Below are 57,671 nucleotides of genomic sequence, written 5' to 3'. Positions count from 1 at the left end.
CGTCTCCTTAAAAAAGTCATGGTTGGAAAACTTAGCAGACTTGAATGTCTGTAGCCAAAAAGGCTTGGTGGAGAGGTTTGACAGTACTATTGGAATGTCTTCCGTTCTGATGCCACTGGGAGGTAAGTATCAAGTCACCCCTTCAGAAGGTATGGTGGCAAAAATCCCCGTGCTGTCTGGAGAAACGAATACCGCCACCATGATGACCTATGGTTATAATCCGCAATTGTCTAAATGGAGTCCGTTTCACGGTGCCTTGTATGCCGTGGTTGATGCAGTCACTAAAATCGTAGCCCTAGGTGGAGATTATCGCAAAGTTCGGCTTACCCTGCAGGAATATTTCGAACGATTAGGAACCGATCCGGAAAAATGGGGGAAACCCTTCAGTGCTTTGCTTGGTGCTTTTTATGCCCAGAAAAAACTGGGGATCCCCGCCATCGGTGGGAAAGACAGTATGTCTGGAACTTTCATGGATATACACGTTCCTCCGACATTGGTGGCTTTTGCAGTCAATGTGACCGAAGCGGATAAAGTTGTGTCGCAAGAGTTTAAAAATGTTGGTAGTCAAGTTGTCTTGGTGAAGGCCATTCGGGATGGTCAAGAAGTCCCCGACTTTGAGTACCTCATCAAAAACTATCGAAAGATAACTGAGTTGATTCATTCCGGATTCGTCCTGGCATCACATACAGTAAGGATGGGAGGACTAGCAGCCGCTCTTAGCAAAATGTCGTTTGGCAATAGAATCGGGATGGCTTTTAACGTTCAGTCTATTAGTAGGGATTTATTTTCGGCCGACTACGGCTCGATCGTCTTAGAAATCGCGGAAACGGTGGATCTAGCCAACGCTTTCGGCGAGGTAGCCTACCAACTTCTCGGTAACACCCAGGATAAACCGGTCATTACAGTAAATGGAACGGATGTTGAGCTGGATGTCGCTTTACAAGCCTGGAAAAAGCCATTAGAAAAAATCTTCCCTACGCAAACGGAAAACGTTGCTGAGCCGCAACGAATGAGCTTTAACTTACGCAATACTCAAAAACCGTCCTCCAAAGTGGCTAAACCCAGAATCTTTATTCCGGTTTTTCCAGGTACCAACTGTGAATACGACTCGGCCAAGGCCTTTGAGAAAGCCGGAGGGCTCGTAGAAACCTTGGTAATTCGAAATCTAACGGCAACGGATGTGGAACAATCCATCGAAGAGATGGTTAAGAAGATAAAGCAAGCTCAAATTGTCATGCTGCCGGGGGGCTTCAGTGCTGGGGATGAACCGGATGGTTCGGGTAAATTCATTGCCACCATGTTCAGGAACCCCTGGATAAACGAAGCGGTGACGGAACTAATGAACCAACGTGACGGTTTGATGCTCGGGATTTGCAATGGATTTCAAGCTCTTATTAAACTTGGTCTCGTTCCGTACGGAGAAATCATTGACTTAATGGAGGACTCTCCCACCCTTACGTATAACAAAATCGGGCGGCACGTTTCCAGCATGGTCCAAACCAAAGTCGTTTCTGTTTTGTCCCCTTGGTTTAGTGGGGTTGAATTAGGGGAAATTCACTCCGTGCCCGTCTCACATGGGGAAGGGCGGTTTGTTGCAAATAAGGACATGCTTCAGACGTTAATTGATAATGGGCAGGTCGCTACCCAATATGTCGATCTCGACGGTAACCCGAGCAATGATGTCATCTATACGCCAAATGGTTCTTTTGAAGCGATCGAAGGAATCACTAGTCCGGATGGACGCATTCTTGGTAAAATGGCCCATTCAGAAAGAACTGGTTTAGAAATAGCGAAAAATGTTCCGGGTAATAAGTATCAGCCGATTTTTGCCGGTGGAGTAAATTACTTCAGAGGGTAAGTCCTTGAACACAGAGAGTTTGATCTAATTCCTCAACGTACTAGACATTTTTTTAGCAGGTTTTTTGGAGTACTTGTCGAATTCTAACACAAGGTAAATTGTTACGACAATAACTAAGACGAAATAGGAGATGAATTTCTTGAATACTCACTTTGAAGCCGCCGTTGTCACAGAACAAGGTAAAAGCATTGCCGTTGTTTCTGTCCAACCAACGGTATTCCAAAATTCGTTTAACGCATCGACGATTATCAAAGGATTGCTCCCAATCTTTGAAGGGATTCCCGTCGTTCTCATGACCTTAGATCCCCAAGGGGCTCCAGCTTATTTCGGGCGATCGGACCTGATACTCATCCTTGAAACGATCAACGTTAAAGAAGCCTCGTGGAAAGAAGTAACTGCGGATATCGACCTTACCAATTCTTGCCCGATGAAAGAAGTGGAAGAATCGTAATCGTAACCGAACCAATACTTTGATTTGAGGGAAACATGGACGCTTGGGCGAACTTACGTAGAATATTACATGTCGATATGGATGCCTTCTACGCCTCTGTAGAGCAACGGGATGATCCGACCTTACTGGGAAAGCCAGTAGTGGTCGGAGGCAGACCCAACAGCAGAGGCGTAGTTTCTGCTGCCTCATATGAAGCACGCAAATTTGGGGTTCACTCGGCCATGCCCTTGGCAGAGGCCTGTCGGCGCTGCCCACAAGCAGTTTTTTTACCAGTAAACTTTCCGAAATATCGAGAAGCATCGTTTCATATTAGACAAATATTTTTAACTTATACTCCCATGGTGGAGCCACTCTCCTTGGATGAGGCTTTCTTGGACGTTACAGGTTCAACGAGCTTATTTGGCCCTGCGGAAACCATTGCTCTAACGATTAAACAGCGGATTCAGCAAGAACTGAATTTAACGGCTTCAGTTGGCCTAGGCTGCAACAAGTTTCTAGCGAAGCTCGCCTCAGACTTGCGGAAACCCAATGGCTTTGTCATTGTTCCGCCGGATAGAGTTCAGGAGTTTCTTGACCCACTGTCTGTGGAAAGAATCTGGGGAGTCGGCAAAAAAACAGCTGAGCAGTTGCACAAACTTAATATTAGAACGGTTAGGGATTTGCGTCGCTTGGAGCAGGGATTTTTAACCCGGCTATTTGGAATTATGGGAAGTCAGCTTTATCAGTTGGCTCAGGGGATTGACGATCGACCCGTTGAGAGTGACAGAATCGTTAAATCGATCGGTCGCGAGACGACGTTTCCTACCGATATTGCAGATATAGAAGTGTTGGAGACGGCTTTACTAAAGCTTTCCGTTGAAGTCGGTCGGAATTTGCGTAAGGAGATGCTTAAAGGTAAAACAATAACCTTGAAAGCTCGGTATGATGATTTTCGTACAGTATCTCGTTCACGCACTTTACAACGAGCCACTGATCTAGATAACGTCATTTACCAAGAAGCTCGTAACTTGTTGCAAGAAGTTTCGCCCAAACAACCCCTTAGATTAATTGGGATTACTCTAAACAATCTGACCGACCAAATGGAAGCACAGCTATCGTTGTTTGAAGAACCCCAACAGGAACGTGAAAATCTTATTAAGGTTCTTGATTTAGTCAATGAAAAATACGGTGATCATAGTATCACAAGGGCTAGACTCTTGTGACCCCTCGAGAGAATTGGATCATACTCAAAGAAACATTCTGACTGATAAAAGCTGAGTTTTCCTGCATTTTGGAAAGCCCAGCTTTTTCGTTCGTTCTAGTATTTGATAAAAAACTTTTAGGGTCACATTTCATTGACAACGAATGATGCCTTCTATAGCTTGACCGAATCGAACAGAAGTTGGACACGGTGAACCTCTTGCGCTTTGCCTAATATCATCGATGGTTTACGGGTAGGACTAAAACGTCAAGGTTTACGGCAAACTGACTATATGTCAAGAATTTGGCCTATGAATAGGAATGCAAAGGAGAGAAACTGTGAAGAAACCATTAACTTATATCGGTGCCGCGTTACTTAGTCTAGCGATGATCCTAAGTGGGTGCGGAAGTCAAACCTCGCCAATGGCTGATAAACAATCTTCAGAGGTGGAAAACTTGGCCGTTCAGCAGGTTATTGCAGCTCCCGTCTACAAACGAGTCGAGGTAATTTCCTCACCAGAGATAGCACAACAACTTCTCGTTGAGGGAAATCGGCGTTTCACTTCGGGTACGCCCTTGAGTAAGGACTTTAGTTATACAAGACGAAGCGATTTGATGAAGAATGGACAACACCCATTTGCCATTATTGTGAGTTGCTCAGACTCAAGGGTACCACCCGAACTTTTATTTGACCAAGCCCTCGGTGACTTATTCGTCGTCCGTGTTGCGGGAAATGTCGTTACCCCAGTCGAATTGGGAAGCATAGAGTATGCGGTTGAACATCTAAAGGCTCCTTTAGTGGTAGTTCTAGGTCATGAGGAATGCGGTGCTGTCACAGCAGCTGTGCAGGGCGGTGAAACACACGGTAGTATTGCAGCAATCATTGAGAAACTTAAACCCGCAGTCAATGAGGCTAGGGCTACAGGGGCAACTGGCAAAGAATTAATAGAAAAGAGTACTGATCTAAATATTCAGGATGCTCTTACGGATATCTCCAGGAGTCCCATTGTTAAAGAGGGTATGGAAGCAAAACAAGTTAAAGTTATAGGCATGAAGTATGATCTCGATGAGGGTTTGTCAAACTTGATTAAGGATTAGATTCATCAACAGATTTAGAATCTTTTTATTGCATAAACAATATCACCTTTCCACAATGGACACAAAGGCTTCTGCTAACGTGATAGATTTTCGATAACTTAAGATGACTAACCAAATATGAAAGGCACTATCAGAAACACGTTGTATCACTCACCATAGCGGGCTGGGTTTAAGATTCCCTGATGCTTCGAGAAATTCTCGGGTTTGGAGTGCTTTCACATCAGTCCGTTTTAGATTCTTTCACACGAGCACTTCATTCCTTTAATATAATTATTGATAATAACTATATTAAACAAGTTGATATTGTTTTTTGAAACCTTAATATTTAAGGTTTATTTGTAATTTTGGAAAAGTAAGGGTGCAGATAATGCAAATAGATGTCGATAATATCTTCGTCAGAAAAATGTATCGTAGTGCGTCTATATTAATAAGTGAAACCATTGAAGCACTCAAGTCTAAGAGGAAAGGGACAAGCATAAAGTTTGGAAGGAGGTTATTGGGAGTATTTAGGCTAAGGACATCATGAAGAGGTCACATATAGAAGGATTTACACTATTGATAGAGAAGGGAAGAATAAGGAAAAGAGAAAGGTGGAGGATTGCATGCAGAAGAATTGGCGCCGTATCTTAGCTGTGATGGGAGTTGCTCTGTTGCTTATGCAGATGATTACTGTGACAGCCCTAGCGGGAGAAAGCAGTTCATCGCCAACGACTCAGGTTTTAGCCGTGCCTGAAATCACGTTAGAAAAAGCGATTCAAATCGTGAAAACCAACTTTGACGTGCCTAATGAATACACTGATTTTAATTCTACCTACAATACCAACGATGATCGCCAAGTATGGTCTCTACACTGGAATGGTACGGCGCAAAGTCCAGGGGATTTTGCGGCTGAGGTTAGTGCCGCAAACGGTGATATTTTGAGTATAAACTATTGGAAAGATGTTCAACAAGCGAGTAAAAACGGGGAAAATCCAACGATTACAAAACTTCGTGCTCAGGAAATAAGTGACGCTTTACTGACTCGTCTGTTGGGCGAACGAGCTAAACAAGTACGGCTTCTTCCAAGTGATCAAATGCTAGTGCCAGTGAGTAATTACAGCCATATTAATTATTCGTTTCAATATCAAAGACTCATTAACGACTTGCCTTTTCTGAGTAATGGTGTGAATTTACAAGTGTCTAGCATCGATGGGCACATCACTTCTTATAACTTTAATTGGAGTGACGTGAAAGCGCCCGAGCCTAAGGACGTGGTCAACGTCGACCAGGCTCAACAAACTTTCGCAGTAGCACCCTTTTTCAAACTTGAATACTGGGTTCCAGCTTCCTATAAACCGCTGGTTGCTGGCCAAAAACAAGAAGTTAAACTTGTTTACCAATTAACAGGCCAAAGCGGGGGAGCGATCGATGCCTTCACGGGGAAACCACTTCAGGTTGCTCCGGGAGATTGGCTGTCAACTGATTTTACAATGAGTGGTGGAATGGGCAGTGCTAAAGAGGACCGGGCTGGCTCAATCTCAAATGGGACAATCGTCCTGACTCCACAGGAACAACAAGAAGTAGAACGTACTGCCAAGCTCCTTAAAAGAGACGAGGGGATTGCTGCAGTACAGCGTTGGATTGGGATACCCGATAACCTAATACTACGCAGCGCTAATTTGGGTGTTGACTGGCGAAGTGCGGATAAACGCGTCTGGAGTTTTGACTGGAACAACACTGGGTCTGAAACAGGGGAAGGAAAGGCTCAATTCCTTAGTGCTAGGGTCAGTGCCTCAAGCGGTGAGTTGCTTGGTTTTAATATATCTTATCAGCCATCCGGGAAGACTGAGGCTAAACTCGACCGGGTTGCAGCGCAAAAGTTAGCCGAGGAGTTCCTCAAAAGGGTCCAGTCCGACCGGTTTAGCCAAGTGGCTTTGGACCCCGAAAATAACTCCGATGGTAAAATGAGCCCTGAACCGAGGAACATACAATCGTTTTCATATCATAGAGTGGCCAATGATGTTGATTTCCCGAATAATGGCATGACTGTCAATGTCGATCCTGTGACGGGCTTGCTCACCGGTTATGAACTCAATTGGTCAGATTTTGATTTGCCGGATGTTTCCGGAATTCTCAGTAAAGATACGGCTGTAGCGTCCTTTCTGAAGGCGCGCCCTCTATCGTTGGTTTATGTCCGCATCTATTCCAATGGCTTGCCAGGGAGTTTACGTTTGGTTTATCTTCCTGTTGCGCTAGACCGTAGTCTTCCACTCTCCAACATAATCGATGCTAAGTGCGGCGAAATGCTTGATTACCAGGGGCAACCCCTAGAGAAAGGACCAAAACCCTATTTTTTTACGGATCTGGCGGGGGTTAACGGAGTCCAAGAGCTAGCAGCACTGGGGGAAGCAGGATTATTCGGTGATTTTGGTGATAGTTTTAAACCTTCTGAGAACATGAGCATTAGTTCGCTGTTACGTGCGATGTATCTTAGCAGGTCAGGTTTATGGGGAAATACTGGTCTTACAGAGATTGAAATCTTGACCAAAGCCAAGGAACAAGGATGGTTAAAGGAAGACCTTCAGCCTGGAGATCCGGTCAATCGTGAACTTTTGGCTAAAGTCTTGCTTCGTTATATTCAATTAAATAAGTTAGCTGAACTCGACGGGATTTATAAAGTCAATTTCCAGGATGCTGCGCAAATTAGCCCAGATGCTTTAGGTTATATTGCCCTTGCGAGCGGCACTGGCATACTCAAAGTAGAGGGGCAGGTGCTGGGTCCTCAAGAAGCAGTAAACCGTGGCGAAGCCGCAATTGCTCTCTATAGGGCACTGACCTGGCGTAGTTGATGTTAGTCGTATTCTTCATTTCCCAGTATTATTTTGGGCATTTTAGCTAACAATAACTGGGAAATCGAAGGAGGTGCTATAAATGGAAGCTGGAGTAAGAAACAAGATTTATGGTGTCATTGAAGAAATCAAGACCGATGAGCTTATGGCCTTGGTCAAAATGAGTGTTGAGGGTTGAAACAATGCCCCCGAAGTCGCGTCCGTGATGACGCGGGAAAGCCTCGAAGACGCTGGTTTTAAAGAAGGAGATACAGTAGAAGCTCTAATCAAAGCTATAAACGTGGTATTTGTAAAACACTAATTAGTATTATTCTATTCAAACTTAGTAAAACGGGTAGGTAATTCTGTATTCTATGAATTACCTACCCGATTTTTTTTCACCTTCTACGTTAATCTACACATCGGGTCGATTCTTGGCAATGTCAAATTCTCGTAAACTTTTTAGGTTCAATTAATGCTATAATTACCAATATAATTAGATATGAATTCAGATGATTGCTCGAAGATGTGTGAATAAGGCACGGGAGTGAAGATTTTGAACAAGGATTTGAAATATGTCGGAAAAACATTTCCAATTCATGATGCGACTCAAAAGGTGAGGGGAGAATTGGTGTATGTTAGTGATATGAAATTGCCCAATATGTTGTATGCAAAATTGCTATTAAGTCCAATTGCCCACGGGCTAATTACGAAACTTGATACAAGCAGAGCGAAAGCGCTTCCTGGAGTTATAGGAGTTTTTACGCATATAAATACCCCAAACAAACCTTACAGTCGCTATCGGATTGTTCCTAATCAAGAATTTTGTACGGAGGATGAGCGCCTTTTTACTGAAAAGGTACGATTTGCAGGAGATCGAGTTGCTGCGGTGGTAGCTACCACCCTAGAAATTGCCAAGGAAGCCGTTTCCCTGATTAGAGTGGATTACGATGTACTACCTGTTCTGAGTACTCCAGAGGAAGCTCTACTGGATTATCAAACGAAAATACATCCAAACGGGAATTTGATCCATCAGTTTACTTACGAACTAGGAGAAAAGACTCCAATATTTAATGAGAACATCTTTGTGGAGACCTCGACCGTTACTCAAAAAGTGCATCATGCAGCGCTGGAAACCCATGTCTGTGTGGCAGACTACAACAGTTCTGGAAAGCTTACCATCTGGGCTGCTTGTCAAGGGGCTTTTGGCGTTAGAACAATTGTCGCGGATTTGCTGGAATTGAGCTATAACAAAGTAAGAGTCATCAAAATGCCCACTGGAGGTTCTTTCGGCGGAAGACAAGAAGCGATCATTGAGCCGATTACCGCTTTTTTAGCCAAGGCGGTTAGACGTCCTGTCAAATTAATGTTTAATAGGGAAGAAAGCATTATCGCTACTATGACGAGACCTGCAACGAGTACTAGTATACGAACAAGTGTCACAAAAGGTGGAATACTGGTCGATTGCAAGGTTGATAGCGTTATAGATGCTGGAGCCTACGCTACCAGTTCTGTGGACAATGCTTTTGCAATGTCCAAGAAAACATCGAGATTATATAGAATCCCTTATTACAAACATCATGGAAGGATTGTATATACCAATACACCGGTTGGAGGTGGGGCAAGAGGGTGGGGTGCTCCTGAAATAATGACTGCTCTGGAAATCCATATGGATGCTGTAGCCAAAAGGTTGATGTTGGACCCTGTAGAATTCAGACTCAAGAATCTTGTTCATCCCTATGATATTGATAAAGCTTCCCACTTTTCACTGGGAAATGCTCAGGTAATTGAGTGTTTGAAAAAAGGGGCTGAAACGTTTGGTTGGAGCAACCGATATAAGAGGGATCCGGGTGACGGTAGGTATCGCCGGGGGATAGGATTTGCCTGCGCAGCCCATAAAAATGGTATGTACGGCGGTTTTCCTGAACATAGCACCATGACCCTGAAAATGAATGAGGATGGCAGTTTCATTTTGAATACTGGTCTACATGATATTGGCTGTGGAACGATTACTTCGATGAAACAGATTGCCGCCGAGGTATTAGATCTTGATCCAAGTTACATTACCGTTTTAGAAGCAGATACAGACTATGGACCTTATGATTTTGGTTCTTATGGGAGTAGAGTTACCTATATTTGTGGTGCCTGTGCCTATGAAGTAGCTAAGATGGTTAAAGAGAAACTATTGGAATGTGCATCCCTTATTATGCAGAAGCCTAAACTGTCTTTAAAGGCAGAAGACGGAAAAGTATTGGTTATTGGAAATGAACAACATGCCCTAAGTTACCGTGAAATTGCGACGACCGCTAAAATCATGGATGATACCGACATCGTGATTACGCATACCTATCATGGGTCGTCTAATCCGGGTGTATATGCCGTACATTTCGCCGAGGTCGAGGTTGACACAAAGACTGGCAAGGTCAGTGTTACAGATTATCTGGCAGTTCATGATATTGGAAAAGCAATAAATCCTGGAATGGTCGAAGGACAGATTCAGGGGGGCGTTCAGATGGGGATAGGCTACGCCTTATTTGAAGAAGTAAGGGTAGGTAGAGACGGCAGTATCCTGAACAGCAGTTTCAAAAACTATCATGTGATTAATGCTCCTGATATGCCCACAGTCAAAACGTTTTTGATTGAACAAGGAGGAGATGAAGGTCCCTTCGGTGCCAAAAGTGTGGGGGAAATAGCCTTCGTTCCTGTTGCTGCTGCTGTGATCAATGCTGTAAACAATGCTCTTGGGACAGCCTTATCAATCATGCCACTGACACCAGAAAAAATATTGACTGCCTTAATAGCCGATCAGTCTTTAGAAGTCGAAATAGTTTAAGATAAGGGTGGAAAAGTTATGCTTATAGAGTTTACGGTTAACGGAAAAGAGCATACGATGGATATTCGTCCAACCATGAGATTAGTTGATTTGTTGAGAGAGGAACTAGGACTAACGGGGACAAAAGAAGGATGTAGTGAAGGAGAGTGCGGCTCTTGCACAGTCATTATGAATGGAAAAGCGGTTAATTCTTGCCTTGTCCTAGCACCTCAAGTCAGAGGTAAGGAAATACTTACCATCGAAGCACTGGAAAAGGACGGACAGTTAGATAGACTACAGGAATCCTTTATTAATAACATCGCAGTTCAATGTGGCTACTGTACACCGGGAATGCTCATGTCCGCAAAAGCCTTACTAATGGCAAATCCTCATCCAACCGAAGAAGAAATTAAGCTCTCTATAGCGGGTAATCTCTGCCGATGTACTGGCTATAACAAGATCGTCCATGCGATAAAGGCTGCTTCTGAGGGCATTTGAATCATACGTTTGACAGGAACTTTATAGAGTTTGAAGAAATAATTAGTATGGGAGAGATTCAATGCGCTACGATTTTGACCAAATAACCGACAGGAAAGACACTGGTTCCATAAAATGGGATTTTAATCAACGGTTTTTTGGTCGCGAAGACATTTTGCCGATGTGGGTCGCTGATATGGATTTTCCTGCCCCAGATGACGTGATTGAGGCATTGGTGAACCGTGCGAAGCATGGAATATACGGTTATTCAGACGGAACGGACGAATATTACCTGGCGCTCATTGATTGGACTCAGAAGAGGCATGGTTGGGTGATCCAAAAAGACTGGATTACATTCAGCCCCGGAATTGTTCCAGCATTAAATGAATTAGTACGGAGTTTAACTAAGCCTGGGGATAAAGTTCTTATTCAATCCCCAGTTTATCCGCCTTTCTTTCAGGCGATAAAAAATCATGGCCGTGAGGTTGTGAATAGCCAGCTAATCTTGGAAGACGGTCGGTACACCATGGATTTTGTGGACTTGGAAGAGAAGTTTACAAGTGGTGTTAAGATGATGATTCTTTGCAACCCGCACAATCCTGTTGGGCGAGTGTGGGGACGAGGAGAACTGGAACGCTTAGGAAAACTTTGCGTAGCTCAGGATGTCCTAGTCATTTCTGACGAAATTCATGGTGATCTTATCTATGAGGGTTATCGACATATTCCCTTCGCCTCTCTATCTCCAGAATTGGCCGAGCAATCGATTGTTTGCACAGCCCCTAGCAAGACGTTCAACCTAGCTGGTTTGCAAACCTCGAACTTGATTATTCCGAATTCCACGCTTCGACAGAGCTATCAAGCATCACTAGATTTGACCGGAATTCATCATCCTAATGTGTTCGGCATAACGGCAATGGAAGCAGCCTATCGTCATGGCTGGGATTGGCTGGAACAGCTAATGCACTATTTGAAGGGAAACGAAGAGTTTTTAGTATCCTTCCTTGCCCGAGAGCTGCCCCAGATTCAGGCGATCCGACCTGAAGGAACCTACCTGATGTGGCTTGATTTTAGGGCATTGGGGATGGAACCGAAGGAATTACAGAAATTCCTAGTACATAAGGCGGGGGTAGGCTTAAATGCCGGTTACCTATTTGGACCTGGAGGAGAAGGCTTTGCGCGGCTCAATTTGGGTTGTTCCCGCTCAGTGATAGAAGAAGGATTACAGCGCTTAAAAACAGCGGTTATAGAGTTGGACTAGATTAGATTCCTGATTTCTATCTAGGAACTTTAAATGTTTAATCTAGAACTTGGCCCAATAGTAAAAGAATAATATAATACTGATGATTTTCTACAACAGAACAGCCGTGACTTTGAAAAGTCTACGGCTGTTCTGTTTTCCATATGCACTTAGTCTAAGCTACTCATCATTAGATAAGTTTAGCATTTTGAATACTTCTTTATAAGTAATGTTCACGCCATATATTTCTGGGGCATCACATAATTTTCTTAGACATTGCAACTACGCGCTGTCATGCGAATTTGGTAAATTTTCGTATTCCTCACCCATGAATACATCCTTTAATAGACTATTAAATAGATAAGATGCCTAAGGGGGGAGTGCCATTGAACCAGCTTCTTGAGATACATGATGTAGGAATGAACTATCAATCCCTCAATGGGGAGATAACGGCTCTTGATAATATCAACTTTTCGATTCGTGAAGGAGAGTTTGTAAGCATTGTCGGTCCAAGCGGATGCGGCAAATCCACCTTGTTATCGATCATATCTGGGTTACTGGCCCCAACCTCCGGGACCGTCTTGCTTAGTGGTGAGAAGGTCACGGGGACATCTCGAAAGATCGGGTACATGTTGCAAAAGGACCATCTTTTTGATTGGAGAACCATTTTTCAAAATGTCATGCTCGGACTCGAAATTAGAAGAGAAGTGACAACTGAAGCAAAGGAACGTGCCATGGAACTCCTTAAGACGTATGGACTTTACGAATTCAGAAACAAATATCCGAACCAGCTTTCAGGCGGGATGAGACAACGAGTCGCCCTTATACGAACCCTTGTCACTAATCCGCAAATCCTTCTTTTAGATGAGGCCTTTTCGGCACTGGATTATCAGACACGACTTGTGGTCAATGATGATATCTATGCCATCATCAAAAAAGAGAACAAAACCGCTCTTCTTGTCACTCATGACATTGCAGAGAGCATTAGCATGGCAGACCGCGTCGTTCTCTTATCTAAGCGACCCGGTACGGTGAAAAACATCTATGAAATCGACTTAAGTTTGGATGATAGAACACCCTTATCCTCGCGGGAAGCGCCAAAGTTCCAGCAATTTTTTCAGGAGATATGGAAGGGGCTGGATGTCCATGTCTAACATAGATCAAGAAATCCTTCACTTGGTTAAGGTTCCAGATGTTTCTCAAGAACATAAAGACTATTTACGACGGGTCAAGATGGAAAAACTATGGATTAGAGTCATTCAATTTATGATTCTGACTTTAGCGCTAGCACTTTGGGAAATCTGCGCCAATGCTAGAATTGTAGACCCTTTCATAACTAGTCAGCCCTCAAGAATCGCCATAACTATTATTAGGTTGTATGAAGAGGGGGTGCTTTTTCAGCACATTGGAATTACCTGCCTTGAAGCAATTGTTGGATTTGTCTTGGGAACACTTTTGGGCACGGTGATCGCTATACTCTTATGGTGGTCAGAATTTCTGTGTAAAATCTCAGAACCTTATTTAGTGATTCTTAACAGTTTGCCCAAAATTGCACTTGGACCTGTGTTTATCGTATGGATCGGTGCAGGCTCTGCGGCAATTATTATCATGACGTTGGCTATTTCTCTCATTGTCACGGTATTAGAGGTGTTAAACGGTTTTTTGGCGATTGACCAGGAAAAAATCAAACTCGTCCAAACCTTTGGGGGTACAAAATTGCAAGTGCTGACGAAAGTGTTACTTCCGGCATCGTCTCCGACGATTATCAATGCACTTAAGATCAATGTTGGATTATCGTGGGTCGGGGTCATCGTGGGAGAATTCTTAGTATCTAAAGCAGGGTTAGGCTACCTCATTGTATACGGGGGGCAAGTGTTTAAATTAGATCTTGTTATGACAAGTGTCATCATTCTAGGGGTAGCAGCGGCCTTGATGTATCAGGGGGTGGTTTTTCTTGAGAAAATCCTTGTGAAAAACAAACAATAAATAATTCCTTTCGAGAAATTCCGTATTCGCGAGACCTTTCGAGAAATTACTTACACAACTCAAAAGAAGAGGAGGATCATTATGAAAAATAGGTTTATGCTTGTACTTATTGTGCTACTCTTGGGGATGTCCTTAGTTTTAACAGGGTGTAGTGATCAAATTGGGCTTACTAAGGTTAAATTGTCTGAGGTCACACACTCCATTTTCTATGCTCCGCAGTATGTAGCCTTAACTCAAGGGTTCTTCAAGGAAGAAGGGCTCGAAATTGAGCTTTCCAATGGGCAAGGTGCGGATAAGGTCATGACTGCGGTGTTGTCAGGTCAAGTCGACATTGGATTCGCCGGACCTGAAGCAAGTGTCTATGTCTATAATGAAGGCAAAGAGGATAATAGTGTGGTGTTTGCCCAACTCACAAACGGGGATGGAACCTTTCTAATGGGTAGGAAGCCCGAACCAAACTTCCAATGGAGTGATCTTAAAGGCAAGAGTGTTATTGGCGGACGTAAAGGCGGAATGCCGGCCATTGTCCTCGAATACGTCTTGAGTAGAAATGGGCTTGTGCCAGGAAAAGACGTATCCGTCGATACCACGATGCAATTTGCAGCTATGCCTGGTGCTTTTATGGGGGGCAAAGGGGATTATGTCATAATCTTTGAACCAACAGCTTCTAGCATGCAGAAAGAGGGTAAAGCTTATATCGTAGCCTCTCTGGGTAAAGAAAGTGGTGACGTGCCCTATACTGCATATTTCACAAAGAAGAGTACGATCGAGAAGAATCCAGAACTAATTCAGAAATTTACGAATGCAATTTATAAGGGTCAGCTTTGGGTAGCAAATCATACTCCAGAGGAAATTGCCAAGGCTATAAAACCTCAATTTCCGGACGAAAACGAAGAGGTACTCGTGAGCTCAGTTAAACGTTATAAAGAACAGAACACTTGGAAAAAAGACCCTGTTCTTAATGAAAAGGATTTTTATCTTCTTCAACAAATCATTAAGGATGCGGGAGAACTCAATAAGATCGCTCCTTATGAAAAAGTGGTAACGGGAAAATTTGGTGAAAAGGCGATTAAAAACTTCAAATAACCTAGGGTTGGGATTAGCAATTAGGGATTAAGCTTTACGCTTGATCCCTTTTTTCGTGGTATTATCTTATAGACCATTTTTCTTCATCGTATGATAAGATAAGGATACGACAGGAAGCTTTGAACGTGACAGAAATCAGACCGAAAAACGCCGTACTTTTAATGGAAACAACTTAATGAAGGAGTTATGTAATGTCTGCTAAACAACCTATTGGATTTAGTGTTATATTAATCCTTATTTCTACCTTGGGGTTTAGTGTTTACCCTATTATGGGGAAGTTTGTATTTGCTGGTGGAGCGGGCCTTTCTACTGTATTATTTGTTCGATTTACGATAGCCGCCCTTTTTTTCTGGACTCTCACAATTTGGAGAGAAGGATTTCCCAGATTACCCCTTAAAACATGGCTAACTTTATGGGGCATGGGAGGAATTGGCTATTCTATGATGGCGGGGCTCTACTTAACTTCTGTACGTTATATTCCAGCGTCTTTAGCTGCTTTGCTCCTGTATGCATATCCCATCATTGTCACGGTTATTGCGATATTGAGTAAACAAGAGAAATATTCTAGTCATAAACTTATGGGTTTAATCCTATCAACATTAGGCTTAGTCTCAGTACTCGGGGTAGCACTGCAGGGAATTAATTTTTTTGGGGTTACTTTGGCACTTGGGTCTGCATTTGTCTATGCGATTTACATTCTCGTAGGAAATAAAGTATTACAGACAACGACATCGTTAGTAAGTACGACCGTAATATCCACTTCCGCTGCACTGACATATGGGGTCATAGGACTTCCATTGGGCGGGGTGACGTGGAATCTCTCCTGGGGCACGTGGATGTGGATTGGGGGCATAACTCTGTTCTCAACTATTATAGCCATGCTCACATTTTTCCAGGGTATGAAGCGCATCGGTGCAACGTCTGCATCGATTATTAGTACCATGGAACCTGTGATGACTGTTGGTTTAGCCGTGATATTGCTTGACGAACATCTCACTCTTTTACAAGTGTTTGGGGGAATTTTTGTTGTCCTGGGGGGGATTTTAGCGGTTTTGTCTCCTTCTCCCAAAGTTACGATAGAGGTAAGATCGGCTCAGAATAATTTTCAGTAGCTTTTCGTGCGAGTTTTCAACAAGGTCATCTATCACACAATGTTACTTAAGTCATGCAAAAATGTACCCTTAGACATAGCCTGAAAGCAAAAAGCCGGTTTTCCTTAGAGTAGGAAAACCGGCTTTCGTTTACTTATAAATTCCTCCATAGAATTATGGCCTCATAAATATGATCTTTTTCATGTGATTAAGAGGGACCTCTAAAAAGAACCATCCTTTTATTACCGTGTCTTTGAAAATCCGAACTATAATTATGCTAATTAGCTTTCATGGGAATTCTATTAATCAGTTGTCGGATGTTTAGTGGCTTGTGATTGGTTATCTAATCTCAGGCGCTCAAGTTCCAAGATGTATATTTTCTCCGTTAACTCTTGATACTTCGTTCTTAAGGCGTCGTTTTTAACTAAAAGATCTTCGACTTTCTGACCATAATCCTCTTTAATTTTCTGCATCATTTCTAAAACTCGACGTTCAGACTCCAAAAGGGTTTTATCCACTTCGAGTGAGTGGACTTCCTGAAGCTGTTGTATAGTTTTTTCGTAGGTTGTTCGCACTTCTTCTTCGTGCTTAAGAGCCGTTTCTTCAGCCTTTGTTCGACGTTCCTCTAGGTTAGTTATGGTTTGCTGCGCTATCCCCAATTCTGCTTGGAGATTGGCAATGATCTGCTGATAAGAAGATGTTTGTCCTCGGAGCTCTGTGATCTTAGCCTTTAAGGGATCCACTGCTGCAGCTTTCTGCTCCAAGTTTTCCAGCTTCTGACCTAGTAAATCAACCGTCACCCGGTTCGTTCGATTTGTATCCTCTAACTCTTGGTTACGAGCTAAGGTTTCTTGTAGTCGATTTTCAAGTTCTGATTGGGCAGTAGATCGTTTTTCCAACTCCTTGGTTATATTGCTGTTTTTCGCTTGAAGATCTTCCTGCTTTTCTTTATGCTGCGCTTTCTGAGTTTCAAGATGTTCGGAAAAGTCTCTTTTTAGATCTTGTACCTTTTGGAGAGACCCTAGAAAGATGTTCTCTGCTCGGTTCAGATGATACCGGATTTGCTGCATGTCGTCACTGCGATCCAAGTCGCTACCAGATTCCAGCTCTGAATAATAACGGGTTACCATCGCTGCAAATAAATCTTTGTGATTCAGTCCAGTCTTCTTGGTTAATTCTTGAACCCTTTCGGTGACATCCGTGGTTGTTTTGACAGAATATGAATCAGGTTTTGCGGTCGTGGTTGTTTCTTCGCTCATATTTCTTCCTCCTCAGTTTACCAAAGGTATATAACAATTATTGAGTAGTAATACATTGCAATGGTATACTTGTATACATTAAGTATACCATTGGTGCAAAATGGTTTAAAGTATTATTTTTTTCCTCAGATTAAGGATGATTTTTAGGTGATATTGCGCTAAACCCTTGAATTCTACTAGTAGATTTCACTTATAAAACGAATGTTACACAACGGGAGTGTGTCACATTGGCGGAAAGAGCGAAAACCCAGACGTACCATAAGGTTCAGGTTTTTTTCCGTCTTCATAAATTAATACGATTATTCTTTAATGTGTCATAAATATATGTTAAACTTGTTTATGACACATAAGGACATTTCTTGGTTTCAATACCAATTATTTAGGGGTAAGGCCCCAGTAGTTATGGAGAAAGACGGAGGATGGCATCACATGGAATTTGTCGAACCAATACGGGATCGAAAAAAGATAGAGGGAATAAAAAAGCTCCTTAGAGGGAGCAATTTGAGAGATTATGCACTTTTTACACTTGGCATCAATTCTGGGCTTAGAGTCAGTGATCTCCTAAAACTGAGGGTTTCTGATGTCTTGGATGAGAAAGGGAAGGTCAAAGACCGAATTACCCTCCGCGAGAAGAAAACAGGAAAGACTAAGGCGTTTCCGTTTAGCGATACGGTTATTAAAGCTCTGAAAGAATATTTAGCAGATTTCCACCCAGGGGCAGCCTTATTTCCTTCTCGTAAGGGTGGCGAGTCGATCACCCGGCAACACGCTTATCGAATCATTAATGAAGCGGCGAGGACCGTTGGGATACAAGATAAAATTGGTACCCATACGTTACGCAAAACGTTTGGATACCATGCTTACATTGCTGGAGTTGACGTGACCCGTATTCAAGCTTTACTAAATCATTCTTCACCGAAAGAAACTCTTCGCTACATAGGCATTACCCAAGATGAATTGGATGATGTCTACTTAAATCTTAATTTATGACCTTTCGATCGTTCTATTTGGACTGTCTCGTATCATTCCTATTCAGTCTATTCCTGATTAAAAGAGCCCAGATCGTAGAGCTTTCTCATCCGACGTTCAGCCCAGCGAAGTTCAGTAGCAACGACAGCGATTTCCATCATGGCTCTCAGATAAAAAACACCACTTACGGTACGCTGCCAAGTATCCATAACCTGATCAAATTCTGCCCAGTATTCGAGGTCTTCTTTAGCCTTTTCTGAAGCATGGGGTTGGTTCAACCCGATGTTTACTTTACGTGCCCAGAATCCTAACTTTCTTTCTCCTTCGAGGAGCACATCTAGAATCCTTTGATATTCTGGACTCAGTCCATCAATAGGTATTCGGGAATCAGGCGCATTACGTCGTTGAATGCGCTGAGCCGTCATCTCTCCGATAATTTGACCTCGCTCAATGAAACCCTGACAAATTTCAAGAACACGCTCAACGAGTTTGGGATTATCTTGCTCGGTTAATTCTTCTCTGCCGTGTTCATAAAGATCCATTATAATATCGAGTCGTTCTAATAACTCCGCAGGAGGCTCGGCAATGAAAGATACGAGAGAAGCAGAAGAAATAAATGTGATCACACGGTCTAGAAAGTAGGTGGAAGCGTCGCGGAAGAGTCGATCTAGTTCATTATAGAGTTTTTTCTTGTGTGCGGGAGGCAGGAGAATGTGGTTTACACCCAGAGCTACCCCTAGACCCAGGAAAACTGCTAAAGAACGAATTCCTGCATGATATAAAAATTGATTAGCCGGTGAATCGAGCACAAAGACGATTGACACAACGCCGATCGTTATTCCCCCGGACCATCCAAGCCGATTACACAGGAGAATGATGAGAATGACAGCTAGACCTGTAACCATAGGACTCGTCCCTAAAGCGAGCCCTAAAAGAACGGCCAAGGCGACACTCAGTAAATGAATCCATACTTGTTCCCAAGCATTATGCAACGCTTTACGAACGGAAGGTTGCATGTTAACCACAACAGAAATAGCTGCAAAAACAGCTGGTTCAACATGAAGAATTTTGCATAGATACATTGCCAAAGTGACGGCAATTCCAGTTTTTAATATTCGTGCCCCGACATACAATACGACCCTCTCCCCAGCCAATTCAAATTCTGCCTTGCAGATACCGACGTTAAATTATATTGTACCAAGTTTGTACAACATTGTCATATGATTAACCACGAGAAGTTATATTCTCAACGTCCTGTGTCCAATAACATACAGATAATGGAATATCAATTGACAAGTATATAGGTCCTAAAAACGTGGTCTTTATCAAGGCCGAGGTTGCCTTTGTTGAACATAAGTTTCACTCCTACATATTATGAAAATAAATTCAACACAGTGAGGAGGAGAATTTGTGTATAAACCAAGACCAATCAAGCGGTTGTTGGCATTAATGCTCTTGCTAGTGATTTTTCTAAGTCTGACGGGTTGTTCCAACCAACTACCCACGGTAGAGACCGAGACAAAGATCACGGAATTCACAAAGCCTGCAGTAGTAAGGGTAGTCAGTTTTAACTCTGTTACTTACGTGCTTGATTCAGCGCTATCTAAATACCTCGGGGTGCCATCAGAGGTTCCTTATTATGATGGTGGAATGGGGTCGGGAGCAATTCTGTCGGAAAACGGATATATTGTGACCAATGCTCATGTGGTGGAGACATCTAAGCTTGAGGAAAAGGATGCTAAACAGAGATTGGATGATCTATTTCTAAACGATCTGAAAGAACAATTGTTGAAAAAGGACCGATACTATGCCGCGGACATCTATTCTTTTGCCAAAAGTACGACGAAACGTAGCAATTTTCAGAAGGTAAGCAAAGTAATCATGCCTGGGGGGGACTCCTTCACCTTTGATATTAAGAGTTATGGTGCACCCCTTGGGCAGGGTAAAGACGTTGCAATTATTAAAATAGACGCCATGAATTTACCGATCATTCAAATTGAAGAATCTGATGCTAGTCAAACGTCTGATAAAGTGACAATTGCCGGATATCCGGGCAAAGCAGATCTAGAAGGATTCTTAGATGACAAATCTGTTCTAGTTTCCACTTATAGTACTGGCAGCATCGCTGCACGCAAAACTACGGATAAAGGGCCGGTTTTACAGTTAAGTGCTAATGTTAACCCTGGAAACAGTGGAGGGCCGGTGATTTCCAAAGAGGGCAAGTTAGTTGGAATAGCTACGGCTACTTCGAGCGATGGTATCGGTTGGGCGATTCCTTCAAGCACCGTGCTAGAGTTTGCCCGTCAGGCGGGGGGGCCTGTCAATAAACCCGGGGCAGTGACCCAACGTTGGCAGGAAGGTTTGCAATTGTACTGGCAGAATTATTACAAGAAAGCCATTCCGAAATTCGAAGAAGTTCAACGCCTATATCCTAAACACAATGCGATTTCAGACTATATCTCGAAATCTCAGAGAGGAATCGAATCAGGTAAGGATCGAAAAGACCTGAAGGACTATTGGCTATGGATTGCTGGGAGCGCTGTGGTGGTTATTGGGTTAGGTGGTGTCTTAATAATTTTGAGGAAAAAGAAAAATAGTGTACCCCCTACGCCACCACTCACTGAACTGGCGGTGCCTCAAGCCTCTAAATTATCGGATGAACCGAATTCAGGCCGTCCGCCAGAAAATGCTGAGAAATAACGTTAAGTAAGGTAAAGTGAAGAATACTAGACTTATCTGTCTGGTATTCTTTTTCTGATTTACTTGGACAAGGTACTTCTGTCATTTGCCTATTCTCTCGGAGCATATTTCACGTCTGTTTCAGGAGAGGAATAGTTGGGGAGAGGTAGACGTCTTTTACAAGATATGTGAAGGTGGAAAAGGAATAACAAAATCTATGTCGAATATACTAAAAATTATGTTTTCAAAGATTAGTTTAAAGATGAGAATAGTTTTTAGGATGAGGAGTGTCGAGTTTAAATGAGACAACGTTGTTTGAGTTTTTGTTTATTAAGTATCGTTCTTAGTCTAGCCATTTTTGTTTCTGGTTGTGCTACCACAAAAGCCCCAGAAGGCAATGAACCGAAAAGTGTAGGTAAGACTGTTAGAATCGGAGTGTTGCCGATTGAAGATAATTTACCGTTCTATGTTGCGGAAAAAGACGGACTCTATGCCAACGAAGGAGTTAAAGTAGAATTGATCAGTTTTGCAAGTGCCCTGGAGCGGGATACAGCACTGCAAGCAGGACAAATTGATGGAGAAGTAGCGGATATGCTGGCAGTAGCACTTTTAAAGAAACTCGGTACGGATGTTAAAATTGCTTCGATTGGACTGGGTGCAACCCCTCAGGAAGGTCGTTTTGCAATTTTATCGTCTCCCAAGTCGAAAATCAACGATCCACAAGGATTAAAAGGGGCGACACTTGGGATTTCCCAAAACTCGATAATTGACTATGTCAGCGAAAAAATGCTCCTGGATAAAGGAGTTCCGTTAACTGACGTGAAGAAGATGTCAATCCCTAAAATGCCCGTACGTGTAGATATGTTGCTTTCTGACCAGATTAATGTCGCCTGTCTCCCTGATCCATTAGCTTCTCTAGCACAAGCCAAGGGGGCTCATCTGATCGTAGATGACACCTATCGTAATATTTCTCAGACTGTCTTTTTGTTTAGGACAAAGAGCATTCAGGAGAACACCGAGGGAATCAAAGCTGCCGTACGTGTTTATGGCAACGCTGGACAAGCTTTGAGTAAAAATCCGGATCAATATCGCAGTCTTTTCTTGGAAAAGGCTCAAATTCCTTCTGAATTAAAAGAAAGTTACAAGACTCCGACCTTCTCGAAGCTTCAGCTTCCCACAGAAGAAGAAGTCAGTAGTGTTATGAAATGGATGGTTGATAAAAAACTCATTCCTCAAGCTTATAGCTATCAGGAGTTAGTGGACTCAAATCTTCTCCCAAAATAAAGTACCCACATAATATCGGAGGAGCAAGTTCATGGTTCTACCTTTGAACTTGCTCCTCCGACCTCTGATTCTAAATATTAAGGAGAGAATAACCTGTGATTGAAGTTTCTAATTGTGATCTGGCTTATGTTCAGGGATCGTCACAGGTCAAGGTCTATGACCATTTCAATTTAAAGATTGAATCAGGTGAATGCTTAGTCTTGATAGGTCCCTCCGGCTGTGGAAAAAGCACACTTCTTTATCTTTTATCCGGTTTGTTGCAACCGACAAGCGGAGAAATAAAGGTTTTGGGTGAGCGTGTGATGGGTACCCGTCAAAAAACAGCCTTCATCCTCCAAGAATATGGGCTCTTTCCTTGGCTTAATGTGGAAAAGAATGTTAGTTTAGGTTTGCGAGTAAGGCATATAGCAAAGCGAGAGTATCAAAAAGTAGTCGAAGAAATGATCCATAAGATGGGGTTGTGGGAAGTGAAACATCATTTTCCCAGCCAATTGAGTGGGGGACAAAGACAAAGAGTGGCGTTAGCTCGTGCGTTAACCTTACGACCGGATCTGTTGTTAATGGATGAGCCTTTGTCAGCACTCGACGCTTTGACTCGCGAACGACTTCAAAAACTTTTATTAGAAATATGGCAAGAAAACAAATTAACGACAGTTATTGTGACACACAGTATTGAAGAGGCTGTTTTTCTAGGTAGCCGTATTTTAGTGCTAGCAGATGGCCGCCCAACACATGTTATGGGCGAAATCCTTAATCCTCGCGTTGGACAAACTGGCTATCGTCAGACATCAGAATTTTTCCAGAAAACCAGCTATGTCCGTTCTCTTCTTGAAGGGGGGATGGCCAAATGACCCAGCAAGGTCGAGAATTCCATGGACAGCTCTTTGGGTACGTGGGGGCTACTCTTTTTTTAATAGCACTCTGGCATTTTGCAACTTGGAGCCTTAAGACGCCTCTTCTGCCGACACCTGAGGCAGCTTTGAATGCTACCATTCGGCTGCTGTTTGAATCGAATTTGGGGAGACACTTTTGGGTCAGCACCTACCGTGTCATCATTTCAACGTTACTCTCGTTATTTTTTGGGCTGCCTCTGGGCCTGATTATGGGTTATGAACGGAGAATTGATCGTTTTTTTGCCCCATTAGTCTATATAACCTATCCTATCCCAAAGATTGTCTTTCTTCCCTTAATTCTCTTGTTTTTCGGACTGGGCGATAGTTCGAAGATTTTCCTCATCACCTTTATTGTCTTTTTTCAAATTTTGGTCACAACACGTGACGCGGTTCGCAAAGTACCGAGTGAAACAATTTCTTCGCTACGTTCTCTAGGAGGAAATCGGGTCCAAGTTTATAGGTACGTACTCCTTCCTGCGAGTTTGCCAGATGTTTTGACGTCTCTTCGCTTAAGTATGGGAACAGCAATTGCTGTTTTGTTTTTTGCCGAATCGTTTGCTACGACCGAAGGATTAGGATATTTCATAATGGATGCGTGGAGCCGTGCTGCTCCAGACGAGATGTTTGCTGGAATTATTATGATGGCTCTACTTGGAGTCAGTTTATTTATTGCAGTAGATATATTTGAAACAATCTTATGTCGTTGGCAACGGGTAAAGAGCCATTAAATGAAAGAAAATGTCTGTGTAAACGGGATGCATCATAGTATGAGAGAGCCGACTTTATATACAAGGGTGTTTTTGTTATAATTATACAGACCTAGAAGGGGGAGAAAACGATGCCGGAATTCAAGGAAATTACCATTTCGGAAGAATTAGAAGAGATTTTGAAAGAGTCTAGCCGACGTAAAATACTATTATTTAAACATAGTACATCATGCCCTGTCAGTGCACGTGCATGGAAAGAGGTACAGGATTTTATCAATGAAAATTCAGAGGATGTTCTTGTGACTATGGTTAAAGTAATTGAGTCTCGGCCGGTTTCCAACCAAGCCGCTGAGGATTTGGGAGTTAAGCATCAATCTCCTCAAGTGCTCCTGATTAGTGACGGGAAAGTCATATGGCATACTTCACACCAAGCAGTGACCCAGGATAACATTAAAAAAGCTTTGGTAGGGGAGAGCCTTCCTTTTAATTTAAACCTTTAAGCAACCTTGAATAACCTAACAAAAGGGATTCCTTCACCCTCGTGCGAAGGAATCCCTTTTGTATCTAAGTATAAGGCTAGTGTTCATTTAGACTATGGCACAAGTGTTTGTTAGGTTCTCAACAATGTCCTTGATATAAGAAGAGCAGTATAAAAAGTTCTCGAAACATTGATATTCCTTAAATTACTTCAGGTTGACATTTCGACCCCTACTTTGTCAGAGCGAGTCTAAAAAGGACTTATTTTTCTACAAGAATAGATCCGCTATCTTTGAGTTAATTTAATTAAGTGTTCATCATCAAAGTAGAACTTGAAAGTAGGGATTGAGTTGTCTAAATGTGCGAGGTGTAATGTTGAAGTCCTAGAAGAGGATTTGTATGTAGATCATGGTATGCAGGTCTGCGAGGATTGTAAAATGAAGTATGCGGTGTCACCCCCCGAGTCCTGTGCCAACAGAAAAAACATGATAAAGTAAAAGTAATTTGGATGGTTTGCTGACGAAGGCAATTCTCCCGAAGAATCCTATTCAGTGAAAAAGTAATGAATACTCAACAGTTTACTGGCGGCTAGAAATCATGCAATAACCTATGATATAATTTAGATTAATACCTTACTCCGAGATTGGGGTAAGGTATTTTCGTTGTTAGAATGGAAATTCCGGAACGCGGTCAATCAGGAAGCTTTAATAAAAATGGCTTTATCACAAGTTTTATGATAGCGCCAAAGGTACTTTCTGACTTTCATAAATAATTGAGGTGTTTATATGGAGGAGGAAACCAGACAGATCTATTGGAATATCCATGGTAAGGAATTAATGTACTTATTTGCTTTAGTAGCTTTCCTTATTTTCACTTTGGGTTGTTATAAGAAAATTAAGAGTTGGGAACAGGGGCGACCTATTAGGTATGATAACTTTGTTTTGAGATTGAAGATGTGTTTCTCTGTTGTGATTAAGCATGACACAGAAATTTTTCGGGGGACTTTCCGCCGATTCATGCATTTAGGGGTTTTTTATGGGTTTCTCATTTTGACCCTAGGAACCTTAGTTATCGCCATCCAGGATCATTTTGGAATTCCGCTATTTTATGGGAAGAAGTATTTAATCCTCAGTTTTTTAATGGATATATTTGGACTAATTGCCATGATTGGAATCGGAATGGCTACCTATAAACGTTATATTGATAAACCAGACCATGACGATTACACCCTCGATGATGCAGTTTTATTGATTCTAACGTTTTCCATTCTATTTACGGGCTTTGTTATAGAGGGTTTGCGGATTTACGTTACGGATGATCTTTGGGCTTATTGGACACCGGTTGGTCTGTTTTTCTCTGTGGTATTTCAACTATTAGGATTCTCCATTCAATCAGCCTTATCTTCACATGCCTCTTTATGGTATTTTCATATGTTGTTGGCTTTTGGGTTTATTGCTTATATCCCTCATTCCAAGTTGTTTCACATGATTGCATCTTCACTCAACATTTTTTTGAGATCTTTGAACACTATAGGAGGGTTAACATCGGTCGAAAGAATATCCACAGAAGACATGACTATAGGATCTTCTCGACTGGAAGAGTTTAGTAAGAAACAGCTTCTTGAATTGGATGCCTGTATTTCCTGCGGAAGGTGTCAGAAAGGTTGCCCCGCTTACTCAAGTGGAGCTCCCTTATCTCCAAGAATCATGATTCAACGTTTAAAACGTCACTCTATCGAGCAGAATTCCTGGTTCAGAGTAAGAGACAAGATCAAGTCATTACCACTCACTGATAAGGTAATTTCTAAAGAGACGCTATGGTCATGTACTACTTGCGGACTTTGCGAAGATAAATGCCCCATCTTTATAGAACATATAAAGAGAATTGTGGATATGAGACGAAGCCTGAGCACTGAGAGTACAGACTATCCACCTGAGGTTCAGAAGGTCTATAAAGGTATCTCAGAAGTGGGAAATCCCTGGGGGCTAAGGTTAGACCGTAAGTATTATCTGACAAAAGAGTCGAAGGTTTCCCTTCTTAGTAGTGAGAAGAGGCAGACGGATATTTTATATTGGGTCGGTTGTTTCGGTTCATATGAATCTCGCAATAAAAAGGTATCGCAGATCATGTTCAAGATCTTAGAAAATGCTGGAGTTGATTATGCCATATTGGGAATGGACGAAAATTGTTGTGGGGATTCTGTTAGGCGTCTTGGCAATGAAAAACTCTTCCAAACGTTGGCGCTTAAAAATATCGAGACTTTAAACCGGTATAAATTTAAGACGATAGTCACTCATTGTCCTCATTGTTATAACACTCTAAAAAATGATTACCAACAATTTGGGGGGCACTATCACGTAATCCACCATTCCGAGTTAATTTTAGACTTTCTTAAATCCGGTAAGATAGTACCCAAGTTAGCGAATGAAAGAAAAGTTACCTTTCACGACCCCTGTTATTTAGGGAGATATAACGGTATTTATGAGGCACCAAGAGATGTATTGACCTCAATTCCTGGACTTGAATTGGTAGAGATGAAAAATAATCGATCGAAGGCCTTTTGTTGTGGAGCTGGCGGCGGGCGAATATGGATGGAAGACAATAAAGAGCAAGCAATTAATGGCCTGCTCTTCAAAAAGGCACTTAGAACGGAGCCTGATATTTTGGCCAGTTCATGCCCATTATGCCTAACAACACTGACTGAAGCTGGAAAGAGTTCAGAAATAGATATACAAATAATGGATATTGCAGAGATTGTTTGCGAGTCACTTTAGAAAAAAAGACCCTGTCTGATTTCGAGAAGTCAGAATTGGGTCTTTGCAAACGTCTGTTGTGAAGTACTAGTAAAATGGTTAGTGACTTTTACAAGTATCCAATGGGATCACGAGCCAAGCGACGAGATAGGCTAAAAGTCCGGTTCCACCTACCAATAAAAGAAGAATTGCTCCCAGCCGTACGAGGCTAGGGTCAAGATCTAAGTACTCGGCAACCCCTCCACAGACCCCACCAAGTTGTTTATCCAGACTAGACCGATTCAATCGTTTTGACATTACTTTCCCTCACTTTCGATACTCTTTTGAACCTGCTATCTGTGCTATCGGCTGTTTGTTTTCGTTACACTCTTATTACGTCTAATGTGATCCAAATGTTACTTTTCTTAGAAAGTTTTTTAGAGGGGGATTGAATTAAGGTGAAAACGTCCCTGATCAATAAACGCACCAATCGTTTTTGGGTCGTTGCCTTTCTAACCTTACTGATGATCGTCTTCGCAGGACTTAGATTGTGGAGATATTGGCCTTATGGCATGGTTCTCCCTAGCCCATCGGTGAAGATTTCGCCCATTGCTTGTCAGATTGATAAAGACAGTGACGGTCTGGACGATTTAAGAGATATTCTGGCAGGTGCCAAAGCAGAAGTGCGAAACAAACCTCAGTATCGCAGTGCTTATTACCAAGGTGGTTATCCGCCAGAGAGTGAAGGGGTCTGTACAGACGTGGTAGGGAGAGCTCTAATGAATGCTGGCTATGATCTAAGAATCTTAGTTGATAAAGATATACGGGAACGCCCAGAAGAGTATTCACGATTGGGGGGGCAACCAGACTCAAACATTGATTTCCGTGGGGTTGCAAACCTCCTCATTTTTTTCAACGTCACGCTCAGAGATTAACCCTGGAAATAAGGCCAGGGAATGTGGAGAATCTTCAAAACTGGCAGGCGGGAGATATCGTCACTTTTGCCCAACCAAACGAACACATAGCAGTTGTTTCTGACAAACGCCGACCGGATGGGGTACCCTATATTCTCCATAATCCAGGACCAACCACTAGCGAAACGGAACAACTACTTAGTTGGCCTTCTCCAATCACTGGGCATTTTCGGTTCCCTCGTTTTTTAACAGGAATATATCAAAAACTTTTCAATTATAGAAAGAGAGTCCATACCATTTTTTGGTACGGACTCTCTTTCTAAATGAACGATCATTTTTCCGGAAACATCATGCTAACTATAGGAATTCACTTGAACAGGAGGGAACCTTTTGTAAATAATTTACAAAAGGAGGAAGGATAATCCATTTATTAGGAGAATAGTTATTATCAGGATTGGACTAGAGTAAAGAGGTTGGTGATATTATGCACAAAGAATGTTTTCTTAATCAAGATGAAATATATCTTTTTAATATTGGAGAAATGTACCACAGCTACTTGAAACTTGGTGCGCATATCATAGAATGTGATGCTATTCAAGGGACACATTTTGCAGTTTGGGTGCCTGATGTGCTTAATGTTAGCCTTGTTGGAGACTTTAATAATTGGTGTTCCACAAATAATAGTTCTATGGTTGAAATGGGAAATAGTGGGGTATGGACTCTCTTCATGCCTGAGGACCTTCGAGGGCAGTTATACAAATATGAAGTACACACTAAGGACGGAAAAGTTTTTCTGAAATCCGATCCTTTTTCCTTCTCCTCTGAGTTAAGACCTGCAACAGCATCGATCGTCTATTCTCTAGAGAGCTTTAATTGGCAAGATCAAACATGGATTGAAAATAAAAAAGAGGTCAAGGTCAAGGAGATGCCCCTTTTAATTTACGAAGTTCATTTAGGCTCCTGGAAAAAGAACGAGGATGGAAGTTTTTATACCTGGCGAACATTAGCGGTGGAGTTGCTAGACTATGTGCTTAAACTAGGATATACCCACATTGAGTTAATGCCTATTTTAGAACATCCTTTTGACGGATCTTGGGGTTATCAAGTCACTGGCTATTACTCATGCACCAGTAGATACGGCAATCCAGATGATTTTATGTATTTCGTCAATCAATGTCATCAATCAGGGATTGGCGTCATCTTAGACTGGGTACCGGGTCATTTCTGTAAAGATTCCCACGGCCTAAGTCGATTTAATGGCATGGCGGTTTATGAAAACGAAGAAAATGCGCAATGGGGAACGTATAACTTTAATTTTGCAAAAACTGAGGTGTGGAGTTATCTCATTTCTAATGCAGTGTTTTGGCTTGATCAATTTCATGTCGATGGGATACGAGTGGACGGGGTAAGCAGTATGCTCTATCTAGATTTCGAAAAACCAGCCCATTCCTGGAAACGTAATATTCACGGAGGAAGAGAAAATCTCCAGGCGGTTGCTTTTATGCAAAGACTCAATGAAGTGATCTTTAAAGATTACCCGGGAACATTAATGATTGCAGAGGAATCGACTGACTGGCCGCTTGTTACCTATCCACCTTATGTAGACGGGCTAGGGTATAACTTTAAGTGGAATATGGGTTGGATGAATGATACTTTGCGATATATGAGTTTGGATTTTCCCCAACGCAAAGACAATCATAAACTTTTAACGTTTTCATTGACCTACGCCTTTTCTGAAAATTACATTCTCCCTTTATCTCACGATGAAGTCGTGCATGGCAAAAAGTCATTACTAAATAGAATGCCAGGCGATTACTGGCAGAAATTTGCGGGACTAAGATGTTTATATGGTTATTGGATGTGCCACCCCGGTAAAAAATTAATGTTTATGGGTGGAGATTTTGCCCAATTTATCGAGTGGAATTATGATGAAGAACTGAATTGGTTCCTATTGGAGTATGAGATGCATAGAAAGCATCAAGATTTTGTTTGTGCGTTAAATATGCTTTATCAGCGAGAAAAGGCTCTATGGGAAAACGAACTGGATTGGTCAGGTTTCGAATGGATCGATGTCGATAACCACCAACAGAGTATTTTAGTCTTTAGTCGCAAAACGCGGAAAGTTAATGATTTTTTGATCATATTAATTAATTTTCAGACCAATAATTACGAGGACTTCCGAATTGGCATCCCAGACGAGGGAATCTATCAGGAAGTATTTAATTCTGATCGAGAGATTTATGGGGGGAAGGATCGAGTCAATCAGTCGTTCCTCTTCGCTGAGAAGGTTCCATGGCACGGTCAAATGTTTTCCATAACCCTTAAAGTGCCTCCCTTAGCCTTGATCATCTTAAAACCCAAGTCGAATAGTGAGATATTGGAGGAAAAAACAATATGTTTTCAAACAAGGAAAGCTTTAAGCAAGCCTATCTCAAGAAATTGATGGAGGGAGAAGGGATTACCGCCAATGAAGCAACTCATTGGGACAAATTTAGTGCCTTGGTAGGATTGCTAAAAGAAAAAATGAGTTATTACCGTGCGATAAATAACAATTCCATGTCACAGGGAAAACAAGTCTATTATTTTTCAATGGAATTTTTGATCGGGAAGCTTCTTCATAATTATTTGGTTAATTTTAAGATAGAAAATCTGGTTAGAGAAGGTTTGTCCGAATTGAACATCAATTTGGAAGATCTGTTGGAACAAGAAGCGGATCCAGGCTTGGGCAATGGAGGTTTAGGAAGATTAGCTGCTTGTTTCCTCGATTCAATGGCTTTTTTGGGAATTGAGGGGAATGGTAATGGGATTCGCTATCAATATGGCTTATTTGAGCAAAGAATCGTTTCCGGCAATCAGGTTGAGGTGGCTGATAACTGGCTTAAGAGTGGTTATCCTTGGGAAACACGCAAGCCTAATAAGGGTATTATTGTAAAGTTCAAAGGGAATGTGAGAACAGAATATAATGAGGGGCGAATAACCTTTCATCATGATAACTATGAACAAGTACTGGCCATACCTTATGATGTACCGATTATGAGCTATGATAATCCCATGTACATTAACAACTTGAGGTTATGGAGTGCAGAGACGATTCATGGAGAACTGGATTTGACCTGTTTCAATCGAGGGGAGTTTTATCAGGCCACAAGCTACAAATCAGAAGTTGAGGCTATATCGTACATTCTATATCCGGACGATAGTAGTCGTGCCGGAAGAGAGTTAAGGCTTAAACAAGAGTATTTTTTTGTTGCCGCTGGCTTAGGTTCAATAGTGAGAAGTTATAAAAAGAAAAACAATTTGATTTCCTTACAAGACTTTTCACGACGAATATCAGTTCACATTAATGACACTCATCCAGTTTTATGTATCCCTGAGCTGATGCGTATCTTCATAGATGAAGAAGGAATGGAATGGGATGAGGCTTGGAATATCACCGTCAATAGCATGTCGTTTACCAATCATACCATTATGCCTGAAGCAATGGAAAAATGGCCGATTGATTTGGTCAAAAGTCTTTTGCCAAGAATCTATCAGATCATTGAAGAAATTGATCGAAGATTTAAGGAGGATTTGACGCGCAGATTTCTGGACGATGAGGATGTGGTTCATAACACTCAAATTATTAAAGATGGATATGTTTGGATGGCAAATTTGGCAGTGATCGGAAGTTCATCGGTAAATGGTGTTGCGCAACTGCATACCAAAATTCTCAAAAAAGAGGTCTTTAAAGATTACTATCAGATTTTCGGTTACAAATTTAATAATAAAACCAATGGCGTCAATCATAGGAGGTTTCTGTTAGCTGCCAATCCTAAATTGTCTCGCTTGATAACAGAGGCAATCGGTCCAACCTGGAAAGAAGATGCTGGAGAACTAAAGAAACTTATAAGGTTCAAGGATGATTCCAGTTTTCTAGAACAGATCGCTAAAGTAAAGTTTGAAAATAAATGTCGATTTGCAGAGAGAATCAAGACGAAACAGGGGCTTGAGCTCGACCCCCTTTCTATTTTTGATGTTCAAGTCAAGAGAATACATGCCTATAAAAGGCAATTGCTCAATGTGCTAAAGATCATGCACCTATACAATAAGGCTTTAAACGACCCAGAGTCATTAGTAGGTTCGCAAACCTTCATCTTCGGTGGAAAAGCCGCTCCTGGATACCACTATGCTAAAACGGTCATTAAGCTTATTAATGCTCTCAGTCAGAAGATAGAGAATGACCCCATAGTCCGTCAAAAGCTAAAGGTCGTATTTTTAGAGAATTTCAATGTATCACAGGGAGAGATGATTTATCCAGCGGCAGACATTAGTGAACAGATATCTACAGCGAGTAAAGAGGCTTCTGGAACCGGAAATATGAAATTTATGATGAACGGTGCTCTTACATTAGGAACTTTAGATGGAGCCAATGTGGAAATAAACACAGCAGTTGGCAAAGATAATATCTTTATCTTTGGGCTTACTGCCGATCAAGTGTTGGATTACACCCGTTATGGAGGGTATAGTCCCTGGGATGAATACCACGCCAACTCCGATATTAGAATGTGTGTTGATCAATTAAGCAGTGGTTTCTTCCACAATATGGGTGAAGAATTCCGAGGCTTATATGATTCCCTCTTAATATACAATGATGAGTTCTTTGTCTTAAAAGATTTCCATCTATATCTTGAAATGCATGAAAAACTCCAAACACTATACTTGAATCAAAAAGAGTGGAACCGTATTTCCCTTGTTAATATTGCCGAGTCAGGTATCTTTTCAAGTGATCGGACAATCAGAGAATATGCCGATAAGATATGGAAAATCCGATACCGTACGGTTAATAATATAACTTCCAGTTAAGTGCTGAAAGGAGATTCGTTATGAAATACGATTTCTTAATTAGAGGGAGGGGAAAAATGTATGAAAAAACAGGAATGTGTAGCGATGTTATTAGCCGGTGGACAAGGAAGTAGATTGGGTGGTTTAACTCGAAATCGGGCTAAACCAGCCGTTTCATTCTGTGGTAAGTATAGAATTATTGACTTTACTTTGAGCAATTGCACAAACTCGAATATTAACACGGTAGGTGTTCTTATTCAATATAAGCCATTTCTACTTAATTCATATATCGGTTTGGGCTCCGCTTGGGACTTTGATAATCCATTTGGAGGAGTCCATATTCTTCCCCCTTTTCTAGGTGAAGCAGAAGGAAGCTGGTATAACGGAACAGCGAATGCCGTGTACCAGAACTACGAATTTATTGATTTTTACGATCCTGATTATGTGATCATCCTTTCAGGAGATCATGTCTATAGAATGGACTACACCCAAATGCTAAAGTTTCATAAAGAGAAAAATTCGGAAATTACCATTGCAACCATTCAAGTTCCTTGGGAGGAAGCTTCTCGGTTCGGAATTTTATCTGTTGATGGTGACGCTCGGATAACAAGATTTACAGAGAAACCTACTCAACCGGAGAGTGATCTTGCTTCCATGGGTGTCTATATTTTTAACTGGTCAACACTTAAACAAGCCTTAATTGATGATGCTGAAGATTATGGGTCTCAAAACGACTTTGGCAAAAATATTATTCCTCATCAATTAAAACAAGAGAAACGAGTTTACGCTTACAAGTTTGAGGGGTATTGGCGAGATGTTGGTACAATCGAAAGCTATTATCATGCCAATATGGAGTCCTTGCGAGAGGGCCATTTTCTTAATATTTTCGATCCGAAGTTTCGGATATTTTCGAATGAGGATATCTTACCCCCACACTTTGTAGGTTCTTCTGCCAAGATTGAGAGCAGTCTTATCTGTAATGGGTGTGTTGTTCATGGCAAGGTGAACAATTCAATCCTAGGACCAGGGGTTTATGTCGGGGAAGGGGTCCAAATTAATGATTCTATTTTGTTACCTTATGTAAAAGTTCACGATGGTTCAGTCATTCTCAATTCCATTGTTGGTGAAAATGCGGAAATTATGAGTCACTGTATTATAGGTGCTGAGGGACGAGTCGCTCCGGATCAAGAAGGGATCACGGTAATAGAGGATCATCATATAGTAACTGAGGGTTCTGTTATCGAAGCTGGTACAAATGCCTATAGGGCTCGATAAAACGATTTCGAAAGGTGGGAGAACTGGTGTCGAACGCTATAGGAATTATTTTTGCTAATAGCGGGTCTGACAGTCTGCAAGGACTTGCACTCGAAAGGCCAATAGCAGCTGTACCCTTTGGAGGAAGATATCGAATTCTGGATTTTGCCTTATCAAGCATGGTTAATTCTGGTATAAGGACCATCGGATTGGTTACACCGCACCAATACAGACCGCTTCTGGATCATTTGGGGGCTGGAAAAGACTGGTTTCTGGAGCGGAAAGACGGGGGATTGTTTATTTTACCGGGAGTTATGCATGGTTTGGCTGGGAATGAACATACGTTTTGTATTAAGGATTTACAACACAATTTGGAGTACTTAGAGAAAGATTATGTAGATAACGTTGTCATTACGAGTGGGGATCAAATATTCAATATTAATTTTAAGAACGCACTTGAATTTCACAAAGATAAGCATGCAGACGTTACCTTAATGTATAAGGACAATGATAACTTAGCTGATCTGTCGAATGAAGTGTTTCTCGATATGGATGAGGATCAGAAAGTGTTAGATATTCAAGACAAAAAGAGTGTCAAAAGCTCTGATGAGCTCTTTCCATATCGTTTTGTGAATATGTTAATAATCAGGCGAGAGCTTTTATTAGATATCGTTGAAAAATATAGTTCCGTTGGTTGTATTGACTTAATGAATATTTTAACTTCAAATCTCGAGGTTCTTAAAATATATGGCAGTCCAACGTGTTCATTGATCGGGACGATTCGCACAATTAAGGATTACTTTGATCGAAGTATGGATCTCCTGAATCTAGAACTTCGCGAAAAACTATGGTTGGGGATCGATCGTGTCCATACAAAGATTGTGGATAATCCTCCCACTCAATACACATCACAGGCTAAGGTCAGCAACTCATTGATTGCTAGCGGGTGCTCTATTGCAGGAGAAGTCATAAATTCAATTATTTTTCGAGGGGTAACTATTGAACCGGGATGCAGAATAAAAAATAGTATTATTATGTCGAAATGCCATATCCATGCAACTGCTCAAACAGAATATGCCATACTCGATAAATCGGTGAAGGTCAATGGAGAAAATGTTCTAAAAGGGAGTTTGAATAACCCCTTGGTTGTGCTGAAAAGAACTGTGATCTAGAATTCGAAAGGCGTGAGAATATGAAAATCGTTCTTGTAACTGCAGAAGCCGATCCTTTTGCTAAAACAGGTGGTTTAGGTGAAGTATTGGGTTCGTTACCAGCCTTTTTGCATAAACAGGGTGTTGATGTTCGGGTGATTATGCCCAAATACAGCACCATTCCTGAGCATTTACAAAGGGAGTTTAAACATTTGGCCCATTTCGACGTTCAAGTGGCTTGGCGTCAACAATATTGTGGCCTAGAGGGAATGGTTTATCAAGGGGTTCATTATTATTTCATTGACAATGAGTATTATTTTTCACGCTCACAGGTTTATGGAGAATATGATGATGCGGAGCGATTTGCTTTTTTTTCTCGTGCAGCTCTTGAAAGTCTAATTCACATTCCAGGGTTTAAACCCGATATTATACATTGTCATGATTGGCATACTGCCTTGATCCCACTCATGCTTAAAGAGTTTTATAGTCGTGAACCCCTCTATTATCCAATAAAAACGGTGTTTACGATACATAACCTTAAATATCAAGGAGTTTTTGCTGGGGAAGTTCTTAGCGATATTGTAGGATTAAGCACAGAATATTACTCTGAAGAAGCCTTGGAATTTTTCGGTGGGGTTAACTTTATGAAGGCTGCTCTACTTTATGCAGATCGAATTACGACGGTGAGTCCGACGTATGCCCTAGAAATCCAAAATCCCTTTTACGGAGAACAACTGGATGGGCTTTTGCGGACAAGGAGTGAATCTCTATCGGGTATCATAAATGGCATTGATTATGAGGCCTACGATCCGTTAAATGACCCTTATATTGCAATGCCGTTTAACAATTTTCCTCTTGCTAAAGAAGAAAATAAAAAGCATTTGCAAACTATTACGGGACTCCCAATTCGAGGGGATAGAGCATTACTGGGAATGGTCTCTCGACTCGTAGACCAGAAAGGTGTGGATCTCTTGGCCCACGTCATGGAAGAAATTCTTGAGCAAGAGGTGCAGATGGTTATTCTCGGTACAGGAGAGAACCGCTATGAGGAAATGCTCCGCTATTTCGCCGCAAAATACCCAGAGAAACTTGCTATTAGATTAGAATTTTCGGATAAACTTGCGCATGAAATATATGCAGGGGCAGACATTTTCTTAATGCCTTCTCGATTTGAACCCTGTGGTATTGCTCAGATGATTGCCATGCGCTATGGGACGATTCCGGTCGTCCGGGAAACTGGCGGATTAAAGGACACGGTTATCCCCTACAATGAAATAACCGGTTCGGGTAATGGATTTAGTTTTGTTAATTATAATGCCCATGAATTTTTGTTTACAGTACAACATGCCTTAAGACTTTACAAATTAGATAAGAAGGTTTGGAGTAATCTATGTCAGACGGCTATGGAGAGCGATTTTAGTTGGGATAGATCTGCAAACGCCTATATTGAAATTTATGAGTCGTTAGTATAGACGCGATCGCTACTAACTCCAACTAACTCCTCAGTCTATATATCAGCCATGAAGTGGGGATTAATTATCAACAAGGATACAGGTGAATAAAATGCTTTTTGAGGCGTATCACAATTCTCACGATTTGTTTTACCGTGAACCGTTTGGCGCAGTCACGTGTGGACAGCAGATAATCCTCCGGTTGACAACATTTTCGACCGTTCCTATAGAAACCTGCGTTCTTCGTCTTTGGGAAAAAGATCGAGATATATCTATTTCCATGCATTTAACTACTGCGAATAGCCAAAATTCAACTTTAACGTTGCCCGAGTTCTGCGATACAGAGAAATTATTCGAGGGGAACTATGCAGTACCTCATGACCCGGGGCTTATTTGGTACTATTTCATAATTCGGGTAGGGGCTCAGACTTACTATTACGGGAATAACTCAAAAAAGTTAGGTGGTCAAGGTCAGCTCTGGGAACAAGAACCCCCTTCTTATCAAATTACGGTCTATAATCCGGTGACGATACCTGAGTGGTATAAACGAGGGATGATGTATCAGGTTTTTGTCGATCGATTTTGTCACGATCATGAAAACAAATTCACCTCCTATCCTCGGAAAAATGCGCTTTTACATGCCAATTGGTCTGATCTACCGATTTATATTAAGGATGAGCAGGGCAGGGTCACGGATTGGGACTTTTTTGGTGGAACATTGCAAGGGGTCTTAGAAAAATTACCTTACTTTAAAGAATTGGGCATCAGCATTCTTTATTTAAATCCTATTTTTGATGCTCCAAGTAATCACAAATATGATACAGCAGATTATCACAGGATCGATCCAATGTATGGGGATGATGTTGTTTTCAAACGATTAATTGACACTGCCAGGGAAAATGGAATTTCTATTATCTTAGATGGTGTCTTCAGTCACACCGGAAGTGACAGTATCTACTTTAATAAAAACGGCAATTATCCAGGGTTAGGTGCTTACCAGTCGTCTGATTCTCCGTATTCTACTTGGTATTCCTGTGAATCAAACGCACAAGAGTATCAATGCTGGTGGGGTGTAGATTCTCTACCGGAAGTGAATGAGCTAGACCCTTCCTACAGACAGTTTATTTATGATGCGAAAGAAAGTGTCATTAATAAGTGGATGAACATGGGTGTCGCTGGTTGGCGATTAGATGTTGCCGATGAACTTCCGGATGAGTTTATTCAGGAACTCCGGCAAGCGATCAAGAGCATTTACCCCGAGGCTGTTCTGATCGGAGAAGTATGGGAAGATGCATCGAATAAAATAAGCTATGGCAAAATACGTGACTATTTCTCAGGTAATGAACTTGACGCAACCATGAACTATCCTTTTCGTGTTAGTTTCCTCCGCTTTATCCTCGGACAGAGTGACTCCGGTTCTATTCATCAAGAGATTATGAGCTTATATGAGAATTATCCTAGAGAAAATTTTTATGCGGCCATGAATTTAATCGGAAGTCATGATACGGCACGGATTTTGACTCTATTCGGAGATGCACCGCCAGAACAGAGCCTGTCTAAGACAGAGCAGAGGTTCTTTCGGCTGCCCCCTATTGCCCGACAATTGGCTGTACAGAGGCTTAGAATGTTAAGTCTAGTCCAAATGACGTTTCCCGGAGTTCCGTGTATCTATTATGGTGATGAAGCAGGCGTGGAAGGCTATGCTGATCCCTATAATCGGGGAACATACCCTTGGGGCAAGGAAGACCGGGAACTCATGGATTGGTATAGGCGAATCCTGCGCCTACGCGCTGAATATGAAGTATTGAAGACGGGAGATTTTAGGCCGTTTTATTTCGAACCAGATATTTATGGTTTCATACGGTCAGGGGATAAGGAAGAAATAACAATCCTTCTCAATCGTCATCATGAAGAAACAAAAACATTGAATCTTAACACTATGCTTTCTCAACCTTCGGCTTCGGTCATTGACTTAATCGACGGAAAAAAACTTGATCCAGAAACATTAAGTTGCTTGCCAATAAATGCTCTGAGTGCAAGAGCCTTGTTGCACCAAAAAAAGGTGCCTAATCATTTGCACCTTCAACGCTCGTGTGGGGTATTACTACATATCAGTTCTCTGTCCTCTTCTTGGGGCCCAGGAGATTTAGGGAAGGAAGCTTATGAGTTTGTAGATTTTCTAGCAGACTCCGGACATTCTTTGTGGCAAGTGTTGCCCCTGAATCCAGCGGGAGTAGGGGATTGTCCTTATCAGAATGACTCCGTTTTTGCTGGAAATCCGGAGTTTATTAGTCTCGATCATATGATCAGTGAGGGACTCTTGAGCCTAGAGGAAACTCGTGCAAAGTACGAACATCTGAGGAGCCTTGGCCTGCGGCCGGGGTTCTTGTACCAAGCTTTAAAAGAGCTGAAACATAATTTGCTTCAAGAAGCCTATCAACAATTTATTAAGAAGCTTAAAATCAAATTCGATCCTTTCGTGTCGTCTGCTTCTCCAAAGTCAACTTACCTTTCACAGGAAAGCTTTTTACACTTTCAAGTCGAAAATAAACTATGGCTGGAAGATTACAGCCTGTTCCGAGCCCTAAAGATACATTTCGGTGATGTTCCATGGTATGATTGGGAACCTACGCTTGCTTCACGTGAAACGAAGAAATTAGCTGAGTATGCTATGCTTTTCCGAGACGAGATGGGTTTTGTACAATTCTTACAATATACGTTTTTCTTTGAATGGGATAAACTTAAAACTTACTCTAAGGAAAAAGGAGTTGCACTAATAGGGGATATTCCTCATTTTGTCGCTCCCGATAGCTGCGACGTATGGGTTAACCGCAGCTTGTTTGTTCTGGATGAGCATGGTAAACCAGCAAAAACAGCGGGGGTACCCCCTGACTACTTTAGTAAGACTGGCCAATCATGGGGAAATCCGATCTACAACTGGGATGCTCTAGCCATTACCCAGTATGATTGGTGGAAAAAACGCCTAAAATTAGGATTAGAACTATTTGACTACATTCGTCTCGATCATTTTCGAGGTTTTGAAGCTTATTGGGAGATAGATGCTGGTGAAGAAACAGCAGAAAAGGGTCGCTGGATAAAGGGACCCGGAAAGCGTTTTTTTGAAAGTGTGTTTGAAACGTTAGGAAAATGCCCCTTTATCGTGGAAGACCTGGGTGTCATCACACCGGAGGTTAATGTTTTAAAACAAATTTTCGAGTTCCCAGGAATGAAGGTACTTCAGTTTACGCCTTTGCAAGAGATATCAATAAATAGTGATCGGAATTTTGTCTATTATTCTGGAACTCATGACAACAACACCTTGTTAGGTTGGTACGAGAAGACTAATTCCGCAAAAGAAAAAAATCTAAGTCGAAGTGGTGTGGACCAAAAGGTCCAAAACAAGCAAATATGTCGTGAGTTGATCGAAGAAGTCTATCGAAGCCGAGCAGAATGGGTTATCCTACCTATGCAAGATATATTGGGGTTTGGGGAAGAAGCCAGAATGAATGTCCCAGGAACAATCCATGGAAATTGGCAGTGGCAGTTGGCTAGGAATTTGGATTTGGATGAAATTAAGATTTGGCTCCGTAGTTTAGCGGAGAACACAAAGAGGTTTAGGATATTTAGCTGATACCATAATTTCAACCATGTTGCTTGAGAAAAACGAGAATTTATAATGCAATTATTTTACTAAATGGACATTGCTATGTCCTAACAAAGGCTGGGAGAACCAGCCTTTGCGTGTGCTCTAGGTCGAAGGGTTTTGATTCAGTTCTTTATCAGTTCGCCTAGACGGAATTGTACTTGAGTACGATCTGATCCTCACACAAGAAAAATTCAAGGCTTGCCCAATCGGACAAGCCTTGAATTCATAAACAAAAGGTACTATGTTTGCTGTTATTCTGGTAGAAAAGTAACGCAGTCAGTCATTTCTGTGGTACTGGCATTAGGAGATTGGACTTCAATTTTGTCTGCATGGCAATGATCGCCTGAACCATAATAATGGCAAGTATTGACCATACATTTAATTCCTCCGTTTGGTTGAGGCATTTTCTTTGCAGCTGACATAAAACATTCCTCCCTTTAATTGAATTCTAAACTATTTTCCCCATATTTTTCGATTTGATGAATCCCAATTAATGTTAAAGAGGTTCTATAAATTCATTAACTTAATATGCAAATTGAGATTTGATTGAATTGTCATACAAAAGGAGTAGAACTGTATGATATAATTTATTACCGAAGAGTAAACGTTCAAACTGATAATTTCACGTCTCCAGAATCGGGGAAATTTATAAAAAGAAGAGAGGGTATAATGATGAAAAGAATCTTAGGATTAGTGGCTTCTCAACGGAAATTAGCGAATGGAGAAATTTTAATCAAGGAGGCAGCCGCCTCAATTGGAGAGGAATTTGAGGTAGAACTCATCAAACTGCCTGAATTGAATTTTCAGCCTTGTAAAGCTTGCTATGCTTGTTTAGTTCCAGATCAACGCTGCCCCCTAACGGATGATTTGTATTTCTTATTAGATCGAATTAAAGAAGCGGATGGGATCATTTTGTCCGCCCCTTGCTATGCTTTAGGCCCGGCTGCAATCACGAAGTTGTTTGGAGATCGGATTATTTCGCTTGCTCAACATCTTGATGAGCTGTGGGGGAAACCCTGTGTAATCATTGGGACTGCCGGAATTAAGGGTTGGGAAGGGTATACCTTATCCGCCCTGATCGCAAACGCTCGTTTTATAGGCTTGAATGTCAAAGATGCCCACATGTTTATGGGCGCACTTCCCGGTGAATCCTTGGTAAATCAAAGATCGCTCGAGCGCATCCGTTCGCTGGGTGCGTCATTGTTCGGTGAACCTCGTCAATTTGAAGAGGGTCAATGCCCTACATGTTGGTCGGATCTCTGGAAGTTTCCTGAACCAAATCATGCAGTTTGCCCTTTTTGTGGTCAGGAAGCGGACGTCCATCCTTCGGAAAACGGTGTACAGTGGGATTTCGGATTGGCAGGTAGACGTTTTGAAAAACATGCGTTAAAAGAACACTTTCAGGTCTGGTTGGTAGAGCAAGTTCGAGAATTTGGCAACCGCCGTAAAGAGCTGTCGGAAATACGAAACCGCTATAAAGGGCAAGATAAATGGATTAAGCAATCTTAAGTTAATGCATAATAAAGATCAAACGAATTTTTACTAAACCTTCTCAATGATGCACTTAGAAAAGCCACTAGCAACCGGGGTGCTCTGGGCGAAGCCTGGGAAAAATTCCAATTGCTGTTCTGCGTGTTCAAAGACTGGATTAATGGCAATTGTAAAGAAATGCCAACGCGCTCACACCTTATGATTGTCTTGGCTATTGTCTATTTCGTTTCGCCAGAGGATGGGATCTTCGATTATATTCCATTTGCAGGATTTATCGATGACGCGACGGTGGCTGGCTTTGTTATTTCACAAGTAAGTATTGACCTTGAACGATATAAACAATGGAAACAACAAGGAGATTCTACTCATGAGACGATCGAAGAAATATGGAGCACCTCAGCAACTGAGGCGTCTTCCTATGACGTTATTTTCAATATTTAATTATTATAATCACAACTGTGCGTGATATTCACAAATTGACCTCGTCTATTATTCAAAAAACTCTTGTAATATTCCGCTCCTTGCATTAAACTATGCTTAACTAAATAGTTCGTTACTGGTGCCCTTTGATGAGGGAGAATAGGGAACTGGGCGAGAATCCCAGACGGACCCACCACTGTAAAGAGGAGAACTATGCACTGCCACTGGATAACCGGGAAGGCGTATAGGACGATGATTCTAAGTCAGGAGACCTGCCCGTAACTTATGTAAATCATGAATTAAGGTAAAGTTCATGGTCAAAATTCTTATCACATGTTGATAAGAACTTTGACCATGAACTTTTTATTGTTATCTTATCGAAGGAAGGTGAAAGAGATTGGGGTATCATGGTCGAGATGTCGAGGTCGTTTCAATTAGTAAAGAACAATACCTTGTGGCTTCTTGTGATTCCTGTGGAGCGATCGGTATGAAAGATCTAGATGAGGTCCGAATTTCGTGGTCTATTACTGGGAGGTTAACCACACGAGTCGCTCTGATGGAAGTCCTTTCAACTGGGGCTGTTCCCCAGATGATGACCGTGGCAATTTCTAATGAGCCGTATCCGACTGGCGAAGGGATATTAGAGGGGGTGAGAGAAGAGTTAGTATTCGCTAGATTGACGCTACCCATGGCGATCAGCACTGAAAAAAACATAATTACACAGCAAACTGGCCTTGGTGTCAGCGTGATTGGTGTGGCTGAGAAGAACCAATTGCGCATCGGAACTTCTCAATCCGGTGATAACATCTATTGTTTAGGGTTCCCTAAAGTGGGCCCCGAGATCAACAATCCTGAGGATTCTGAAATTGTTCAAATTCACCACATCCAAGCCCTCTTAAACATTTGTGGTGTTCACGACATCATCCCTGTTGGATCAAGAGGGATTCATGTGGAAGCACAGCAACTTGCTTCTAACGTGAAGAAGCAGATGATCGTTGATCCCTCTTGTGTCCTTGATTTGCATAAATCTGCTGGGCCTTCGACTTGTCTAATAGTTTCGGCTTCATCGTCCTCAATCTTTGACCTCAAATCTTCTGGTTTTGAGAGATTGCCCTTAACTAAACTAGGTAGATTAGACTAAAATCTAAGGAGGAATAGCCCATGAATAATTTAAACACAGAAACAAAGGACCTGAAACTATCCGCTTGGAATGTTAAAAGACTATCGATTATGGCGATTTTCATCGCCTTAAGTGCCGTGGGTGCTCTGATTAAAATTCCAAGTCCTGTGGGAACTATCGGCATGGATTCTGCTCCTGGATTTTTCAGTGCTTTAGCGTTTGGAGGGCTAGAGGGAGTGGTCGTCATTGCCTTTGGTCATTTATTGACATCAGCGGTTATTGGATTTCCTTTGACGATTCCTGTTCATCTGTATATTGCTTTCCAAATGGCTTTATGGGCTTTAGCCTACCGTTGGGTGAGCCAGAAGCTGGGCCTCATTCCCGCTGTCATCGTGGGGATTCTCCTCAATGGAGTCGTATCATCTTTTGCTATGCTTCCTATGATGGGTATGGGAGGGGTTCTTGGATTAATGCCTTTTCTTGTTGCTGGGTCTGCCATTAACGTTATTATATCTGCAATTGCCTATAAAGGGATTAAGGGTAGCCGGCTTATTTAAATAATGAGGTGGAAGACGTGAAAACCGTGGAACGCGTTGAAATTGCTATTGAATTAAAGAATGTCTCCTACCGTTACCCAAACGCCGTAGAGCCTTGTTTAAAGAACGTAAGTCTTACCGTTCAAAAAGGAACGTTCATTGTCTTAATGGGCGCTACCGGAGCGGGGAAAACGACCTTGAGTTTATGTCTTAACGGTCTAATTCCTCAGCTCTTGGCAGGAGATCTGACAGGACAGGTGAGCGCAGCCGGTCAAAATGTGAGGAAAACCGCAATTCAGTCGTTGTCAAGGGTTCTTGGGCTCGTCTTGCAGGATCCCGAGACTCAGATCATCGGTCGAACCGTTGAAGAAGATACCGCGTTTGGCCCACGCAATTTTTTAGTTTCGTTGCACGAAATTAATCAGAGAGTCGATGGGACTCTAGGAAAAGTCCGCCTTAAAGGGTACAATCAACGCTTAACCGAGGAACTTTCAGGTGGTGAAAAACAACGTTTGGCGATTGCGGGCGTTCTAGTGATGGAACCTGAAATCTTGGTGCTTGATGAGCCTACCTCGGAACTTGATCCAGTAGGACGTTCGGAAATCTATGAAACGTTAGAAGATCTACGACGCAAGAAAGATCTAACAATTATGTTAGTCGACCATTCCGGCGAAGAACTGATCAATATAGCGGATGAGGTGATTGTGCTCAGCCAGGGGGAAGTGGCTTGGCGAGGGGTTCCAGCTGAACTCTTTCGAAATATTCCCCTCTTACGTCAGTATGGGATAAAGCCTTTACCTACCAGTTTAATCGGATGGGATTTCTATGAAAAAGGTTGGATTCCATTTGACGAGATTCCTTTAGATAGTTCGTCTGCTGAACAATTGATCAGAGGATTATTACCTAAGTACGGACAACGGAGGGATAACCCTCAGCCGCTTCTGCCGCAGGAGACGGATTATTTCAAGGTACGGAATGAGGGAACAATTCAGATTCGCAACTTAGTCTATCAATACAATTCAGAAAAGCCTGCTTTACAAGGAATTAACCTAACCATTGAAACAGGTGAGTTTGTAGCCCTAATCGGGCAAAATGGCGCTGGCAAAACAACCTTAGCCAAACATTTGAATGGATTGCTGAAACCAACGAGCGGAGAAGTTATCGTAGAGGGCATGAATACCCTTCAGTATGATACATACCATTTGTCCAAAACGATCGGGTATGTCTTCCAAAATCCTGATCATCAAATTTTCTCTGTTACCGTTGAGAAAGAATTAGAATATGGGCTCAAAAATGCTGGCTTCAAAGGTATGGAAATCAAAGGCCGAGTTGATCAGGTGCTTCAGTTTACTGGGTTAGAGAAATACCGTCACGTTCATCCGTTCACCTTAGGAAAAGGAGAACGGCAAATGATAGCCATGGCCTCTATTCTTGTAATCGAGCCCAAAATACTCATCATAGACGAACCGACTACCGGATCAGACTGGACAGGAATTCAGGCGATGTTGGGTTTGATCCGTAAATTACATGCTGCAGGAACCACAATTATTATGATTAGTCATGATATGGACCTTGTAGCCCAATATGCTAACCGAGTTATTGTACTCAAAGATGGCAGTATCTTGATGGATGGTAATCCTCGTGACGTTTTTTCAAAGGACGATAAGCTTCTTGACGCTGCCATTGTCCCACCCCAACTTTGTAGGCTCTCTTCTCAATTGAAGGATGTCTTGTTTCAGGAAACCTTGATCGAACCCGACGAGTTCATTGCTATGTTCGAAAGTGGGGAAAAAACGGGATGTTTATAGAGTATTTACCGGGAAATACCTTGCTCCATCGCTTAGACGTTCGAACCAAGATGCTCGGATTCTTAGGGATCTGTATCCTCTCGTTTTTATTTCAAGATCCGCAGTTCCAGGTTTTAATATTAGCTTTGGCAGGATTATTGGCTTTTTGGATTAGAATCCCACTGCGAAAGATTGGGGGGATGATGGCTCCCTTGATTCCCATTGCCATTTCAATTATTCTAATCACAGGATTTACGTTCGCGCCGGAGCGCTTTGAGCGGGTCTCTAGCCAAGCTATCCTCTTTTATGCCCTGCCGGGAGACCGATTGGGGGCTACGGTGGGGGGATTTCTGATGGGCACTACCTTTCTCTTTCGCCTCTTTAGTCTGATGATTGCTTCTTCTGTGTTAACTTTGACTACGTCGATGGATGATTTCACGCAATTTTTCTATAAGATGAGGGTCCCTGCAGAAATTTCCATGATGCTGACAACAGCGATACGATTTATTCCTACTCTGGATAAAAAACGAAGGCTTATCCTAGAAGCTCAAAAGGCACGAGGTTCCAGATTTAACGAAAAAGGAATTGTAGGTCCTATACGATCGTATCTTCCGATTATGATTCCCATGTTTATAAACTCGATTTTAATGGCTAATTCATTATCGATGGCAATGCTGAATAGGGGATACGGCTTAACTCGTTCTTGGACACCTTTGCGCGAAATTGCGTTTGCCCCAAGGGATTTCTGGGCGATTTTCCTCATTGTTCTGTCGATAACCTTGGCTATTCTTGCTCGATTCAGACTGCATCTGGGGGTTTTGTAGATAATAAAGTTTTAGCTCGTGGTAGGCCTTAGTTGCGCTGATGCATCACATAACTTATACTTTCAGATATGCCAATCTAATACCAGTTTGATATTACGTTGATAAACTTAATATGGGAGAGGAAACTATGGCTAAAGACAAAGATCGACATACTTGGCGCGAAGGATATACAACAGGAAGCTGTGCAGCTGGTGCAGCTAAAGTAGCCTGCCTCCTTCTCCATGGGGACAGTTTACCTGAGCAGGTAGAGGTTCCTCTGCCGAATTCTGCTCGCTTAATGATGCCCATCCAAGGGGGAGAATCAAACGATTCAGTAGCCACTGCATGCATTCTCAAAAACGGCGGGGATGATGCGGATATCACACATGGGCTTGAAATCCGTGCGATAGTACGTCAGCTTTCCCCTCATGGAATTATTCACATCCGTGGGGGCAAAGGGGTAGGAACCGTCACAAAAAAAGGATTAGCCATTGATGTTGGGGAAAGCGCTATTAACCCAGTTCCGAGGAAAATGATCAATCAAGCTGTACGTGAGGTCTTCCCCGAAGAAGAACTTGAAATAATCATCGAAGTCCCTGCCGGAGAAGCCGCCGCTTTGCGAACCCTAAATCCTAGGTTGGGAATTGTCGGAGGAATTTCAATTCTGGGGACAAGTGGGATCGTCCGTCCTATGTCAGAAGAAGCTTTTAAAACCTCGATTCTTCCGGAGTTGGATCAGGCAGTGGCTTATGGACATAAAACTATTGTGCTAACCCCAGGGCACTATGGCTATAGAGTCGCGACGGAACGCTTGAAGGTCCCGACTGAAGCCGTGATCGAAATGAGTAATTTTGTAGGCTTCCTTTTGGAAGAAGCAGCCTACCGTGGAATTGAACAGGTCATTTTACTGGGACATATCGGGAAGCTGATCAAAGTATCAGGTGGGATTTTCCATACCCATAATCGTGTTGCAGATGCACGTTCGGAAATATTGCTGGCACATGCGGCACTGGCTGGGGTAAATTTTGACACCTTAGCACATCTGGCAGAGTTTCCAACCACTGAAGGAGCAACATTAGAACTTCTAAATCTCGGCGAGCAAAACTTGCTTCACCATCTAGCACATTTGGCCAGTGAACGGGCCCAGGCATTCACCATTGGGCGTCTGAGCGTAGGCACGATTATGACGTTGTTAAGCGGCCAACCGATTGGTTGGGATACGAAAGCTCGCGAAATTGTAAAAGAACAAGGTTGGGTGTGGTCGACTGAACCTTGACATATGCTTAGCCAGACAATTTAATTTAATTGTCTGGCTTTTTAAATAATTTATTTTTAAAAAAGAGGAATTTAGTATATACTTATAGAATAATCCATTATCAGTTGTATACATACTCATGAATTTAATACTACTCATTCTTAGGGTTCCTCAGCAATTGGGGATTTTAAAGGGGAAGTCGGTGAAAATCCGGCGCGGTCCCGCCACTGTAAACAAGGAGTTCTCTTCAGTAATGCCATGATCGAATGTTAGAGGAAGAGAATGATGATTTGAAGCCAGGAAACCTGCCTTAAGAACATCACAGACCTACGGGCGATAGGAAATGTGTGTGTTTATTTAGGTAAACCATACGAGCCGCTCAGGCTCGTTTTTATTTACCCATCTATAATACGCTTCCTTCCCATTCGCAAGTCAACTTAATGAATGAAATGAAATTTCTAGAACCTGTGGTGAACGTATAATTCATCAAGCAATGGAAGAAGGTTTTCTATGTTACAGGTGATCGGTATCGGCCCCGGTAGACCGGAATGGTTGCCCCCTGCAATCACTAAACTTGTGGGAAATTGCGACATTTTAATTGGGGGTTCTAGGGCGCTTGAACTCTTTCCAAATTTCGCGGGACGACAGTATTGCCTATCTGGTGACCTCGCTCACAGTCTTGAAGTGATTGCAAACGCACTTCAAAAAAAGAAAATTATTGGAGTTCTCGTCTCAGGCGACCCCGGGTTTTTCAGCTTTTTGCCCAGGCTTAAAAAGGAATTTCCTGAGGAGAGAATCGACGTCTACCCGGGAATAAGCTCTCTACAATTCGCCTTTGCGAGAGCAGGGATTCCTTGGCAAGAGGCAACCTTCGTTAGTGTTCATGGTCGAGAATTGTCCGTATTGCCACGGGTGATAACTCGTCCCACAGCGGTCTTAACGGGTGGAGAAAATACCCCTCAGAAAATAGCGCAACTCTATTTGGATCTCGGAAGTAACCCCCATATTTCTGTAGGCAATGCCCTTACCTATCCAGAAGAATTCTGGGAAACAATGGATGCCGAGCATTTATCTCATGAGAAAACATCGTTGAAAAATGCCATCGTTATTCTGTATCCAACAATTGAGCAGGATAATATGCAAACTACTGGTTGCAGAATTGGTATTCCAGACCATGAGTTCCTACGGGGAAAGGTTCCCATGACCAAAGCGGAAATTCGAGTCCAAGTACTCGCGAAGGCCCAAATATCGACCAATGACCATATTGTGGACATCGGGGCTGGTACTGGAAGCATTAGTATTGAAGCCGCTGGTCTCGCTCCTAAAGGGGTTGTTTATGCAATTGAACATAATCCAGAGGCTCAAGAACTCATTCTAGCCAATCAACAAAAGTTTGGCATCTCTAACCTACGTCTGATTTCCGGGGCCGCCCCCGATGTTTTTGGAGAGCTCCCCCAAGTTAATGTCTGTATCATTGGCGGAAGTCATGGACGATTGAAGGAAATTCTAGAAAAAGTACCCCTCGTTGAGGGAGGTAGAATCGTGATCACTGCAGTGACAATCGAAACGGTATCCCACGGACTGAAACTCCTTGAAGATCTTCACTATCAAGAAATCGATGCCGTTTCTATTCAAGCAGTCCGTTGGAAGCCAGTACAAACTCTTCATATGGCACAAGCTTTAAATCCGGTCTTTATTCTATCAGCACGAAAAGAGGGGAAGTCATGAATACAATGTGGGGGAAATTTTATGGAGTCGGGGTTGGCCCCGGCGATCCTCAGCTCTTGACCTTACAAGCTGTCAACGTTTTACAAACCGTCGATCTGGTAGCTATCCCAAAATCTAAAATGGAGCGAGAAAGCGTCGCCTGGGATATTGCTAAAATTCATTGCCCGTCGAACGTCCGCCTTATCGAACTGGAATTGCCCATGACTTCGGACCAGCAAGTTTTGGCTAAGGCTTGGCAAGATGGAGCACAGACACTCTTATCTGAACTAAAACAGGGCAAATCGATTGCGTTCATTACGCTGGGTGATCCTTCACTCTATAGCACTTACAGTTACCTACTTAACATCCTCCAGGAGGAATTACCCCAGGAATGTATTGCAACTGTGCCAGGTATCACTGCCATGTCCGCAGCAGCTGCCAGGATTAATTTACCTCTTGCCACAGGGGATGAACCCCTTCTTATCTTGCCAAGTACCGAAGATGTGGGCGAATTTCTCGACTTTCCGAACTTGGTTTTGATGAAAGTCTCTCGGAGACTTCCTGAGATTTTAACACTTCTAGAGGAGAAAGATAAAAAAGCGGTCTTGCTAACACGCCTAGGGCAGCCGGGTGAGGCTATCCGCTGGAAGCCTAAACCACAGGACTTTGCTTCCGACAAAATCGATTATCTCAGCCTTTTACTTGTCAAAAAGGATTTGTTAGGGAGGAAAAAAGATTGAGTCAGAACAAACTTACGGGAAAAGTTATTTTCGTCGGAGCTGGCCCTGGAGATCCGGAACTGATCACAATCAAAGGATCCCGCGCACTAGAACGAGCTGACCGTGTGATCTACGCGGGGTCTTTAGTCAACCCGACATTACTCGATATCTGTCGTCCGGGAACCCCTTTTCACGACAGTGCCCATCTAACACTCGAAGAGGTGGTTGCTTTGATGTCCGAGGGAACTAGTCGTGGGGAAATGATTGTACGTCTCCATACTGGAGATCCTAGTATGTACGGAGCAATAAAGGAACAATTTGACTATTTAGACAAACAAGAAATTCCGTATTCCGTCATTCCAGGGGTCAGCTCGGTGTTTGCAGCTGCGGCGGCGGTCAAGCGTGAGTTCACCTTGCCAGATATTAGCCAAACTTTAATTCTTACCCGTTTAGCTGGACGTACCCCTGTGCCAGAACGTGAGGCACTTGAAAAATTAGCAAAACATCAAGCCAGTATGGCAATTTTCCTAAGTGTCCAAGATATGGGTTCTGTGGTAGCAGCCTTATTGGAAGGGGGTTATCCTGTATCTACTCCCATCGCCGTAATTGCTAAAGCTAGTTGGCCGGATGAAGAGGTTCTTCTCGGGACCTTAGAAACAATCGTAGAAAAAGTTAAACAGGCAGGAATCCGTAAGCAGGCTCAGATTCTTGTCGGGGATTTCTTAGATCCGGCAAACGGTTACGCGAGGTCCAAACTTTATGATCCGACCTTTACCCACGAATACCGTCAAGGGACAGAAACGTGAAAGTAGCACTTGTGGCATTAACGGATCGCGGGATGGCTACAGCCCAGCGTATTGGAGAGGGTCTACCAAAAACAGCGACTTCAGAGCTTTTCATCCATGAGAAAGCACTCGGCCTGAACGAGAACAAGCAAATAGAACATGTTCAAGCAAACCTACACAACTTTCGGCGTTTAGGGGATATCGTCCCAGACCTATGGCGAGAGTATCCAGTTCTCATTTTTGTCATGGCGACAGGGATTGTGGTACGCCAAATTGCTCCCTTTATCGAACGCAAAGATCGAGATCCAGCGGTACTTGTTCTAGATGAAGAAGGAGAATTCGTTATACCTTTGCTTTCCGGGCATCTGGGTGGCGCAAACTCCTGGGCGAATCAGATCGCCCATCAGATCGGTGCTCAAGCAGTTATTACCACAGCAACAGACGGTCGAGGATTAGTAGCACCCGATGAATACGCCCGAAGGAATGGTTGGAAAGTAGAACCCATAGACCATTTACCAGTGGTTAACCGTTTACTCATGGAACAAGGATATCTCAACGTCTGGACAAGTCACTCTTTGAAACCCGAACACACTTGGTTTAACGATAGTCGTTATCGGTTCTTGTCAGAAAACGACAAAGATAAAGCAAATGTAATCTTAGATGCTTTTCCTAACACAGATATTAAAGCAGATTGCCTCTATTTAGTGCCTCCAGTCTTGAGTGTTGGAGTTGGGTGTCGCCGCGGAGTCTCTTCGGAAACAATTTTAGAGAGAATCACGTCGGCTGTAGAACAAATTGGTGCCTCGCTTAAGGCAATATCCGGGATCTATAGTATTGACCTTAAATCCGATGAAGTTGGACTGATAGAAGCGGCCAAGCAGCTTCGAGTTCCGTTTCGAACCTTTCGAGCAGCTGAACTTCAAGCGGTTAATGAACATGAACAGTTAAGTCGATCAAACTTTGTTAACGAGAAGATAGGAGTGGACGGAGTATGCGAAGCAGCGAGTTTACTGGGAACACACAAGGGACGGCTAATCCTGCCGAAGATCATGGGGCAGGGGGTCACAGTAGCGATCAGCATGGAAAAGGAAAGCTCTTTGTCGTAGGCCTCGGACCTGGAGACCCTGACCATATGACCGCACGAGTACAGTCGGTGTTAAATGAAGTTGAATACATCGTAGGGTATAAAACTTACATAGAGCTTATTCGTTCGTTTTTAACTCATCAACAGATTGTAGCTACTGGAATGCGTCAAGAGATCGACCGCTGTCGTGAGGCGATTCGTTTGGCGGCCGAGGGACATAGGGTTGCTGTCGTGAGTAGCGGAGATGCTGGTGTCTATGGAATGGCTGGGATTATTATTGAGTGTCTAGAACAAGAGGGGCTTATTGATCTTCCACTGGAGATTATTCCAGGTGTAACGGCAGCTTCTGCGTCTGCCTCCATGCTAGGTGCTCCTTTAATGCATGACTTTGCTGTGATTAGCTTGAGTGATCTGTTAACCCCTTGGGAAGTCATCGAGAAACGAGTGCGCTTGGCAGCTGAAGGAGATTTTATCTTTGCGATTTATAACCCAAAAAGTCTCGGTCGAACACAACACATAGAGACAGTACGAGAAATCCTACTACGCTACCGTCGTCCCGATACTCCCGTTGGCCTTGTCCGAGAGGCATTACGTGGGGAGGAATCGAGCGTGCAAATCACCACAATCGGGGATTTCACCAATCACACCATCGACATGCTGACAACTGTCATTATCGGGAACTCGCAAACTCGTATTGTTGGCCCTTATATGGTTACCCCTCGTGGGTATAAACTGTGAGACTTCTGGTTTTAGCTGGAACAGAAGATGGACGACAACTAGCGAATGCCTTAAAACAGCGTGGACATGATGTTTTAGTCTCTACACTGACCGCTTATGGCGCAGATTTGGCACTAGTGCAAGGACTCCAAGTTCGTTCCGGTGCGATGGATGCTCCCATCCTCACAGATCTCCTAAAGAAAGGTACCTTTGCAGCACTGGTGGATGCAACCCATCCCTATGCGACACGGGTGAAACAAATGGCTAAAACAGTCTGCCGAGAGCTATCGCTACCCTACCTTTGTTGGCAGCGCTCAGCACTGGATTTAGAAGTTCATCCCCTTATTCATTGGGCTGAAGACATTCCGTCTGCTGCTCGAATGGCTGCAGAGCTAGGACAACGTATTTTGTTGACGACAGGAAGCAATGCGTTGCCAGAATGGGTATCGCTCCCCTCTCTGAAAGACAAAATGCTCTATATCCGTGTCTTACCTACATCAGACGTGTTGGCGCGTTGCGAATCGTTTGGATTCAAACCGAATCAAATCATCGCTGCTCAAGGCCCATTTTCTCAAGAGTGGGACGAAGCGATGTTCAAGCAATTAAGGATCGAAGTCGTAGTTGCCAAAGAGAGTGGAAAAGTAGGAGGAACCCTCGAAAAAGTACAGGCTTGCCTCTGCTTAAATATCCCGTTAGTCATCTTGAAACGACCGAACACTGAAGATCAAACTAGTTATACGCTTTCACAATTTATAAAACATTTGGAGGAAATCTTATGAAATCAGAAATCGTTCTCTTAGGACACGGTAGTCGTCGTGCAGAAGCAAACCAAGGGCTTTTAGTTGTCGCCGAAAAAGTTAGTCTGTTAATGGGACAGCCCGTAACGCCTGCTTATATGGCCCATGATCATCCTAGCCTTCCAGAAGTGGTGGAGGCGAAAATCAAAGACGGTGCGTTACGAATTGTTATTATGCCACTCTTTCTCTTCCGCGGAGTCCACGTGACGGTAGATATCCATGAAGAATTACGCGAAATTCGCGAACAGCATCCGAACGTTGAGATAATCTTTACCAGAGAACTGGGAGCAGATGACGGTATTGCGAATTTAGCTAGCCTACGAATTAAGGAGGCTTTAGGCGAATGACAGCATTTATATTAGATCCAGGGCATATTGAAGCTGAAAGTATGCGTATCATACGAGCTGGTCTGACCCGCCCATGGACGGAGGATGAATTCCCAGTTGTGGAACGTTTGATTCATACAAGTGGGGATCCTTCTTTAGAATCTGTCATAGCAATTCATCCACAAGCGATTGCAAGCGGACTTAAGGCTTTGAAGGCGGGTGCGACCGTCATCACAGATGTTGAAATGGTCCGCGCAGGTATCTCAAAGCAGAAACTAAAATCCTTAGGTGGAACAGTGGAATGCTTTCTTAATGCTCCTGAGGTCGCTGAACAAGCTAAAGCTTGGGGAATCACGCGATCAATGACCGCCTTTCGCTTGAATCCGGAGCGCCTTCATAATTCTGTTGTGGCGATCGGAAACGCGCCAACAGCTCTAATCGAAGTCTTACGCCTCGCCGAGAATCCTGAAACACGTCCGGCTTTGATCATCGGAATACCCGTTGGATTTATAGGGGCGAAAGAGTCCAAAGATATACTTTGGGAACGCCAAGATATCCCATCGGTCACTGTATTAGGGACGCGTGGGGGGAGCCCACTCGCTGCTACGGTTGTCAATGCGTTGATCTATACCGCCTTGCGGCAACTTAACAAATAAGACAAAGAAATTATCCAATATCAGTCAATCCTGGGCAAAAAACACCAGTTCAGAAAAAGAAGGTGATATAATGTCTTCAAATAGAAAATTCACAGCCAAGCTCATGATCCAGGGAACTTCTTCTAGCGTTGGCAAAAGCGTGTTAGCTGCAGCGTTTTGTCGAATATTTTACCAAGAAGGATACAAAGTTAGTCCCTTCAAAGCACAGAATATGGCCCTTAACTCCTTTGTGACCGCATCGGGCGGAGAGATGGGTAGAGCTCAGGTAGTTCAGGCCCAAGCTGCTGGCGTAGAGCCAGAAGTGCGAATGAACCCGATTTTACTTAAACCTAGTGGGCCAACTGGTTCGCAGGTGGTCATTATGGGCAAGTCACAGGGGAATGTGACAGCCTTGCGTTACCACGGAGAATATCAGCGTATGACATGGCCGTTTGTGACAGAGGCACTTCATGGGCTGCTCAATGATCATGAAATTGTGATTATTGAAGGAGCAGGAAGTCCCGCCGAAGTCAACCTTAAATCCAACGATATTGTTAATATGCGTGTAGCCTTAGAAGCGAATTCACCAGTCTTACTTGTAGCAGACATTGATCGTGGCGGTGCCTTGGCTTCTGTTGTAGGGACCTTAGAATTAGTGGAACCTGAAGAACGAGCTATGATTAAAGGAATTATCTTTAATAAGTTTCGAGGAGAAATCAAGCTTCTTCAACCTGCATTAGATTTCATTGAAGAGAGAACAGGGATCCCAGTCGTTGGGGTTGTTCCTTATTTTAAAATTAGGATTCCGGATGAAGATTCCGTAGCCTTGAATGAGGCAGACGAAAAACCTTCGGTTTCTTTAGCTGAACAATTAGATATTGCGGTAATTCGCTTCCCTTATATTTCAAACTTTACAGACTTTGATGCGCTTCAAGATGAACCGGATGTCGCTGTACGCTACGTTACCGAACTATCAAATTTGGGAAAACCAGATCTCCTAATTCTTCCGGGAAGTAAAAATACCCTAGCTGATTTAAGGTTTCTTCATGAGAGTGGTTTAGGGACGCAGATTCAAATGCTTTCTGAGGAAAAAGTTCCTCTGATCGGAGTTTGCGGTGGGTATCAGATGATGGGCCGCTCGGTGAAAGATCCGTTGCATACCGAATCCGAACTAGAAGAGGTTTTAGGTCTCGGGATTCTTCCGATGGTAACGGAATTTTATCCTCAGAAACATACTGTTCAGAGCAAGGGGACAATTCTAGCGGATCGAGACTTTTTTGGGGCATGTACCGGGGATACAGTCGTTGGTTATGAAATTCATATGGGCCGCTCCACGATGGATGAAGGACAGACGCCGCTTTTTAATCTAACATCGAATGGCGTAACCTATACGGATGGTTTGCAAGCAGGAAATGCCTATGGAACTTACTTGCACGGGATTTTTGATAATGATCGTTTGCGGACAGCACTTTTAATGTGGCTCTGGGAACGCAGAGGTCAACGAAGACCCGTTGAAGCGACACTCTCTCAGGCAGCGCTACGAGAGTCAGCGTTCAATGAGTTAGCAGACTTAGTACGTCAGAGTGTGGATCTCGAGCGCGTACGGGCTATCATGGGGTTGGGGGCAGATACGAAGCCAAGTGATTTGGCAAGTTTCAACGAACCTAACGAGGGGAAAGACCGGGTAATTTGAAATGACGGAAGCATATAAAGTTTTCTCAATAGTACTCCCTGTCACTGTCTTCATCGGATTTCTTCTCGACCAAGTCCTAGGAGACCCTCGTAGTTGGCCGCATCCTGTCGTGGGGATTGGAAATGTCATAGCCTTTTTGGAACGTCGTCTTAATCATGGGTCCCCCGCAAAACGCCGCAGAAACGGTGTCCTTTTAACGTTCCTAGTAGTAGGTGGGACTTATCTGTTGACGTTACTTGTTCTATGGGGAGCGAACAAACTCCATCCCTTGCTGGGACTGGTTGTTAGTGTGTATCTAGTCTTTACAACACTGGCTGGAAAATCCCTCTTAGATGCAGGGCAAAGTGTTCTGGCTCCTTTAAAACAAGGAGATTTAGACGCGGCCCGGAAGCGGCTTTCTTGGTTGGTTAGCCGGGACACGGAGAATCTTTCTGAAGGGGAGATCGTACGAGGAACGGTCGAAACACTTGCTGAAAACTTTGTCGATGGGATTTTATCTCCACTTTTTTATGCAGCCCTCGGCGGTGCACCACTAGCCATGACCTTCAAGGCGATCAGCACTTTAGATTCGATGGTTGGTTATCGAAATGAACGCTATGAGGATTTTGGTTGGTTCTCTGCCCGAACGGATGATTGGGCGAATTACCTTCCAGCACGGTTATCAGTTCCCTTCTTACTCTTGGCTGGTTGGCTAAGTCGAATGCCCGTAGGCCATGCCTATCAAATGTGGAAACGTGATGCCGCAGGACATCCAAGCCCTAACGGCGGGAATCCGGAAAGTGTCGTTGCTGGGTTACTCGGAATTCGTTTAGGTGGCATTAATTGTTACCATGGTCAGACTCATCATCGCGCGGAAATGGGTGAAATACTTCATCCAGTCAATGCCCTCGACATTGTTCACTGTCGATACTTAGTTCGAACAGCGACTTGGTTATCTCTTTTCCCAGCTTTATTATTAGCTTTTATAGCAGGTTAAATCTGAATACTTCTGCACATTAAGATAAAAACAGGAGGGGAGAGACGGTATGAGAATTCCTCGAATTGTCCTAGCGGGAACGCATAGCGGAGTAGGTAAAACTACCCTTGCTACCGGTTTGATGGCGGCTTTAAAAAAACGCGGACGACCAATCCAAGGGTACAAGGTTGGGCCGGATTATATTGATCCTAGTTATCATGCGGCTGCTACAGGTAGAGCTTCCCGCAATCTAGATCGCTGGCTGTTGGGTGAGCATCTCCCTTCCGTCTTTGCTCAGAGTTCTGAAGAGAACTGGGCGGTGATTGAGGGTGTCATGGGCATGTTCGATGGTATGAGTGGAACGGCTGGTTTCGGAAGTACGGCTGATGTTGCGAAACTCCTTCATGCTCCCATTATCCTTATTGTCGATGCATCCTCCATGTCTCGCAGCGTGGCTGCCTTAGTCCACGGATTTAACTCTTTTGACCCTCAAGTAAACCTTCAAGGGGTAATCCTTAACCG

At 42.8% G+C, this 57,671-nt stretch carries 47 protein-coding genes, 1 pseudogene and 2 riboswitches (2 of these 50 running past the window's edge); of the genes and pseudogenes, 44 read left to right on the top strand and 4 right to left on the bottom strand.

The annotated features are described in order from the left end of the window. The 12 genes from E4K68_RS07265 to E4K68_RS07210 form a co-directional block, all read left to right on the top strand. On the top strand, positions 1–1,858 hold the final stretch of the coding sequence (locus E4K68_RS07265; protein ID WP_135378274.1) for a phosphoribosylformylglycinamidine synthase. Its footprint begins 1,925 nt before the window's first position; the window shows 1,858 of its 3,783 coding nt (coding positions 1,926–3,783); its start codon lies beyond the left edge, outside the window; its stop codon occupies positions 1,856–1,858. 139 nt (positions 1,859–1,997) lie between these two features. Beyond that, positions 1,998–2,309 carry a hypothetical protein gene (locus E4K68_RS07260; protein ID WP_135378273.1) on the top strand — a complete coding sequence of 104 codons (312 nt, stop codon included), beginning with the start codon at positions 1,998–2,000 and terminating at the stop codon, positions 2,307–2,309. Positions 2,310–2,344: 35 nt separating this feature from the next. After that, the gene (dinB, locus tag E4K68_RS07255; RefSeq protein WP_135378272.1) at positions 2,345–3,511 is read left to right on the top strand and encodes a DNA polymerase IV; all 1,167 of its coding nucleotides are present in this window, start codon (positions 2,345–2,347) and stop codon (positions 3,509–3,511) included. A 316-nt stretch (positions 3,512–3,827) separates the two neighbouring features. Beyond that, positions 3,828–4,586 (top strand): carbonic anhydrase, encoded by a 759-nt coding sequence (locus tag E4K68_RS07250; RefSeq protein ID WP_135378271.1) that lies wholly within the window; start codon positions 3,828–3,830, stop codon positions 4,584–4,586. A gap of 602 nt (positions 4,587–5,188) precedes the next feature. Further along, positions 5,189–7,414 (top strand): YcdB/YcdC domain-containing protein, encoded by a 2,226-nt coding sequence (locus tag E4K68_RS07245; RefSeq protein WP_135378270.1) that lies wholly within the window; start codon positions 5,189–5,191, stop codon positions 7,412–7,414. A 526-nt stretch (positions 7,415–7,940) separates the two neighbouring features. Continuing rightward, positions 7,941–10,226 carry a molybdopterin cofactor-binding domain-containing protein gene (locus E4K68_RS07240; RefSeq protein WP_243450292.1) on the top strand — a complete coding sequence of 762 codons (2,286 nt, stop codon included), beginning with the start codon at positions 7,941–7,943 and terminating at the stop codon, positions 10,224–10,226. An 18-nt stretch (positions 10,227–10,244) separates the two neighbouring features. After that, positions 10,245–10,703 carry a (2Fe-2S)-binding protein gene (locus E4K68_RS07235; protein ID WP_135378268.1) on the top strand — a complete coding sequence of 153 codons (459 nt, stop codon included), beginning with the start codon at positions 10,245–10,247 and terminating at the stop codon, positions 10,701–10,703. Between the two features lie 61 nt (positions 10,704–10,764). Next, positions 10,765–11,940 (top strand): MalY/PatB family protein, encoded by a 1,176-nt coding sequence (locus E4K68_RS07230; protein ID WP_135378267.1) that lies wholly within the window; start codon positions 10,765–10,767, stop codon positions 11,938–11,940. A gap of 365 nt (positions 11,941–12,305) precedes the next feature. Continuing rightward, positions 12,306–13,073: an ABC transporter ATP-binding protein gene (locus tag E4K68_RS07225; protein ID WP_135378266.1), complete on the top strand. Its 768-nt coding sequence runs from the start codon at positions 12,306–12,308 to the stop codon at positions 13,071–13,073. Then, entirely contained in the window at positions 13,066–13,905 is an 840-nt protein-coding gene (locus E4K68_RS07220) for an ABC transporter permease (RefSeq protein WP_135378265.1), read from the top strand. The genes E4K68_RS07225 and E4K68_RS07220 overlap by 8 nt, the downstream gene beginning before the upstream one ends. Positions 13,906–13,986: 81 nt before the next feature. After that, entirely contained in the window at positions 13,987–14,991 is a 1,005-nt protein-coding gene (locus E4K68_RS07215) for an ABC transporter substrate-binding protein (protein ID WP_135378264.1), read from the top strand. Positions 14,992–15,182: 191 nt separating this feature from the next. Beyond that, positions 15,183–16,103, top strand: coding sequence for a DMT family transporter (locus E4K68_RS07210; protein ID WP_135378263.1), 921 nt, complete (start codon positions 15,183–15,185; stop codon positions 16,101–16,103). Positions 16,104–16,384: 281 nt separating this feature from the next. Here E4K68_RS07210 and E4K68_RS07205 read toward each other — a convergent pair whose 3' ends face one another. Then, positions 16,385–17,341, bottom strand: coding sequence for a hypothetical protein (locus E4K68_RS07205; protein ID WP_135378262.1), 957 nt, complete (start codon positions 17,339–17,341; stop codon positions 16,385–16,387). A 429-nt stretch (positions 17,342–17,770) separates the two neighbouring features. Here E4K68_RS07205 and E4K68_RS07200 point away from each other — a divergent pair, with 429 nt between their 5' ends. Further along, positions 17,771–18,331, top strand: a complete 561-nt coding sequence (locus tag E4K68_RS07200; protein ID WP_135378261.1) for a site-specific integrase — start codon at positions 17,771–17,773, stop codon at positions 18,329–18,331. Positions 18,332–18,378: 47 nt separating this feature from the next. On the opposite strand, the gene E4K68_RS07195 is transcribed toward E4K68_RS07200, so the two are convergent. Beyond that, positions 18,379–19,443, bottom strand: a complete 1,065-nt coding sequence (locus E4K68_RS07195; RefSeq protein WP_135378440.1) for an aromatic acid exporter family protein — start codon at positions 19,441–19,443, stop codon at positions 18,379–18,381. Between the two features lie 277 nt (positions 19,444–19,720). Between E4K68_RS07195 and E4K68_RS07190 the strand changes: the two genes are divergently transcribed. From E4K68_RS07190 to E4K68_RS07165, 6 genes are all read left to right on the top strand, one after another. Then, the gene (locus E4K68_RS07190; protein WP_135378260.1) at positions 19,721–21,010 is read left to right on the top strand and encodes a S1C family serine protease; all 1,290 of its coding nucleotides are present in this window, start codon (positions 19,721–19,723) and stop codon (positions 21,008–21,010) included. 279 nt (positions 21,011–21,289) lie between these two features. Then, positions 21,290–22,273, top strand: coding sequence for a MetQ/NlpA family ABC transporter substrate-binding protein (locus E4K68_RS07185; protein WP_135378259.1), 984 nt, complete (start codon positions 21,290–21,292; stop codon positions 22,271–22,273). Between the two features lie 95 nt (positions 22,274–22,368). Continuing rightward, positions 22,369–23,124, top strand: a complete 756-nt coding sequence (locus E4K68_RS07180; protein ID WP_135378258.1) for an ABC transporter ATP-binding protein — start codon at positions 22,369–22,371, stop codon at positions 23,122–23,124. Then, positions 23,121–23,894 (top strand): ABC transporter permease, encoded by a 774-nt coding sequence (locus tag E4K68_RS07175; RefSeq protein WP_135378257.1) that lies wholly within the window; start codon positions 23,121–23,123, stop codon positions 23,892–23,894. Before E4K68_RS07180 ends, E4K68_RS07175 begins: the two co-directional genes overlap by 4 nt. A 110-nt stretch (positions 23,895–24,004) precedes the next feature. After that, positions 24,005–24,373 carry a bacillithiol system redox-active protein YtxJ gene (gene ytxJ / locus E4K68_RS07170; protein WP_135378256.1) on the top strand — a complete coding sequence of 123 codons (369 nt, stop codon included), beginning with the start codon at positions 24,005–24,007 and terminating at the stop codon, positions 24,371–24,373. 762 nt (positions 24,374–25,135) lie between these two features. Continuing rightward, entirely contained in the window at positions 25,136–27,124 is a 1,989-nt protein-coding gene (locus E4K68_RS07165; protein ID WP_135378255.1) for a heterodisulfide reductase-related iron-sulfur binding cluster, read from the top strand. A gap of 78 nt (positions 27,125–27,202) precedes the next feature. On the opposite strand, the gene E4K68_RS07160 is transcribed toward E4K68_RS07165, so the two are convergent. Beyond that, on the bottom strand, positions 27,203–27,400 hold the full coding sequence (locus tag E4K68_RS07160; RefSeq protein ID WP_135378254.1) for a PspC domain-containing protein: 198 nt from the start codon (positions 27,398–27,400) through the stop codon (positions 27,203–27,205). 206 nt (positions 27,401–27,606) lie between these two features. Here E4K68_RS07160 and E4K68_RS07155 point away from each other — a divergent pair. The 7 genes and pseudogenes from E4K68_RS07155 (at position 27,607) to E4K68_RS07125 (ending at position 40,304) form a co-directional block, all read left to right on the top strand. Then, positions 27,607–28,319, top strand: a pseudogene (locus tag E4K68_RS07155) (DUF1287 domain-containing protein). A gap of 161 nt (positions 28,320–28,480) precedes the next feature. Next, positions 28,481–30,439, top strand: a complete 1,959-nt coding sequence (glgB, locus tag E4K68_RS07150) for a 1,4-alpha-glucan branching protein GlgB (protein ID WP_135378253.1) — start codon at positions 28,481–28,483, stop codon at positions 30,437–30,439. After that, positions 30,391–32,838 (top strand): glycogen/starch/alpha-glucan phosphorylase, encoded by a 2,448-nt coding sequence (locus E4K68_RS07145; protein WP_135378252.1) that lies wholly within the window; start codon positions 30,391–30,393, stop codon positions 32,836–32,838. The genes glgB and E4K68_RS07145 overlap by 49 nt, the downstream gene beginning before the upstream one ends. Before the next feature lie 60 nt (positions 32,839–32,898). Next, positions 32,899–34,092: a glucose-1-phosphate adenylyltransferase gene (locus tag E4K68_RS07140; protein ID WP_135378251.1), complete on the top strand. Its 1,194-nt coding sequence runs from the start codon at positions 32,899–32,901 to the stop codon at positions 34,090–34,092. Between the two features lie 26 nt (positions 34,093–34,118). Further along, positions 34,119–35,243, top strand: a complete 1,125-nt coding sequence (glgD, locus tag E4K68_RS07135) for a glucose-1-phosphate adenylyltransferase subunit GlgD (RefSeq protein WP_135378250.1) — start codon at positions 34,119–34,121, stop codon at positions 35,241–35,243. A gap of 20 nt (positions 35,244–35,263) precedes the next feature. Continuing rightward, positions 35,264–36,694, top strand: coding sequence for a glycogen synthase GlgA (gene glgA / locus E4K68_RS07130; RefSeq protein ID WP_135378249.1), 1,431 nt, complete (start codon positions 35,264–35,266; stop codon positions 36,692–36,694). Between the two features lie 91 nt (positions 36,695–36,785). Then, the gene (locus E4K68_RS07125) at positions 36,786–40,304 is read left to right on the top strand and encodes a bifunctional glycogen debranching protein GlgX/4-alpha-glucanotransferase (RefSeq protein ID WP_135378248.1); all 3,519 of its coding nucleotides are present in this window, start codon (positions 36,786–36,788) and stop codon (positions 40,302–40,304) included. A gap of 266 nt (positions 40,305–40,570) precedes the next feature. On the opposite strand, the gene E4K68_RS07120 is transcribed toward E4K68_RS07125, so the two are convergent. Further along, positions 40,571–40,741: a DUF1540 domain-containing protein gene (locus E4K68_RS07120; RefSeq protein ID WP_135378247.1), complete on the bottom strand. Its 171-nt coding sequence runs from the start codon at positions 40,739–40,741 to the stop codon at positions 40,571–40,573. Between the two features lie 247 nt (positions 40,742–40,988). Here E4K68_RS07120 and E4K68_RS07115 point away from each other — a divergent pair, with 247 nt between their 5' ends. The 18 genes from E4K68_RS07115 to E4K68_RS07030 form a co-directional block, all read left to right on the top strand. Continuing rightward, entirely contained in the window at positions 40,989–41,828 is an 840-nt protein-coding gene (locus tag E4K68_RS07115; RefSeq protein ID WP_348982844.1) for a flavodoxin family protein, read from the top strand. A 123-nt stretch (positions 41,829–41,951) separates the two neighbouring features. Continuing rightward, the gene (locus E4K68_RS07110; RefSeq protein WP_243450291.1) at positions 41,952–42,251 is read left to right on the top strand and encodes a YkvA family protein; all 300 of its coding nucleotides are present in this window, start codon (positions 41,952–41,954) and stop codon (positions 42,249–42,251) included. Positions 42,252–42,350: 99 nt separating this feature from the next. Then, positions 42,351–42,525, top strand: a riboswitch (cobalamin riboswitch). 102 nt (positions 42,526–42,627) lie between these two features. Continuing rightward, complete coding sequence (locus E4K68_RS07105) at positions 42,628–43,371, top strand: alpha-ribazole kinase (RefSeq protein WP_135378245.1); 744 nt, start codon at positions 42,628–42,630, stop codon at positions 43,369–43,371. A 20-nt stretch (positions 43,372–43,391) separates the two neighbouring features. Next, a complete protein-coding gene (locus E4K68_RS07100; protein WP_135378244.1) occupies positions 43,392–43,907 on the top strand; it encodes an ECF transporter S component in 516 nt (171 codons plus the stop codon). A 17-nt stretch (positions 43,908–43,924) separates the two neighbouring features. After that, the gene (locus E4K68_RS07095) at positions 43,925–45,694 is read left to right on the top strand and encodes an ABC transporter ATP-binding protein (protein WP_243450290.1); all 1,770 of its coding nucleotides are present in this window, start codon (positions 43,925–43,927) and stop codon (positions 45,692–45,694) included. Next, the gene (locus E4K68_RS07090) at positions 45,685–46,497 is read left to right on the top strand and encodes an energy-coupling factor transporter transmembrane component T (RefSeq protein ID WP_135378242.1); all 813 of its coding nucleotides are present in this window, start codon (positions 45,685–45,687) and stop codon (positions 46,495–46,497) included. Before E4K68_RS07095 ends, E4K68_RS07090 begins: the two co-directional genes overlap by 10 nt. Positions 46,498–46,624: 127 nt before the next feature. Then, positions 46,625–47,752 (top strand): cobalt-precorrin-5B (C(1))-methyltransferase CbiD, encoded by a 1,128-nt coding sequence (cbiD, locus tag E4K68_RS07085; protein ID WP_135378241.1) that lies wholly within the window; start codon positions 46,625–46,627, stop codon positions 47,750–47,752. Positions 47,753–47,878: 126 nt separating this feature from the next. After that, a riboswitch (cobalamin riboswitch) is annotated at positions 47,879–48,059 on the top strand. Between the two features lie 182 nt (positions 48,060–48,241). Further along, positions 48,242–49,459 carry a precorrin-6y C5,15-methyltransferase (decarboxylating) subunit CbiE gene (gene cbiE, locus E4K68_RS07080; RefSeq protein WP_135378240.1) on the top strand — a complete coding sequence of 406 codons (1,218 nt, stop codon included), beginning with the start codon at positions 48,242–48,244 and terminating at the stop codon, positions 49,457–49,459. Further along, entirely contained in the window at positions 49,456–50,178 is a 723-nt protein-coding gene (cobI, locus tag E4K68_RS07075; RefSeq protein ID WP_135378239.1) for a precorrin-2 C(20)-methyltransferase, read from the top strand. The genes cbiE and cobI overlap by 4 nt, the downstream gene beginning before the upstream one ends. Further along, positions 50,175–50,963, top strand: coding sequence for a precorrin-4 C(11)-methyltransferase (gene cobM / locus E4K68_RS07070; RefSeq protein WP_135378238.1), 789 nt, complete (start codon positions 50,175–50,177; stop codon positions 50,961–50,963). Before cobI ends, cobM begins: the two co-directional genes overlap by 4 nt. After that, complete coding sequence (locus E4K68_RS07065) at positions 50,960–52,048, top strand: cobalamin biosynthesis protein (RefSeq protein ID WP_135378237.1); 1,089 nt, start codon at positions 50,960–50,962, stop codon at positions 52,046–52,048. The genes cobM and E4K68_RS07065 overlap by 4 nt, the downstream gene beginning before the upstream one ends. Before the next feature lie 26 nt (positions 52,049–52,074). Then, on the top strand, positions 52,075–52,764 hold the full coding sequence (cobJ, locus tag E4K68_RS07060; protein ID WP_243450306.1) for a precorrin-3B C(17)-methyltransferase: 690 nt from the start codon (positions 52,075–52,077) through the stop codon (positions 52,762–52,764). Next, positions 52,761–53,522 carry a precorrin-6A reductase gene (gene cobK, locus E4K68_RS07055; RefSeq protein ID WP_135378235.1) on the top strand — a complete coding sequence of 254 codons (762 nt, stop codon included), beginning with the start codon at positions 52,761–52,763 and terminating at the stop codon, positions 53,520–53,522. The genes cobJ and cobK overlap by 4 nt, the downstream gene beginning before the upstream one ends. After that, positions 53,519–53,887, top strand: coding sequence for a CbiX/SirB N-terminal domain-containing protein (locus E4K68_RS07050; RefSeq protein ID WP_135378234.1), 369 nt, complete (start codon positions 53,519–53,521; stop codon positions 53,885–53,887). The genes cobK and E4K68_RS07050 overlap by 4 nt, the downstream gene beginning before the upstream one ends. Continuing rightward, entirely contained in the window at positions 53,884–54,522 is a 639-nt protein-coding gene (locus E4K68_RS07045; protein ID WP_135378233.1) for a precorrin-8X methylmutase, read from the top strand. The genes E4K68_RS07050 and E4K68_RS07045 overlap by 4 nt, the downstream gene beginning before the upstream one ends. A 70-nt stretch (positions 54,523–54,592) precedes the next feature. Next, positions 54,593–56,194, top strand: coding sequence for a cobyric acid synthase (locus E4K68_RS07040; protein ID WP_135378232.1), 1,602 nt, complete (start codon positions 54,593–54,595; stop codon positions 56,192–56,194). A 1-nt stretch (position 56,195) separates the two neighbouring features. Next, complete coding sequence (gene cbiB, locus E4K68_RS07035) at positions 56,196–57,170, top strand: adenosylcobinamide-phosphate synthase CbiB (protein ID WP_135378231.1); 975 nt, start codon at positions 56,196–56,198, stop codon at positions 57,168–57,170. 49 nt (positions 57,171–57,219) lie between these two features. Further along, positions 57,220–57,671 carry the 5' end (the start) of a cobyrinate a,c-diamide synthase gene (locus E4K68_RS07030; RefSeq protein WP_135378230.1) on the top strand. The gene runs 946 nt beyond the window's last position, so 452 of the gene's 1,398 nt are visible here — the first part of the coding sequence; the start codon lies at positions 57,220–57,222; the stop codon falls past the right edge of the window.

It is taken from the genome of Desulfosporosinus sp. Sb-LF (genome assembly GCF_004766055.1).
In the GTDB taxonomy this organism is placed as follows: domain Bacteria; phylum Bacillota; class Desulfitobacteriia; order Desulfitobacteriales; family Desulfitobacteriaceae; genus Desulfosporosinus.
The sequence above is the reverse complement of the archived record's forward strand: the minus strand, read 5'-3'. Positions and strand labels throughout refer to the sequence as shown.

Excerpts from the sequence above, each read along its gene's own strand:
- dinB (WP_135378272.1), top strand. The coding sequence starts at position 2,345 with ATGGACGCTTGGGCGAACTTACGTAGAATATTACATGTCGATATGGAT.
- E4K68_RS07245 (WP_135378270.1), top strand. The coding sequence starts at position 5,189 with ATGCAGAAGAATTGGCGCCGTATCTTAGCTGTGATGGGAGTTGCTCTG.
- E4K68_RS07235 (WP_135378268.1), top strand. The coding sequence starts at position 10,245 with ATGCTTATAGAGTTTACGGTTAACGGAAAAGAGCATACGATGGATATT.
- E4K68_RS07230 (WP_135378267.1), top strand. The coding sequence starts at position 10,765 with ATGCGCTACGATTTTGACCAAATAACCGACAGGAAAGACACTGGTTCC.
- E4K68_RS07220 (WP_135378265.1), top strand. The coding sequence starts at position 13,066 with ATGTCTAACATAGATCAAGAAATCCTTCACTTGGTTAAGGTTCCAGAT.
- E4K68_RS07215 (WP_135378264.1), top strand. The coding sequence starts at position 13,987 with ATGAAAAATAGGTTTATGCTTGTACTTATTGTGCTACTCTTGGGGATG.
- E4K68_RS07210 (WP_135378263.1), top strand. The coding sequence starts at position 15,183 with ATGTCTGCTAAACAACCTATTGGATTTAGTGTTATATTAATCCTTATT.
- E4K68_RS07205 (WP_135378262.1), bottom strand. The coding sequence starts at position 17,341 with ATGAGCGAAGAAACAACCACGACCGCAAAACCTGATTCATATTCTGTC.
- E4K68_RS07200 (WP_135378261.1), top strand. The coding sequence starts at position 17,771 with ATGGAATTTGTCGAACCAATACGGGATCGAAAAAAGATAGAGGGAATA.
- E4K68_RS07185 (WP_135378259.1), top strand. The coding sequence starts at position 21,290 with ATGAGACAACGTTGTTTGAGTTTTTGTTTATTAAGTATCGTTCTTAGT.
- E4K68_RS07175 (WP_135378257.1), top strand. The coding sequence starts at position 23,121 with ATGACCCAGCAAGGTCGAGAATTCCATGGACAGCTCTTTGGGTACGTG.
- ytxJ (WP_135378256.1), top strand. The coding sequence starts at position 24,005 with ATGCCGGAATTCAAGGAAATTACCATTTCGGAAGAATTAGAAGAGATT.
- E4K68_RS07165 (WP_135378255.1), top strand. The coding sequence starts at position 25,136 with ATGGAGGAGGAAACCAGACAGATCTATTGGAATATCCATGGTAAGGAA.
- E4K68_RS07160 (WP_135378254.1), bottom strand. The coding sequence starts at position 27,400 with ATGTCAAAACGATTGAATCGGTCTAGTCTGGATAAACAACTTGGTGGG.
- glgB (WP_135378253.1), top strand. The coding sequence starts at position 28,481 with ATGCACAAAGAATGTTTTCTTAATCAAGATGAAATATATCTTTTTAAT.
- E4K68_RS07145 (WP_135378252.1), top strand. The coding sequence starts at position 30,391 with ATGTTTTCAAACAAGGAAAGCTTTAAGCAAGCCTATCTCAAGAAATTG.
- E4K68_RS07140 (WP_135378251.1), top strand. The coding sequence starts at position 32,899 with ATGAAAAAACAGGAATGTGTAGCGATGTTATTAGCCGGTGGACAAGGA.
- glgA (WP_135378249.1), top strand. The coding sequence starts at position 35,264 with ATGAAAATCGTTCTTGTAACTGCAGAAGCCGATCCTTTTGCTAAAACA.
- E4K68_RS07125 (WP_135378248.1), top strand. The coding sequence starts at position 36,786 with ATGCTTTTTGAGGCGTATCACAATTCTCACGATTTGTTTTACCGTGAA.
- E4K68_RS07120 (WP_135378247.1), bottom strand. The coding sequence starts at position 40,741 with ATGTCAGCTGCAAAGAAAATGCCTCAACCAAACGGAGGAATTAAATGT.
- E4K68_RS07115 (WP_348982844.1), top strand. The coding sequence starts at position 40,989 with ATGATGAAAAGAATCTTAGGATTAGTGGCTTCTCAACGGAAATTAGCG.
- E4K68_RS07100 (WP_135378244.1), top strand. The coding sequence starts at position 43,392 with ATGAATAATTTAAACACAGAAACAAAGGACCTGAAACTATCCGCTTGG.
- E4K68_RS07090 (WP_135378242.1), top strand. The coding sequence starts at position 45,685 with ATGTTTATAGAGTATTTACCGGGAAATACCTTGCTCCATCGCTTAGAC.
- cbiD (WP_135378241.1), top strand. The coding sequence starts at position 46,625 with ATGGCTAAAGACAAAGATCGACATACTTGGCGCGAAGGATATACAACA.
- cbiE (WP_135378240.1), top strand. The coding sequence starts at position 48,242 with ATGTTACAGGTGATCGGTATCGGCCCCGGTAGACCGGAATGGTTGCCC.
- cobI (WP_135378239.1), top strand. The coding sequence starts at position 49,456 with ATGAATACAATGTGGGGGAAATTTTATGGAGTCGGGGTTGGCCCCGGC.
- cobJ (WP_243450306.1), top strand. The coding sequence starts at position 52,075 with ATGACCGCACGAGTACAGTCGGTGTTAAATGAAGTTGAATACATCGTA.
- E4K68_RS07050 (WP_135378234.1), top strand. The coding sequence starts at position 53,519 with ATGAAATCAGAAATCGTTCTCTTAGGACACGGTAGTCGTCGTGCAGAA.
- E4K68_RS07045 (WP_135378233.1), top strand. The coding sequence starts at position 53,884 with ATGACAGCATTTATATTAGATCCAGGGCATATTGAAGCTGAAAGTATG.
- E4K68_RS07040 (WP_135378232.1), top strand. The coding sequence starts at position 54,593 with ATGTCTTCAAATAGAAAATTCACAGCCAAGCTCATGATCCAGGGAACT.
- cbiB (WP_135378231.1), top strand. The coding sequence starts at position 56,196 with ATGACGGAAGCATATAAAGTTTTCTCAATAGTACTCCCTGTCACTGTC.